Source organism: Stenotrophomonas sp. GD03930 (genome assembly GCF_029839665.1).
Taxonomy (GTDB): Bacteria; Pseudomonadota; Gammaproteobacteria; order Xanthomonadales; family Xanthomonadaceae; genus Stenotrophomonas; species Stenotrophomonas forensis.
Genome location: NZ_JAOCAV010000004.1, coordinates 57,672 through 113,206 on the forward strand (window position 1 = coordinate 57,672; position 55,535 = coordinate 113,206).

Annotated in this window: 53 protein-coding genes, 1 tRNA gene and 1 pseudogene (2 of these 55 cut by a window edge); 35 read left to right on the forward strand and 20 right to left on the reverse strand. The window is 65.7% G+C overall.

From position 1 onward, the window contains the following. Positions 1-1,468, forward strand: partial view of a DNA gyrase subunit A gene (gene gyrA / locus N5C18_RS18595; RefSeq protein WP_279945373.1) — the 3' portion only. It extends 1,247 nt beyond the left edge of the window; only the last 1,468 of its 2,715 coding nucleotides appear in the window; its start codon lies beyond the left edge, outside the window; its stop codon occupies positions 1,466-1,468. 130 nt (positions 1,469-1,598) lie between these two features. Beyond that, positions 1,599-4,130, forward strand: a pseudogene (locus tag N5C18_RS18600) (membrane-bound PQQ-dependent dehydrogenase, glucose/quinate/shikimate family). A 37-nt stretch (positions 4,131-4,167) separates the two neighbouring features. On the opposite strand, the gene N5C18_RS18605 reads toward N5C18_RS18600, so the two are convergent. Beyond that, positions 4,168-5,157 (reverse strand): zinc-dependent alcohol dehydrogenase family protein, encoded by a 990-nt coding sequence (locus N5C18_RS18605; RefSeq protein WP_279945374.1) that lies wholly within the window; start codon positions 5,155-5,157, stop codon positions 4,168-4,170. A gap of 119 nt (positions 5,158-5,276) precedes the next feature. On the opposite strand from N5C18_RS18605, the gene N5C18_RS18610 reads away from it, so the two are divergent. The 3 genes from N5C18_RS18610 to N5C18_RS18620 all read left to right on the forward strand — a co-directional run bounded on the left by N5C18_RS18610 (position 5,277) and on the right by N5C18_RS18620 (position 8,128). Next, entirely contained in the window at positions 5,277-6,182 is a 906-nt protein-coding gene (locus N5C18_RS18610) for a LysR family transcriptional regulator (protein WP_164240957.1), read from the forward strand. Positions 6,183-6,215: 33 nt separating this feature from the next. Next, a complete protein-coding gene (locus N5C18_RS18615) occupies positions 6,216-7,841 on the forward strand; it encodes a serine hydrolase (protein WP_279945375.1) in 1,626 nt (541 codons plus the stop codon). A gap of 62 nt (positions 7,842-7,903) precedes the next feature. Further along, entirely contained in the window at positions 7,904-8,128 is a 225-nt protein-coding gene (locus N5C18_RS18620) for a hypothetical protein (RefSeq protein ID WP_279945377.1), read from the forward strand. A gap of 12 nt (positions 8,129-8,140) precedes the next feature. On the opposite strand, the gene N5C18_RS18625 is transcribed toward N5C18_RS18620, so the two are convergent. Continuing rightward, on the reverse strand, positions 8,141-8,533 hold the full coding sequence (locus tag N5C18_RS18625) for a DUF3037 domain-containing protein (RefSeq protein WP_279945379.1): 393 nt from the start codon (positions 8,531-8,533) through the stop codon (positions 8,141-8,143). Continuing rightward, positions 8,511-9,287: a HipA family kinase gene (locus N5C18_RS18630; protein WP_279945381.1), complete on the reverse strand. Its 777-nt coding sequence runs from the start codon at positions 9,285-9,287 to the stop codon at positions 8,511-8,513. Before N5C18_RS18630 ends, N5C18_RS18625 begins: the two co-directional genes overlap by 23 nt. Before the next feature lie 458 nt (positions 9,288-9,745). On the opposite strand from N5C18_RS18630, the gene N5C18_RS18635 reads away from it, so the two are divergent. The 4 genes from N5C18_RS18635 to N5C18_RS18650 all read left to right on the forward strand — a co-directional run bounded on the left by N5C18_RS18635 (position 9,746) and on the right by N5C18_RS18650 (position 14,021). Further along, complete coding sequence (locus N5C18_RS18635; RefSeq protein ID WP_053511310.1) at positions 9,746-10,075, forward strand: hypothetical protein; 330 nt, start codon at positions 9,746-9,748, stop codon at positions 10,073-10,075. 167 nt (positions 10,076-10,242) lie between these two features. After that, the gene (locus tag N5C18_RS18640) at positions 10,243-12,705 is read left to right on the forward strand and encodes a prolyl oligopeptidase family serine peptidase (protein WP_164240960.1); all 2,463 of its coding nucleotides are present in this window, start codon (positions 10,243-10,245) and stop codon (positions 12,703-12,705) included. A 109-nt stretch (positions 12,706-12,814) separates the two neighbouring features. Beyond that, the gene (locus N5C18_RS18645) at positions 12,815-13,582 is read left to right on the forward strand and encodes a hypothetical protein (protein ID WP_164240961.1); all 768 of its coding nucleotides are present in this window, start codon (positions 12,815-12,817) and stop codon (positions 13,580-13,582) included. A 118-nt stretch (positions 13,583-13,700) separates the two neighbouring features. Further along, positions 13,701-14,021 (forward strand): hypothetical protein, encoded by a 321-nt coding sequence (locus N5C18_RS18650; RefSeq protein WP_053511307.1) that lies wholly within the window; start codon positions 13,701-13,703, stop codon positions 14,019-14,021. A 13-nt stretch (positions 14,022-14,034) separates the two neighbouring features. On the opposite strand, the gene N5C18_RS18655 is transcribed toward N5C18_RS18650, so the two are convergent. Beyond that, the gene (locus N5C18_RS18655) at positions 14,035-15,018 is read right to left on the reverse strand and encodes a hypothetical protein (RefSeq protein ID WP_279945382.1); all 984 of its coding nucleotides are present in this window, start codon (positions 15,016-15,018) and stop codon (positions 14,035-14,037) included. Between the two features lie 138 nt (positions 15,019-15,156). On the opposite strand from N5C18_RS18655, the gene N5C18_RS18660 reads away from it, so the two are divergent. Continuing rightward, positions 15,157-16,122 (forward strand): DUF2268 domain-containing putative Zn-dependent protease, encoded by a 966-nt coding sequence (locus N5C18_RS18660; protein ID WP_279945383.1) that lies wholly within the window; start codon positions 15,157-15,159, stop codon positions 16,120-16,122. A 50-nt stretch (positions 16,123-16,172) separates the two neighbouring features. Further along, positions 16,173-16,982, forward strand: coding sequence for an SGNH/GDSL hydrolase family protein (locus tag N5C18_RS18665; RefSeq protein ID WP_279945385.1), 810 nt, complete (start codon positions 16,173-16,175; stop codon positions 16,980-16,982). Here the strand turns inward: N5C18_RS18665 and N5C18_RS18670 are convergent. After that, positions 16,930-17,799 (reverse strand): LysR family transcriptional regulator, encoded by an 870-nt coding sequence (locus N5C18_RS18670; protein WP_279945386.1) that lies wholly within the window; start codon positions 17,797-17,799, stop codon positions 16,930-16,932. The two genes, N5C18_RS18665 and N5C18_RS18670, sit on opposite strands and share 53 nt — an antisense overlap. A gap of 105 nt (positions 17,800-17,904) precedes the next feature. Between N5C18_RS18670 and N5C18_RS18675 the strand changes: the two genes are divergently transcribed. Beyond that, positions 17,905-19,038 carry an agmatine deiminase family protein gene (locus tag N5C18_RS18675; protein ID WP_279945387.1) on the forward strand — a complete coding sequence of 378 codons (1,134 nt, stop codon included), beginning with the start codon at positions 17,905-17,907 and terminating at the stop codon, positions 19,036-19,038. A 6-nt stretch (positions 19,039-19,044) separates the two neighbouring features. On the opposite strand, the gene N5C18_RS18680 is transcribed toward N5C18_RS18675, so the two are convergent. Beyond that, on the reverse strand, positions 19,045-19,590 hold the full coding sequence (locus N5C18_RS18680; protein ID WP_049458716.1) for a thioesterase family protein: 546 nt from the start codon (positions 19,588-19,590) through the stop codon (positions 19,045-19,047). A gap of 69 nt (positions 19,591-19,659) precedes the next feature. Between N5C18_RS18680 and N5C18_RS18685 the strand changes: the two genes are divergently transcribed. After that, entirely contained in the window at positions 19,660-20,235 is a 576-nt protein-coding gene (locus N5C18_RS18685) for a TetR/AcrR family transcriptional regulator (RefSeq protein WP_053511301.1), read from the forward strand. A 52-nt stretch (positions 20,236-20,287) separates the two neighbouring features. Continuing rightward, positions 20,288-20,671, forward strand: coding sequence for a nuclear transport factor 2 family protein (locus N5C18_RS18690; RefSeq protein ID WP_279945388.1), 384 nt, complete (start codon positions 20,288-20,290; stop codon positions 20,669-20,671). A gap of 181 nt (positions 20,672-20,852) precedes the next feature. Here the strand turns inward: N5C18_RS18690 and N5C18_RS18695 are convergent, their stop codons facing one another. The 6 genes from N5C18_RS18695 to hutI all read right to left on the reverse strand — a co-directional run bounded on the left by N5C18_RS18695 (position 20,853) and on the right by hutI (position 30,035). After that, entirely contained in the window at positions 20,853-22,961 is a 2,109-nt protein-coding gene (locus tag N5C18_RS18695) for a TonB-dependent receptor (protein ID WP_279945389.1), read from the reverse strand. 196 nt (positions 22,962-23,157) lie between these two features. Next, a complete protein-coding gene (locus N5C18_RS18700; RefSeq protein ID WP_279945391.1) occupies positions 23,158-24,594 on the reverse strand; it encodes a serine hydrolase in 1,437 nt (478 codons plus the stop codon). A gap of 164 nt (positions 24,595-24,758) precedes the next feature. Next, complete coding sequence (gene hutU, locus N5C18_RS18705) at positions 24,759-26,426, reverse strand: urocanate hydratase (protein WP_053511555.1); 1,668 nt, start codon at positions 26,424-26,426, stop codon at positions 24,759-24,761. Further along, on the reverse strand, positions 26,423-27,277 hold the full coding sequence (gene hutG, locus N5C18_RS18710; RefSeq protein ID WP_053450187.1) for an N-formylglutamate deformylase: 855 nt from the start codon (positions 27,275-27,277) through the stop codon (positions 26,423-26,425). Before hutG ends, hutU begins: the two co-directional genes overlap by 4 nt. Beyond that, complete coding sequence (hutH, locus tag N5C18_RS18715; protein WP_279945393.1) at positions 27,274-28,815, reverse strand: histidine ammonia-lyase; 1,542 nt, start codon at positions 28,813-28,815, stop codon at positions 27,274-27,276. The genes hutG and hutH overlap by 4 nt, the downstream gene beginning before the upstream one ends. Continuing rightward, a complete protein-coding gene (gene hutI / locus N5C18_RS18720) occupies positions 28,812-30,035 on the reverse strand; it encodes an imidazolonepropionase (protein WP_279945394.1) in 1,224 nt (407 codons plus the stop codon). Before hutI ends, hutH begins: the two co-directional genes overlap by 4 nt. A gap of 67 nt (positions 30,036-30,102) precedes the next feature. On the opposite strand from hutI, the gene N5C18_RS18725 reads away from it, so the two are divergent. From N5C18_RS18725 to N5C18_RS18740, 4 genes are all read left to right on the forward strand, one after another. Beyond that, positions 30,103-31,473: a formimidoylglutamate deiminase gene (locus tag N5C18_RS18725; protein WP_279945396.1), complete on the forward strand. Its 1,371-nt coding sequence runs from the start codon at positions 30,103-30,105 to the stop codon at positions 31,471-31,473. Positions 31,474-31,501: 28 nt separating this feature from the next. Further along, positions 31,502-32,230 (forward strand): histidine utilization repressor, encoded by a 729-nt coding sequence (hutC, locus tag N5C18_RS18730; RefSeq protein ID WP_279945398.1) that lies wholly within the window; start codon positions 31,502-31,504, stop codon positions 32,228-32,230. 73 nt (positions 32,231-32,303) lie between these two features. Further along, on the forward strand, positions 32,304-32,486 hold the full coding sequence (locus N5C18_RS18735; RefSeq protein WP_080376020.1) for a type II toxin-antitoxin system HicA family toxin: 183 nt from the start codon (positions 32,304-32,306) through the stop codon (positions 32,484-32,486). Positions 32,487-32,494: 8 nt separating this feature from the next. Further along, the gene (locus N5C18_RS18740) at positions 32,495-32,887 is read left to right on the forward strand and encodes a type II toxin-antitoxin system HicB family antitoxin (protein WP_053450183.1); all 393 of its coding nucleotides are present in this window, start codon (positions 32,495-32,497) and stop codon (positions 32,885-32,887) included. A 120-nt stretch (positions 32,888-33,007) separates the two neighbouring features. Here N5C18_RS18740 and N5C18_RS18745 read toward each other — a convergent pair whose 3' ends face one another. The 3 genes from N5C18_RS18745 to N5C18_RS18755 all read right to left on the reverse strand — a co-directional run bounded on the left by N5C18_RS18745 (position 33,008) and on the right by N5C18_RS18755 (position 35,082). Next, complete coding sequence (locus N5C18_RS18745) at positions 33,008-33,997, reverse strand: restriction endonuclease (protein ID WP_279945400.1); 990 nt, start codon at positions 33,995-33,997, stop codon at positions 33,008-33,010. 237 nt (positions 33,998-34,234) lie between these two features. Then, the gene (locus tag N5C18_RS18750; protein ID WP_049458699.1) at positions 34,235-34,726 is read right to left on the reverse strand and encodes a phasin family protein; all 492 of its coding nucleotides are present in this window, start codon (positions 34,724-34,726) and stop codon (positions 34,235-34,237) included. Positions 34,727-34,806: 80 nt separating this feature from the next. Further along, the gene (locus tag N5C18_RS18755) at positions 34,807-35,082 is read right to left on the reverse strand and encodes a polyhydroxyalkanoic acid system family protein (RefSeq protein ID WP_005417302.1); all 276 of its coding nucleotides are present in this window, start codon (positions 35,080-35,082) and stop codon (positions 34,807-34,809) included. Positions 35,083-35,207: 125 nt separating this feature from the next. Between N5C18_RS18755 and N5C18_RS18760 the strand changes: the two genes are divergently transcribed. From N5C18_RS18760 to aroA, 4 genes are all read left to right on the forward strand, one after another. Further along, on the forward strand, positions 35,208-36,014 hold the full coding sequence (locus tag N5C18_RS18760) for an FHA domain-containing protein (RefSeq protein ID WP_053511549.1): 807 nt from the start codon (positions 35,208-35,210) through the stop codon (positions 36,012-36,014). 217 nt (positions 36,015-36,231) lie between these two features. Continuing rightward, positions 36,232-37,317 (forward strand): 3-phosphoserine/phosphohydroxythreonine transaminase, encoded by a 1,086-nt coding sequence (gene serC, locus N5C18_RS18765; RefSeq protein WP_053511548.1) that lies wholly within the window; start codon positions 36,232-36,234, stop codon positions 37,315-37,317. Positions 37,318-37,368: 51 nt separating this feature from the next. Next, positions 37,369-38,568, forward strand: coding sequence for a prephenate dehydratase (pheA, locus tag N5C18_RS18770; RefSeq protein WP_180880129.1), 1,200 nt, complete (start codon positions 37,369-37,371; stop codon positions 38,566-38,568). 76 nt (positions 38,569-38,644) lie between these two features. Next, entirely contained in the window at positions 38,645-39,952 is a 1,308-nt protein-coding gene (gene aroA, locus N5C18_RS18775; RefSeq protein ID WP_279945404.1) for a 3-phosphoshikimate 1-carboxyvinyltransferase, read from the forward strand. Positions 39,953-40,110: 158 nt separating this feature from the next. Here the strand turns inward: aroA and N5C18_RS18780 are convergent, their stop codons facing one another. Together N5C18_RS18780 and N5C18_RS18785 are read right to left on the reverse strand one after the other, a co-directional pair. Further along, entirely contained in the window at positions 40,111-40,683 is a 573-nt protein-coding gene (locus N5C18_RS18780; RefSeq protein ID WP_053510340.1) for an energy transducer TonB, read from the reverse strand. A 119-nt stretch (positions 40,684-40,802) separates the two neighbouring features. Then, positions 40,803-41,441, reverse strand: coding sequence for an energy transducer TonB (locus N5C18_RS18785; protein WP_040009559.1), 639 nt, complete (start codon positions 41,439-41,441; stop codon positions 40,803-40,805). Between the two features lie 113 nt (positions 41,442-41,554). On the opposite strand from N5C18_RS18785, the gene serS reads away from it, so the two are divergent. Next, positions 41,555-42,835, forward strand: a complete 1,281-nt coding sequence (gene serS / locus N5C18_RS18790) for a serine--tRNA ligase (protein WP_271261860.1) — start codon at positions 41,555-41,557, stop codon at positions 42,833-42,835. Positions 42,836-43,014: 179 nt separating this feature from the next. Here the strand turns inward: serS and N5C18_RS18795 are convergent, their stop codons facing one another. Both N5C18_RS18795 and N5C18_RS18800 read right to left on the reverse strand, forming a co-directional pair. Then, positions 43,015-43,365 (reverse strand): ligand-binding protein SH3, encoded by a 351-nt coding sequence (locus N5C18_RS18795; RefSeq protein ID WP_279945406.1) that lies wholly within the window; start codon positions 43,363-43,365, stop codon positions 43,015-43,017. A gap of 137 nt (positions 43,366-43,502) precedes the next feature. Next, positions 43,503-44,090 (reverse strand): NAD(P)H-dependent oxidoreductase, encoded by a 588-nt coding sequence (locus N5C18_RS18800; RefSeq protein ID WP_053450174.1) that lies wholly within the window; start codon positions 44,088-44,090, stop codon positions 43,503-43,505. 127 nt (positions 44,091-44,217) lie between these two features. On the opposite strand from N5C18_RS18800, the gene N5C18_RS18805 reads away from it, so the two are divergent. The 11 genes from N5C18_RS18805 (at position 44,218) to N5C18_RS18855 (ending at position 53,909) form a co-directional block, all read left to right on the forward strand. After that, the gene (locus tag N5C18_RS18805) at positions 44,218-45,210 is read left to right on the forward strand and encodes a LysR family transcriptional regulator (protein ID WP_279945407.1); all 993 of its coding nucleotides are present in this window, start codon (positions 44,218-44,220) and stop codon (positions 45,208-45,210) included. A gap of 104 nt (positions 45,211-45,314) precedes the next feature. Continuing rightward, positions 45,315-45,404 (forward strand) — tRNA-Ser (locus N5C18_RS18810). A gap of 83 nt (positions 45,405-45,487) precedes the next feature. Beyond that, positions 45,488-47,011 (forward strand): site-specific integrase, encoded by a 1,524-nt coding sequence (locus N5C18_RS18815; protein WP_081352233.1) that lies wholly within the window; start codon positions 45,488-45,490, stop codon positions 47,009-47,011. Beyond that, a complete protein-coding gene (locus tag N5C18_RS18820; RefSeq protein WP_049430787.1) occupies positions 47,011-47,742 on the forward strand; it encodes a hypothetical protein in 732 nt (243 codons plus the stop codon). The genes N5C18_RS18815 and N5C18_RS18820 overlap by 1 nt, the downstream gene beginning before the upstream one ends. 105 nt (positions 47,743-47,847) lie before the next feature. Continuing rightward, on the forward strand, positions 47,848-48,201 hold the full coding sequence (locus N5C18_RS18825) for a hypothetical protein (protein WP_049430786.1): 354 nt from the start codon (positions 47,848-47,850) through the stop codon (positions 48,199-48,201). Positions 48,202-48,309: 108 nt separating this feature from the next. Then, positions 48,310-48,969 carry a DNA N-6-adenine-methyltransferase gene (locus N5C18_RS18830; protein ID WP_049430782.1) on the forward strand — a complete coding sequence of 220 codons (660 nt, stop codon included), beginning with the start codon at positions 48,310-48,312 and terminating at the stop codon, positions 48,967-48,969. Continuing rightward, positions 48,962-49,804, forward strand: a complete 843-nt coding sequence (locus tag N5C18_RS18835; RefSeq protein ID WP_049430779.1) for a hypothetical protein — start codon at positions 48,962-48,964, stop codon at positions 49,802-49,804. Before N5C18_RS18830 ends, N5C18_RS18835 begins: the two co-directional genes overlap by 8 nt. Positions 49,805-50,346: 542 nt before the next feature. Beyond that, a complete protein-coding gene (locus N5C18_RS18840; protein ID WP_143048153.1) occupies positions 50,347-50,607 on the forward strand; it encodes a hypothetical protein in 261 nt (86 codons plus the stop codon). 130 nt (positions 50,608-50,737) lie between these two features. After that, complete coding sequence (locus N5C18_RS18845) at positions 50,738-52,420, forward strand: DUF5906 domain-containing protein (RefSeq protein WP_143048154.1); 1,683 nt, start codon at positions 50,738-50,740, stop codon at positions 52,418-52,420. Continuing rightward, a complete protein-coding gene (locus N5C18_RS18850; RefSeq protein ID WP_071227510.1) occupies positions 52,417-52,815 on the forward strand; it encodes a hypothetical protein in 399 nt (132 codons plus the stop codon). Before N5C18_RS18845 ends, N5C18_RS18850 begins: the two co-directional genes overlap by 4 nt. Positions 52,816-52,883: 68 nt before the next feature. Beyond that, on the forward strand, positions 52,884-53,909 hold the full coding sequence (locus N5C18_RS18855; protein WP_279945408.1) for a zincin-like metallopeptidase domain-containing protein: 1,026 nt from the start codon (positions 52,884-52,886) through the stop codon (positions 53,907-53,909). Between the two features lie 74 nt (positions 53,910-53,983). Here the strand turns inward: N5C18_RS18855 and N5C18_RS18860 are convergent, their stop codons facing one another. Then, complete coding sequence (locus N5C18_RS18860; RefSeq protein ID WP_071227512.1) at positions 53,984-54,703, reverse strand: hypothetical protein; 720 nt, start codon at positions 54,701-54,703, stop codon at positions 53,984-53,986. Between the two features lie 256 nt (positions 54,704-54,959). Between N5C18_RS18860 and N5C18_RS18865 the strand changes: the two genes are divergently transcribed. Beyond that, on the forward strand, positions 54,960-55,535 hold the 5' portion of the coding sequence (locus tag N5C18_RS18865) for a glycine zipper 2TM domain-containing protein (protein WP_071227513.1). The gene runs 36 nt beyond the window's last position; only the first 576 of its 612 coding nucleotides appear in the window; the start codon lies at positions 54,960-54,962; its stop codon lies off the right edge, out of view.

Below are 55,535 nucleotides of genomic sequence, written 5' to 3' on the forward strand. Positions count from 1 at the left end.
AGGCCTGGTCGGTGCGATGCTGGGCGCCGCCGGTGCCGAAGCTTCGCGTCCGGAAGACCTGCCCAAGGGCGTGGGCCTGATCGAGGGCGGCTACCAGCTGACCGAGATCCAGGCCACCCAGATCCTGGAAATGCGCCTGCACCGCCTGACAGGGCTGGAGCAGGACCGCCTGACCGACGAGTACAAGCAGCTGCTGGAAGTGATCGCCGGGCTGATCCACATCCTGGAAGATCCCGACCGCCTGCTGCAGGTGATCCGCGAGGAACTGGTCAACGTCAAGGCTGAATTCGGCGACGAGCGTCGCACCGAAATCCGCCACAGCGAAGAAGACCTGGACATCCTCGACCTGATCGCGCCGGAAGACGTGGTGGTCACCGTGTCGCACGCCGGTTACGTGAAGCGCCAGCCGGTGAGCGTGTACCGCGCGCAGCGCCGTGGTGGCCGTGGCCGTAGTGCGGCGGCGACCAAGGAAGAGGATTTCATCGAACAGCTGTGGCTGGTCAACACGCACGACACGCTGCTGACCTTCACCAGTTCGGGCAAGGTGTTCTGGCTGCCGGTCTACCAGCTGCCGGAAGCCGGTTCCAACGCCCGCGGCCGTCCGATCATCAACTGGATCCCGCTGGAGCCGGGCGAGCGCGTGCAGGCCGTGTTGCCGGTGCGCGAATACGCCGATGGCCAGTTCGTGTTCTTCGCCACGAAGAACGGTACGGTCAAGAAGACCCCGCTGGGCGAGTTCGCCTTCCGCCTGGCCCGCGGCAAGATCGCGATCAACCTGGACGAGGGCGATGCGCTGGTCGGCGTCGGCCTGACCGACGGTGAGCGTGACATCCTGCTGTTCGCCTCCAACGGCAAGACCGTGCGCTTCGGCGAGGACAAGGTCCGCTCGATGGGCCGTACCGCGACCGGCGTGCGTGGCATCAAGATGCCGGCCGGCGAGGAAGTGGTCAGCCTGATCGTGGCCGAGAGTGCCGGCGGCAGCGAGGACGAGAACGAGGACGACAACGGTGTCGAGGACATCGCAGCCAATGGCGATGCGGTGATCGACGGCGCCGACGACGCCAGCGTGCAGTACATCCTCACCGCCACCGAGAACGGCTACGGCAAGCGCACCCCGCTGCCGGACTACCCGCGCAAGGGCCGTGGCACGCAGGGCGTGATCGGCATCCAGACCACCGAGCGCAACGGCAAGCTGGTGGCCGCGGTGCTGATGGGCTCCGGCGATGAAGTCCTGCTGATCTCCGATGGCGGCACCCTGGTGCGTACGCGTGGCTCGGAAATCAGCCGCGTCGGCCGCAACACCCAGGGCGTGACCCTGATCCGCCTGTCGAAGGACGAGAAGCTGCAGGCGGTGGAACGCATGGATGCCTCGATCGACGAGGACGAGGACGAGATGGCCGCCGCCGCCCCGGCCGCGACCGACGGCATCCCGGCTGCTGCCAGCAGCGAGGACACCGCGCAGGAGTGATCCTGCCGCCAGCTTGAGGTACCCGACGACGCCGGCCCTGTGCCGGCGTCGTCGTATCCGGATGCCATATATACGCGCGCGCTTCACGTCGGCGGTGGGATAAGGGCGCATGCTGCCCCGGAGATCGACGATGTCCGCCACGCCGCAGTCTTCCTCCGCTCCTTCCTCCCGCCACCCGCTGGTCACCGTGCTGTCGCTGCTGCTGGTCGTGCTCGGCCTGGTCATCGGCGGGCTCGGCGCGTGGCTGCTCAGCCTCGGTGGCTCGGCCTACTATGCGATCGCCGGGTTCGGCCTGCTGGCCAGCGGCATCCTGTTGTTCGGCAACCGCCGCAGCGGTGCGCTGCTGTACGCGCTGGTGTTCCTCGGCACGCTGCTGTGGACCTGGTGGGAATCGGGCAGTGATTACTGGCGCTGGGTGCCGCGGCTCGGCCTGGTGACTGTGCTTGGCATCGTGCTGGCGCTGCTGGCGCCGACCCTCCACCAACCCGTCTCCAGGCGCCTGTCGCGCAGCGTCGCCGGCGTGCTGATGCTGGTGTTCGTGGCGGCCTTCGGCCTGGCGTTTGCGCCTCATGGCGAAGTGGATGGGCATCAGCCGTTCCCGGAAGGCGCAGCCAGTGCCGGCCTGGAGCCGACCCGCGACACCACCGGCCTGCAGCCGGCCGACCAGCCTGCCGAGGGCGACTGGCCGGCGTGGGGCCGCAGCAACGCCGCCACCCGCTACTCGCCGCTGCAGCAGATCACGCCGGCCAACGTCGGCACGCTGCAGCTGGCCTGGCAGTTCCGGACCGGTGACCTGCCCAGGAAGCGCTGGGGTGCGGAAACCACACCACTGAAGATCGGCGACCGCCTGTACCTGTGCACCGCCCGCAACCGGCTGATCGCGCTTGATGCCGCCAGCGGCAGGGAGCTGTGGCGGTTCGATCCCAAAGTGAAGGATGCCTCGATCCCGTACACCGCCGCCTGTCGCGGTGTGAGTTACTACCAGCAACCGAGCGCACCGACCCTGGCTGATGCGGCACTGGCGGATGTCGCTGCCGATCTGGCACTGCCGGAGCCACCGCCCAGCGTGACCCGGAGTGCTGCGCCGGGCAGCCATCCGGCCTGCTGGGCGCGCATCATCGAAGGCACGCTGGACGGCCGCCTCATCGCGGTGGATGCCGGCAGCGGCCGGCCCTGCGCCAACTTCGGCAACAACGGCTAGGTCGACATCACCCTGGGCATGGGCGAGGTACCGCCGGGGTACGTGTCGATCACTTCGCCGCCGGCCATCGTGCGCGGGGTGATCGTCACCGGCCACCAGGTGCTGGACGGGCAGCGTCGCGATGCACCGTCGGGGGTGATCCAGGCCTACGACGCGATCACCGGCAAGCTGCGCTGGGCGTGGGACATGGACCAGCCCGAGCGTAGCGGCCTGCCTCCGCGCGAACAGACCTATACGCGTGGTACGCCGAACATGTGGACCACGGCCACCGGTGACGAGGCATTGGGGCTGGTCTACCTGCCGCTGGGCAATTCGGCCGGCGACTACTGGAGTGGCTCGCGCACGGAAAACCAGAACCGCTACGCGACCTCGCTGGTAGCCATCGATGTGGCTACCGGCAAGCCGGCCTGGCATTTCCAGGCGGTGCGCAAGGATGTCTGGGACTACGACCTGGGCTCGCAGGCCAGCCTGATCGACTATCCGACGGCTGCCGGCAAGGTGCCGGCGATCCTGCTGCCGACCAAGCAGGGCGACATCTACATCCTCGACCGCCGCAACGGCCAGCTGCTGAGCGCCGCTGAAGAGCGCAAGGTGCCCATCGGCGGTGTCGAGCCCGAACAGCGCTCACCCACCCAGCTGTTCTCGCTGTACCACACGCTGCGCCGCGAGCATGACCTGACCGAGCGCGACATGTGGGGGCTGACCCCGATCGACCAGCTGGTCTGCCGCATCCAGTTCCGCAAGGCGTACTACGAAGGCTTCTACACACCGCCGAGCAGTGATCGTCATTCCATCGAATACCCCGGCTACAACGGCGGCTCGGACTGGGGCAGCGTGTCCATCGATACCCGTCGCGGCGTGGTCGTGGCCAACTACAACGACATGCCCAACTACAACCGGCTGGTGCCGCGTGCCGAGGCCGACCGGCTGGGCTGGCTTCCGCGCGAGAAGATCCGGTTCGACAAGGGCGGCGCCGAAGGCGCGGGCGACCCGCAGGTAGGCACGCCGTACGCCATCCAGGTCAATGCCGGCTGGCGGCTGCCGTTCACCGGCTTGCTGTGCAAGCAGCCGCCGTATGGCGGCATCCGGGCCATCGACCTGCGCACCGGCAAGCTGCTGTGGGACCGCCCGTTCGGCAGTGCCCGTGGCAATGGACCATTCGGCATCCGTTCGGGCCTGCCGATCGAGATTGGCACGCCCAACAACGGCGGCTCGGTGGTGACCGCCAGCGGCCTGATCTTCATTGCCGCGGCCACCGATGACCTGTTGCGCGCCATCGATCTGAAAACCGGCAAAGAGCTGTGGCACACCAAACTGCCGGCGGGCGGACAGGCCAACCCGATGGTGTACGAACAGGGCGGCCGCCAGTACGTGGTGATCATGGCCGGCGGCCACCATTTCATGGAGACCCCGAAGGGCGATTACGTGATGGCGTACGCGTTGCCGGCGGGGCAGAAATAGAGGCGGCCATCGGCCGCCCCCATTGCATCACGTCCGATTACACCGTCACTACCACCTTGCCGATCTGCTCGTTCGATTCCAGGTAACGATGTGCGTCCTGGATCTGCGCGAACGGGAACACCCTGGCGATCTTCGGCGCCAGCGTGCCCTTGTCCAGGCCGTCGACGATGAACGCCTTGGCACGCGCCAGTGCGGCATCGTCGGAGACGATTTCCGAGTACAGGTAGCCCTTCAGCGTCAGCGACTTGCCCAGCACGTTGAACAACGGGAACGGCGTGGGTTCGCTGCTCAGCGCGCCGTACTCCAGCAGGATGCCGCCGCGCGCCATCGCTTCGGTCAGCGGCACGAACTGCGGGCCACCGATCGGATCGAACACCACGCGGGCACCGGCGCCCTCGGTGATGCGCGCTACTTCGGCCACCAGATCCTGTTCCTCGGTGGCGATGACATGGGCGGCACCGGCATCGAGCAGGGCCTGGCGCTTGCCCGGGCCACGCGTGACCGCGATGGGCGTGGCGCCTACGGCATTGGCGATCTGGATGGCGGCGAGGCCGACGCTGCTGCTGGCGGCGGTGATGATGACGAACTCGCCGGCCCCTAGCTTCGCCTGTTCCAGCAGCGCGCCCCAGGCGGTGACGTACTGCATCCATACCGCCGCGGCCTGCTCGAAGCCCAGCGACGCCGGGTGTTTGACCACCAGTCGCGCCGGCACGTTGGCCAATTCTCCATAGGTGCCCCAGCGCGCGATATCCAGGGGTGGGACCACGCTGACCGCATCGCCCGCGCTGAATCCGTCCACGGCACTGCCGATGGCTTCGACCACGCCGGCCGCTTCGTAACCGAGGCGACTGGGGAACTGCGCTTGCTGCAGGTAAGCGCCATTGCGGAACATCACCTCGGCGCGGTTCAGGCCGATGGCCTTGACCCGGACCTGGATTTCGTCGGCGGCGGGGGCGGGAACGTCGATGTCGTCGATGCGCAGCACATCGGCATTGCCATATTCGTGGATGCGGACAACCTGACTCATGGGGGGCTCCAGGGAGGGGCCGGCGGTGGGGCCGGCGGGGAAGTGGTGGCCACTATGCACGTGGCCTGCGTCCAGAATAAGAGGTAATCTGGCATTTCATTGGAAATATTCTGTTTGCAATGGACCTGATCGTTCCCCTCCGGACCTTCGCCAAGGTGGCCGAGGTCGGCTCCTTCGCCGCCGCCGCCGCCGTGCTGGATCTGTCGCCGCAACTGGTCGGCAAGCACATCCAGGCGCTGGAGCAGCACCTGGGCGTTCGCCTGCTCAACCGCACCACGCGCAAGCAGAGCCTGACCGACTTCGGCCAGGCCTTCCTGGCGCGGGCGCGGGTGATCCTGGAAGAGGTGGAGGGCGCCGAGCAGCTGGCCGAGGTGGCACGCGGACGGCCGATGGGGCGCCTGCGCATCAGCGCACCGGTCACCTTCGGCGTGCATGCGCTGGGCCCGGCGGTGGTGGCCTACATGCAGGACTACCCGGACGTGCAGGTCGATCTGAACCTGTCCAACAGTCTGGTCAACATCGTCGAAGACGGCTACGACCTGGTGTTTCGCACCGGTGACCTGGCCGACAGTGGATTGGTGGCGCGACGGCTGGGGCCTTATCCGCTGGTGCTGTGCGCATCGCCGGCATACTTGGCCTCGCGCCCGGCCATTGTCCATCCAAACGATCTGAGCCGTCACGAGTGCCTGGGCTTCGCGCATTCGATCATCCGCACCCGCTGGAGCTTCCGCGATCCCGAGGGCAGTGTGCTGACCGTGCCGGTGTCCAGCCGCTTCATGGTCAATCAGGCCGAGCCACTGCTGACTGCGGCCGTCGGTGGGTTGGGGCTGATCCTGCAGCCCTACGAAATGCTCTCGGCGGCGCTCGCACGCGGTGATCTGGTGGAAGTGCTGCCGATGTTCGAGCCGGTGTCGACCTGGATCCATCTGCTGTACCCGCGCGACCGCCAGCTGACGCCCAAGCTGCGCAGCTTCGTGGATTTCTGCGTGGCGCGGTTCAGCGAGCAGAGCATGGCGCGGCGGTAGCGTGGCCATCGGTCAGCATTGTTCCTGTCTACTGTGAAGGATCACGCCCTCACGCCGCTTCAGGGCCGCAACGTGTTGTGCGCTTTCCAGCCAACGCGCGCAGTGGATGGCAGCGCATCGAAGCATTCAACGCTACCGTTGATGTGTTGCGGCAGAGTCCCTGGCGTGGATGCGGCGGGCCGATCCATCATCCAGGATGCGTCCAGGGACACCCGCAAAGGAACTGTAATGAGGGCTTTTGGACGCCTGTTTCTCTGCAATGCACTGGCCTGCGTGGTCCTGGTGATCGCCTCGGCTTCTCCGGCAGTTGGCGCAAGATCTTTCGAGCATGCGCATCCACGTGCGCAGAATGCCATCGATGACTGGCTTGCGGCCTTCAATGCGGGCAGCCTAGAGGGGCTGCAGGCATTCGCCGACAGATATGCGAAGCAGGAGGGCAGCACTCCCAAGGACTATCTCGACTTCCGCGAGAGCACAGGCCCGCTGAGCGTTCTGGAAACACTCGAGAGCACGTCCAGCCAGGCGAAGCTGTTGGTGATGGGCCAGTTGAACGAGCGTGCGATGCGGGTGACGGCCGTCATGGATCCGGCCAATCCTGCGCACGTGAAGCAGTTCCAGATTGAGGGCGCTGAAACGCCGGACAAGTACAAGCCAGCGCGGGTGGCTTTGCCTGTCCTGATGGCCGATGCCGCGGCAAAACTCGAGGCGCTGCGGGCGCGGGACGCGCTGTCGGGGGCGTTGCAGGTGGTACAGAACGGCAAGGTGCTGCTGGACTGGCGCGGTGGCGATTCTGATCGCACCGCTGGCATCCCAGTGGGCGTGGATACGCAGTTCCGCCTTGCGTCCTCCAACAAGATGTTCACCGCAGTGGCCATCCTGCAGCTGGTGCAGGATGGCAAGCTCAATCTCGATGACACGATCGGAAAGCACCTGCCGGACTATCCGAACAAGGCCGTCGCCAACAACGTGACCGTACGTCATCTGCTGTCACATACCAGTGGCCTGGGTGATTTCTTCGGCGATGATTTCGAACAGTATTCTGCGTCGCTGAAGACGCTGGATGACTACGTGCAGCGCTTTGCCAAGGATGCGCCGCAGTTCGCGCCTGGCAGCCAGGACAGCTACTCGAACTATGGCTTCATCGTACTGGGGCGCATCATCGAAGCGGTTTCAGGGCAGTCGTACTACGTCTATGTGCAGGACCACATCCTGCGCCCGGCCGGTATGACCGGCACCGGCTTCGAGCCGGAAATAGTGAGTGTTCCGAAGCGTGCCGTCGCCTACACGAAGAAGGATGGGCAATGGCTCCGTGAAACGAAGTCGCTGCCCTGGCGTGGCATGTCAGCCGGTGGTGGCTACAGCACGGTGAGCGACATGGTGGCGTTTGCCGAGGCATTGCGTAGTGGAAAGCTGGTCTCACCTGTATTGCTGCAACAGGCCACCACGGCGCAGAACCACAAGGGCTGGTACGGATTCGGCTTCGTGGTGCAGGGCGAGGGCAGGGAACACCAGTACGGCCACGAAGGCGGTGCGCCCGGATCGAACAGTGCCATCGTGGTGCTGCCCGCGCAGGGCTGTGTGATCGTTGGCCTGGCCAATGTCGATCCGGATGCGATCGGCAACGTGGTCAACTACATCGCGCGAAGAGTGCCGCTGTAGGCCCGAGCGACTGTGCTGCAGCGATGTTGACGCTGGGGCGGGTGGCGGACCAGAATCGGTTCATGAGCCGATTCCTTCCCGTGGTATGTCTGGTCGCCAGCATGGTGCTCCTGCTGCGCGGAATGCAGGTGATACTCAAGGGTGTCGCGGTGATGGCCAGCGAAGGTGCCAGCGCTGCGTATGCACAGGGCTACCTGCATGGACAGGCGGTAGCCGGGTGGATGTTGATTGCTGCAGCAGCAGCCTGTGCGCTCATTGCCTGGCAGAGGGTGCGCGCGAAGAAGTGAGAGACGGCCGCATCAGCGCGGCACCCGCACCATCTTCGTCATCAGGTGTTCGACCACACCGGCCGGGTCCGCCGTGCGACCCACGTGCGTGCTCGACATCTGCACGATCGAGCTGCGCTTGGCGGTGAGGAAATGGAAGCGCGCGCGTGCCGGCAGCTGCGCGATCGGCCCGGCGCTGGCGTCGCCACGGCAGATCGCCACGATCGCATCCAGCCACGGCTGCAGCGCCTCCTGGTCCAGCGCCGGGGCGAACGCGTGCAGGCGTGCCGGATCGATCTCGATGGCCGCTTCCAGATGACGCGCGCCGGGGCAGGACACGATCACTCCGACGTTGATGAACTCTTCGCGTTCCACCCGCGGCACCACGCGGATGACCGCATAGTCATACGTGTGCAGCGTGGGCACGGATGGCCTCCTGCACGAACACCGCACGCACTTTCAGGCGGTGCTCGAGATAGTTGATGTAGCCCTGGCGATAGGCCTGCGGGCTGTTGAATGCGGGCTCGTTGACCAGCCAGCTGTCCGGCACCAGGCCGACGATGCGCTCGATCTCGGCATCGGTCAGGCGGGCGGCCAGTTCGGCATCCACCTCGGCGATGCGGCTGGCGAACGACAGCAGCACGTGGTCGCGGATCAGTACGAAGGGCTTCTCGCAGGCGTCGCCGGCATTGGCCCAGTCGTGATGGAAGTACATGGCCGCACCGTGGTCGATCAGGTACAGCTTTCGATGCCACACCATCAGGTTGGGATTGCGCGTGGTGCGATCGACATTGCTGGTGAACGCATCGAACCAGACAATGCGCGAGGCCAGGTCGGCATCCACGGGCATTGCCGCCGGATCGTAGTTGATCGCGCCGGGCAGGTAGTCCAGACCCAGGTTCAGGCCCTCGCTGGCACGGATCAACTCCTGAATTTCCGGGTCCGGCTCGGTGCGGGCGAATTCGCGGTCCAGTTCGACGAACAGGATCTCTGGAATCGGCAGGCCCAGCGTGCGCGCCATCTCGCCGGCAATCAGCTCGGCGATCAGCGCCTTCGGTCCCTGGCCAGCACCACGGAACTTCAGCACGGCCATGCCGTCGTCGTCGGTCTCGACCACGGCCGGCAGGGAGCCACCTTCCCGTAAAGGGGTGATGTAGCGGAGGGCATGTACGGTGCGCATGGGCGCATTCTAGCGTGGCGCCGCGGGAGACGCGCCGCAGCGGAACGACGCGCCAGCTTAATGAACGGGCACCGCGCGAATCGCCTTGTACGGGCCGCCGGCAATCTTCACTTCTTCCTTCCGCGCGCAGTGGCAGCATTCGTTCCAACGGAGCAACACGCCCGCGTGTGACCTTCAACAGGAGGCCGTCATGCCGCTACAGTGCAGCTGTCACGCTTCACCCTGCATGCAACGCAACGCGTGGTGTTGACCTTGGCCTGACACGGTCACGGCACCGGCACGGATGGCCGCCCCCGCAGCTGCAGACACCGTTCACACCTCGCGCCCCCGGCGTTGCCCGGTGGGTCCTGCGATCCAGAGAGTTGCGCCCCGAGATGAATCCCTGCGTTGCCGCCGGCAGTGGCAACGTGGGCGGCCGCCGAATCCATGATGTCCCCACAGGCTTTGGAGGTGCACCGATGAGCGACGAATTCAATCCCATGTTGCCGCCCCTGGACGATGCCAAGGTCGAGGAAATGATCGGCAAGCTGGTGCTGGTCGGTGTCACCCGCTATGGCGGTGATGGCCAGGTGCAGGGGCTGGAGCAGTACGCGGGTACGGTGCTGCGCATCAGCGCTGACGAAGGCGTGGTGCTGGCCGACGAGAACGATGGCCACGAGCGCTACCTGCCGCCGATGCTCGACCAGTACCTGCCCGCCGAACCGGGCGAGTACCGCATGCGCAACAGCGGCATGATCGTGGTCGACCCGGACTACCTGGCCACCTGGGACCTGCACGCCCAGCAGTAGTGCCAGGCCACGCCTGGCAGGTGCCGGCAGTTCCCCGGCACCTCCCGGCGCTGCACTTTGCCCCATCCGGCCACTAGTCCTTCCGGCCCATTCACTACAGCCCCTGCGGTGCTAGATTCGGGCCCTTGCCCGTCCTCGGGCGCCCATTCACACCCCAGGGGATAAGGATGCTGATCCGTCGAACCTCTCTGGCGGCGGCCATTGCCGTTGCCACCGTCGGCCTGCTGGCCGCTGGCCCGGCGCTTGCCGATTACGCGAAGCCGCCGGAACACCTGCTCAAGGTGCTGAAGGCACCGCCGCCGCCGGCACCGAACGTGGCACCGGGTGGCCAGCGCCTGCTGCTGACCACCGCGCAGACCTATCCGTCGATCAGCCGCGTGGCCCAGCCCTATCTGAAGCTGGCCGGCGTGCGCCTGGAGCCGAAGAACCGCAGCCGCCATGACACCCCCGGCGGCTATGGCATTCCGGCCTGCGTGGCCGACTTCACCCTGGTCGATACCGGCAGCGGCAAGGAAACCAAGGTGAACCTGCCGCAGGGCTGCGCCACCGGCGCGCTGTGGTCGGCCGATGGCAGCCACTTCGCCTTCCAGAACGCGGTCGACACCAGCGTGCAGCTGTGGGTCGGTGATGCCGCCACCGGCCAGGTGAAGCAGGTGCCGAACGTGCAGCTGAACCCGATCTTCGGCAACACCGTGCAGTGGCTGGGTGGCAGCCAGAACCTGCTGGTGAAGCTGGTGCCGGCCAACCAGGGCCCGGCACCGTCCAATGGTGGAGTGCCGACCGGCCCGGACGCGCAGGAGTCGCTGGGCAGCAGCGGCGAGAGCAGTACCTATGAAGCGCGCGACACGCTGACCAGCGTGCATGACGAAAAGCTGTTCGCCTACTACGGCGCCTCGCAGCTGGCGGTGGTCGATACTGCGGCTGGCAGCGTGCGCCCGGTCGGGCAGCCGGCGCTGTTCAACGAGGTCAGCGCCGCACCCGATGGCGTGCATGTGCTGACCGAGTCGATCAAGGCCCCGTATTCGCACGCGGTGACCTACCAGCGCTTCGCCAACGACGTGGCGGTGCTGGACATCGCCAGCGGCAAGACCACCGCGATCGCCAGCCTGCCGCTGGCCGATCGTGTGCCGGTGCACGGCGTGCCGGAAGGCCCGCGCGGTTTCGACTGGCGCGCCACCGATCCGGCCACCCTGGTCTATGCCGAAGCGCTGGACAAGGGCGACTGGAAGGTCAACGTGCCGCACCGTGATCGCGTGCTGATGCTGAAGGCCCCGTTCAACGGCAAGCCGACCGAAATCACCCGCACTGCGCAGCGCTTCGAAGGCTTCGCGTGGACCGCCGATCCGGCCGTGGCTTTCCAGTACGAGAACGACGAGAACCGCCACTGGATGCAGACCCGCATCGTCGACGTGGACCAGCCGAAGAAGGAAGGGCGCCTGCTGTGGGACATGTCCAGCGATGAGCTGTACGGCAACCCCGGCAACCTGGTCTTCACCCGCCTGCCGAACGGCGCGCCGGTCGTGCGTCGTGAGGGCAACCATGTATTCCTCAGCGGCCGTGGCGCTTCGCCGCAGGGTGATCGTCCGTTCCTCGACCGCCTGGACCTGGGTACGCTGAAGAGCGAGCGCCTGTTCCGCAGCAGTGCCGATGCCTACGAGCAGTTCCTCGGTTTCAGCGCCACGCCGGGCCGCTACCTGACCTGGCACCAGTCGGTGATCGATCCGCCGAACGCCTTCATCCGCCAGCAGGGTGAGGCGGTGGCCGATGCGAAGGCCGGCGAGGCGCAGTTCGCCTCCAGCGCCACTGCGCTGACCAGACTGGTCGACCCGACCCCGGAAGTGCGCCAGATCAAGAAGCAGCTGGTGACCTACAAGCGTGCCGATGGCGTGGACCTGTCGTTCACCCTGTACACGCCGCCGGGTTACAAGGAAGGACAGCGCGTGCCGGCGATCCTGTACGCGTACCCGGCCGACTTCGCCAACGCCGCGCAGGCCGGGCAGGTGTCCGGTTCGCAGCAGACCTTCACCCGCCTGCAGCCGTACCGCCTGATGCTGCTGGCCGGCTACGCGATCATCGACAATGCCTCGTTCCCGATCGTGGGCGACCCGAAGAACGCCTATGACACCTACCTGGAGCAGCTGGAAGCCGACGCCAAGGCGGCGGTGGACAAGGCAGTGGACATGGGTGTGGTTGACCGCAACCGCATCGGCGTGACCGGTCACAGCCATGGTGGCCTGATGACCGCCAACCTGATCGCGCACACCAATCTTTTCAAGGCGGGCGTGGCCACCAGTGGTTCGTACAACAAGACCTTCACCCCGTTCGGCTTCCAGAACGAGCGTCGCTCGGTATGGCAGGCGCAGGACGTGTACCTGAAGGCCTCGCCGTTCTTCTACGCCGACAAGATCAAGCTGCCGCTGCTGCTGGTGCACGGCGAGGATGACGCCAACCCGGGTACCGAGCCGTTCCAGTCGCGCAAGCTGTACCAGGCGATCCGTGGCAACGGCGGTACCACCCGCCTGGTGATGCTGCCGAACGAGCCGCACTGGTACACCGCGCTGGAATCGAACGAGCAGCTGGTGTCGGAAATGCTGAACTGGTTCGACACCTACGTGAAGAATGCCAAGTAGCGTCGAGCCTGCTCGACGGCGTTGCAGAAGGCCGCCTCCGGGCGGCCTTCTGCATCCGGTGGAACCGGTCCTACGCTGGGCTGCTGTTTGAAAGGGATGGGGAGGCCTCATGAAGACTGGATTGCTGGCACTGGCTGCGCTGCTGGTCTCTCCGGTTGCCATGGCGGTCCCGCCACGGATGAGCGTGCACGTGACGTACGACTGGTCTGGCTGGGGTTCGGTGTCGGAGCGCTGGCTCATCCAGCGCGATGCCTATGGCATGACCACCCGTGTGCAGGTGGTGGATGCGCCTGACGTGAAGGCGCGCCTGCCTGAGCTGCTGCCGGTCGACGCCATGGCGGCCTTCGAGGCCGCGCTGCAGGCAGCACCACTGACCCGGGAAGCCACAGTGAATCTGATCAGTTCGCGGCTCGACCGGGCCGCGATACTGGGGCTGGACCCGGGGCTGCGCAGCCTGCAGCCGGGCGCATGCTCGTTCGTCCAGCAGCGTGCGTTCGCCCGCCAGGCGCTGGCCACCTTGAGCCTGCAGGCACGTGTCGCACGCCATTTTGAAGGTCTCTGGACCGACGATTACCCGATGATGACCGTGGTGGTGACCCGGCCGGGACGCCCGGATGTCGTACTGGTATCGACATCGCAGGCGACGATGATGCTGCCCTGGAAGCGCCTGCCGTCGGCGGAGTTCGATCAACAGGTGTTGGCCGGCGCGCAGGAAGAGTGGCGCCCGGCATTGAGCGAAGCGGTGAATGCGCTGTTGCCGGACGGCGAAGCGACGCGCAGCCGATTCCAGATGGGGTGGCTGCAGGACCGGTTGCGCAGTGACCTCGCACTGGAGTCGCTGGACTGTGGTGCCTGGCGCAGACGGCGCGCAGAGTGATCTATCAGGCGTGCACTGCAATCAACTGTGGAGGCTCGGTAACGGCGTGTTACCGGCACATTCCCGCGTCAGGCAAATGAGCTAGGCTGACCCTGTGAGTTCGTCCCGGGTCGGTGCAATGAAAGCCATCCTTGTTGCTGCAACGTTGTCCTTGGTCCTGGTCTCGACTGCAGGTGCCCAGCCACTGCCTGCCGAGCTGGCCCAGCTGGGGATCATCGCCGGCATGCCTTACGCCAAGGCCAAGCGCCTGCTCGATGCGGCCGGCTGGCAGGCCCAGCCGATGCAGGGCGCGCCGGAATCGCTGGAAGGCTTTCCGGAAGTCGGATGCCAGAAGGGCGGAAAAGAGTGCGTCACGACCTTCGAAAAGGGCGATCAGCAGGTCGCGGTGCGGCTGGGCACTACCCTGGCAGGGCAGCCGTTCGTGCAGGGCGCTGACTGAGCGTCTGCCGCCCTCACGCCAGCGGCAGCCGGTCCAGCGCGTGCGACAGGCGATCATGCAGGTCGCGCACGTGTTCGGCTTTGGCGTGGGTCCGCGTGGTGTCACCAAAGCTGCGCAGATAGGCGCAGGCCGCGAAGCCGGAACTCTTCTTCTCGTATTCGGCAATCCAGGCCAGGCGGTCCGGGTTGTTGGCCTGCTCGGCTGACCACGCGGCCACCGGCGGACGGATGCGGTGCTTCAGGCCGACGCGCCAGGGTTTGGGTGTCAGCCGTGCACGGAAGCAATGCTGCAACCGGCACATGCGCGCGTACAGGGTGTCGGCGCCCAGTGCCTTGAAGAACGCCTGCAGCTGTTCGTCCTCGGGTGGGAACGTGGCGTGCATGGCCAGCACGCGCAGTCCGGCCGGTGTCCGGTAGGCCCGCAGGTGCCAATCCGGATGCTGCTCGCTGAAGGCCGCGACCCGCTGCAGGGCCACACCCTCGGCGCCACCGGCCGCTGCCAGGCGGCGCCTGCGTTGCATCAGCAGCGCGGTATTCACCAGCACCACTGCCGCCACGCCCAGCACCAGTCCCACCAGCCAGTGCCAGAGCAGGGTACCAATGATGGCGCCGGCAAACAGCAGCACCGCCGCGATGAGGGCGGGCATCACGCACCCTGCCGGGGGCGGCGCGTGGTCGATGTCGGCGAACAGCACGTCCGGGGTGTTCAGGCACAGCGCACCGTAGCTGTTGCGGGTGATGATGACATCGCCGTCGCGCCGCACGATCTGCTCGCGGATCGGAACACCTTCCACACCGTAGTTGCTGCGCACCTCACGACGCGGCAGTGCCTGTCCGGCAAGGATGGCGTTGAGGGCTTCATTGGCACGCCGGTCGGCGTGCCCCTGGGCCTCGGCCGGGCCTTCGTCGGACCAGCCGAAGCGGCGCACGACCATCGGCCGGCCGCGGAAACGGGCCTGCAGGCGGGCTTCGGCCCAGTACGCGGGGACGATCATCATCGTGCGGTGCTCCATCATCCGTGGCAGGTGCCGAAGCGAGTCTGGCACAGCGCCGGAGCGGCCGCATCCGCCTGCTGCGGCGGGTCGGGCAGAGTGGTAGATTGCGCGCTTCGCATGCACTCCACCAAGGACGGAGCGATGTTCATGATCCTGCGCGGCCTGTTGGCCCTGGCCTGTACCGGGGCGGTTGGCATGGCCATGGCGGCGGAGCCGGCCGCGCCGCAGATCCTCACCGAGGATGTCACCCGCTTCTACGCGCTGTACGACACTGCCGGCGGCAAGCCCAGCGTTGCACAGCTGCGTGGATACATGGCCGAGGGCTCGGTGGGCCTGGCGGAGTTGGCCAAGGCGCGGCGGGTCACTCCCGAACGGATTGCCGAAGCCATGGCCGCCCAGCCCGAGCTGTACGCACAGGGACGAAACTGCCTGGCCGAGCTGCCGGTGGTGAAGCAGCGCCTGACGCACGTGTTCGCCAACCTGCAGGCGATCTACCCGCAGACCCGGTTCCCGCCGGTGACCATCGCGGTGGGCCGTGGCCGGCCGGTCGGGCTGACCTCGAAAAGTGGCGTGATCATCGGGCTGGAAGCACTGTGCGCGGCCGACTTCATGAATCCCAATGTGCAGGACCGCTTCGTTCACGTGATCGCGCATGAGTACGTGCACGTCCAGCAGACCGGGCTGACCGACTTCGAGCCGGGCGATCCGCATGCGACGGTACTGCGTGTGTCGCTGGGTGAGGGCATCGCCGAGTTCATCACCGAACTGATTTCCGGCAACGTGGGCAATGGCCGCCATGCCGCGTGGACTCGCGGCCGCGAAGTGCATATCGAAAGCGCGTTCGCACTCGACCTCGACAGCACCGACCTGTCGCCGTGGTTGTACAACTACACGCCCGGTTCGCAGGAGCCCTACGACCTGGGCTACTGGGTCGGTTACCGGATTGCCAAGGCCTACTACCTGCAGGCCAGGGACAAGCGTGACGCAGTGCGAGCGCTGATCCAGCAGGACAATCCCAAGGCCATCCTGGCCGCCAGCGGCTGGACGCCGGGCATGTGGATGCCGGCGAAGGTGACCGGCGTGGCGGCGCGCACCGCTGCGCGCTGAGCCTTGTGCACAGCGCTAGACTGCGGGTCTGGTCATCTGGAGAACCACGCATGCGTGGACCCGTGCTGCTTGCCGCTGCAATCACCGTTGTCATGGCGCTGAGCACGCCACTGGAGGCGGCCGAACAGGCGGCGGTCAATCCGTTGCTGGTCAAGCCTGTTGAACAGCTGCGTCCGGACGAAGTGCGTTTCATGCAGCAGCAACTGGCCGACTGGCCGCAGCTGCAGCGCTATCGCGACGCCAACGCACAGCTGCCTGCGGCAGTGCCCGGTCAACCACGCGTGGTGTTCTTCGGTGATTCGATTACCGAAGGTTGGGGCAGGGAGGGCAGTGCCTCGTTCTTCCCAGGCAGGGGCTGGCTCAACCGTGGCATCAGTGGCCAGACCACGGCACAGATGCTGCTGCGTTTCCCGCAGGATGTGCTGGCACTGCACCCGCAGGTGTTGGTGATCCTGGCCGGTACCAATGACATTGCCGGCAACACCGGCCCGTCCACGCAGGCAATGATCGAGGACAACCTGCACGCGATGGTGGATCTGGCGCGCGCGCATGGCATCCGCGTGGTGCTGGCCTCCGTGCTGCCGGTCAGCGAGTATCCGTGGATGCCGGGCATCACTCCAGCGCCCAAGGTGCGTGCGTTGAACGCTTCCCTGAGGCGCTATGCCGATGCGAAGCAGCTGGTGTATCTGGACTACTACACGCCGATGGCCAATGCCGAAGGTGGTCTGGACCCACGGTTGGCCGAGGACGGCGTGCATCCGACCGCGAAGGGCTATGAAGTGATGTCGCCGTTGGCTGAGGCGGCGATCAAGCGCGCGCTGTTGCAGGCAGACTCGCCAGCAACCACTCACAGAAACTGATCACCAGCGGATCTGCGGCGCTGTCCTCATGCACCAGCCAGCTCCAGCGTGGGCCGCGCACGCGTGCATCATCCAGCGGTTGCAACAGCCCCTGCTCGCATGCCCGTGCCGCCAGCAACTCGCTGACCAGCGCGATGCCCAGCCCCTGGCACGCAGCATCCAGCAACTGCCCGGGCTCGGAGAAATTCATGCCCTCGCGGCGCTGGCGCACGTCCGCGCCGCCCTGTACCTGCCACTGGCTCCAGTCCATCTCGCGCTCGCCATGCAGGGTCAGGCGCTGCTGCACGGGCGTGGCGAGCAGGGCCGGATGGCAGGCCGGATAGAGACGGTCCTGCAGCAGCACCCGATGCTGGCACTGCGCCTGTGAGTCGAGGTCATCACGCACCGCCACGTCCAGCGTCTGCGTGGTCATATCGGGTGCTTCCTCGCTGGTCAGCAGCCACAGGTCGGCGTCGGGATGCAGGCGATGGAAGTCGGCCAGGCGCGGCACCAGCCAATGACGGGCAAACGCCGGGCTGGTGTTGACGATCAGTTGATTGGGTTTGCGGTACTGATCGAGCCGGCGGATGCCGCTGGCCAGCTGGCGCAGGAGCGACTGTGTGGTGTCCAGCAGGTCGAGGCCGGCATCGGTAAGGGTGACGCTGCGACCCTGGCGGAAGAACAGCGGCTGCTGCAGGGCGTCTTCGAGGCCGCGGATCTGCTGGCTGATGGCCGATTGGCTCAGGTGCAGTTCCTCGGCCGCGCGATGGAAGCTGCCGAGCCGGGCGGCGGCTTCGAAGCCCCGCAGGGCGTTCAGGGGTGGCCAGTGCTTGAGCATTTCAGATAAGCAGAACTGTTCAGATGATGGCTGAATCTATCGTTTGTTCTTATAGATCGGCAAGCGCAGCATAGCGTCCATCCCACACCGGCCCTGGAGCCTGTCATGAGCAACCGACGTCACTTCCTCACCCAGCTGGCGGGCGCCGCCGGTCTTGGCGGCCTGGCCGCCCTGGGTCTGGCCGGCCTGCCGGGTCGCGTGGCAGCGGCAGGCCCGGGCGCAGGCATCTGGCGCATGCCGGACGAGCACGGCCCGCAGGAACGCGTGTTCCTGGCCTTTGCTGCGCAGCCGCGCGTGTGGGGCGCGCAGGCCGATGCGGTGAACACCGCCGTGGCGCGGCTGGCGCGCACCATCGCCCGCCATCAGCCGGTCAGCGTGCTGTGCCGCCCGGCGCAGTTGAAGCAGGCGCAGGATCGCTGCGGCCGCGACAACATCGAGTTCCTCGAGGTGCCGCTGGATGACATCTGGGTGCGCGACTACGGCGGCTGCTTCGTCACCAACGGCCAGGGCGGGCTGGGCCTGGTCGACTTCAACTTCAACGGCTGGGGTGGCAAGCAGAGCGCGCGCAACGATGGCGCGGTGGCACCCTGGCTGGCGCAGGTGACCGGCGCAACGCTGCTGGAAAGTGACCTGGTGGGCGAGGGCGGCGGCATCGAAGTCGATGGCCATGGCACCGCCATCCTCACCGAGAGCTGCTGGGTGAACCGCAACCGCAACCCAGGCTGGTCGCGCGCGGATATCGAAGCCGAGCTGAAGCACCACCTCGGCCTGCGCAAGATCATCTGGCTGCCCGGCATCGCCGGTGAAGACATCACCGATGCGCACGTGGACTTCTACGCGCGCTTCGTGCGTCCGGGTGTGGTGATCGCCAACCTCGACAACGATCCGGAGTCCTACGATTACGCGCTGACCCGTGAGCACCTGCAGATCCTGCGCGGGGCCACTGATGCCGATGGCCGCCGCCTGCAGGTGCATACGCTGCCGCCGCCGCTGGACGGGCGCGACAACGTGCATACCCGCGACAACGACGATCTGGCGATGGGCTACATCAACTACTTGCCGATCAATGGCGCGGTGGTCGCGCCGCAGTTCGGTGATGACGCCGCCGACGGCTACTGCCGTGAGCTGCTGGAAGAGCTGTATCCGGGCCGCGTGATCGAACAGGTGGACATCGATGCGATTGCCGGTGGCGGCGGCGGCATCCATTGCGTGACCAAGAACATGCCGAAGGTGGAGTGAGGGGCCTCAGGCGTCGTCCTGCTTCAACGCGGCATCGGCCGCCAGCAGCGCCTCGGCGGCCGCACTCAGTGGCGGCGACGGCGGGGCGACCACACCGATCGCTTCCATCATCTTCGGCATGCCGAGGAACTGGCGCGCGCGGCGGTCGTAGATGCCGGTGACCAGCAGTGCGCGGGTGGCGATCTTCTGTTCGGCGCCGATCAGAACGCGCTGCTCCATGATGCCGCGTGAGCCTACCCAGCCGACCAGCCGGGTTTCCAGGGTGAAGCGCTGGAACGGCTTCAGCTCGCGGCGGAACTGGATGGTGCCGGCGCCGACGATCGGCGCCCATTTCTCGCGCAGTGCCACCCGGCCCAGGCCCATGCGCAGGATCAGGTCCAGCCGGCCCAGGTCGAAGATGTTCCAGTAGCGGCCATTGGTCATGTGCAGGTTGCTGTCCAGGTCGTTGGGCAGCACCCGGAACTGCAGCCGCGAGACCCCGAACGGGGCGTCCAGCTTCGGCCGGAACAGGCTGCACAGCAGCAGGTGGAGCAGGCGGAACCAGAGATTCATGGCTATGACGACTGTTATAGAACGGCCGGTACGCTAATCTATGACGACTGTCTTAGCAAGGAGCCTGCCGTGAGCCCGCGATCCTCTGATGCGCCTCAACGCGTGATTGATGCCGCGGCACAGATGCTGGCGCGCGTGGGCCTCAATGCCACCAGCATCCGCGAGGTGACCAAGCTGGCCGAAGCGCCGCTGGGTTCCACTTATCACCATTTTCCCGGCGGCAAGCAGGAGCTGCTGGCGCGTGCCACTCACATGGCCGGCGACAAGGTGGAAGCACTGCTGGTGGAGCTGCTGAAGGGCGGCGCGGCGCAGGGCCTGCAGCAGTTCCTGGCGATGTGGCGCGAGCGGCTGCTGCGCTCCGGCTTCCGTGCGGGGTGCCCGGTGCTGGCCGCTGCGGTGGAGGAGCCAGTGGAGGCGATGCACAGCCAGCCCCGCGCAGCCGCCGCGGAGGTGTTCGCGCGCTGGCAGGGCCATCTGGCCTCCGCCTTCATTGCTGAAGGGCATGCGCCGGCCGCAGCGGGTGAGCTGGCCAGCCTGGTGATCGCCAGCGTGGAAGGCGCGGTGGCGATGTGCCGTGCCCTGCAGGACATCGCCCCGTTCGACCAGGTGGCCGCGCAGTTGCTGAAAGCCGTGGCGACGCCTTGATCCGGCCACACGGTCGCGGGAGACTCGGTGCTGGCCCTGACTGGACGTCGCCATGGACGAATCGCATTGCCGCCACCTGATCGAGCACTACCTGCAGGCCTACAACCGCTTCGACATCGACGCCATGCTGGCAGTGCTGGCGCACAACGTGCGCTTCGAAAACCATAGCGGCGACCAGCTGACCATGGTCACCAAAGGCATCGATGCCTTTGCTGAGCTGGCACGGCAATCGGCGCAGATGTTCCGCGAGCGGGAGCAGCAGTTGCTTGGGCTGACCTTCGAGGATGACGTGGCGCTGGCCAGCATTGGCTGGCGTGGCGTGTTCGCGCAGGACATTCCCGGCGGCCCCCGCACAGGCGCGGAACTGGCACTGAAGGGGCGCAGCGAGTTCGCTTTCGAGGGCGGTCGCATCGTGCGGATCGTAGACCGCAGCTGAGGAGCGGCTGCGGTGGAATCCGCGCAACACCGCCTACGCGTGCCCGGCAAGGATGCCAGCATGCTGCATCAGGTTCTCAAGCGTCCATGCTGCACGATCCGCGGCACCCGGTGGCGCCGGCCTGGCGGACCCGGGCTGCTGCTGTTCTTTGCTATGGAGAGTGGCCCGGCCGGAATGTGGCTCAATCAAAGCGCCAGCGCACACCCGCATAGATGCCGCGGCCTTCGCCCGGCGTAGAGCGTGCTACATCCTTGCCGGCATCGTCATAGCCCGGCGTGACCGTGGCGGCGTAGTGGCGGTTGCCGATGTTGCGCATCTCCGCCCACGCCTGCCAGCGGCCATTGGGTGCGTCGTAACCGATGCGGCTGCCGAAGATCACATGGCTGTCGGCCCAGTAGCTGTTGGCGTAGTCCACCGCGATACGCGAGGCGTACTCGGTATTGAGCGCGGCGTACAGGCCGGAGGCGTCGTCGAAGCGCAGCTCGGCCTGATAGCTGTGGCGCGGCAGGCCCGGCAGGCGGTTGCTGCCGAAGCGCGCATCGTGTCGGTACCGGAAATCGCTGAAGGTATACGCCTGGCGCAATGACAGGCGCCCCGGCGCGGCCTGCCACAGCGTGCTGTCCAAGCCGGCCTCGATGCCACGGTGCACGGTCGGGCTGGCGTTGTTCTCGGCGATGAACAGGTTTGGCACCGGCTGCAGCTCCACGCTCAGCAGTTCGTGGTTCACGTGTGCGTAGTAGCCGGTCAGTTCCCAGCGGCCCAGCACAGCGTCGCCACGTGCGCCCAGTTCCAGCGTGGTGGCGGTCTGGTTCTGCATCGGCACCGGCGCGCGCTGGCGGCCGGTGGACGGTCCATTGCCTGGCCCGAAGTACTGGTTCGAGCCCCAGATCATCGACCACGGGTGCGGTGCTTCCACCGAACGGCTGAGGTTGCCGAACCACTGCGTCTGCGCGCTGTGCTGCCAGGTGAAGCCCAGTCGAGGCGCATAGTCCCAGTCGTGGTCGCGCAGGCGGCCGCCACTGTTCGGCCAGGTCACCTGCACATCACGGCGGGTGTTGATCAGCGCCAGTCCGGTCTGCAGGCGCAGGCGCTCGTTCAACGTGAGGGTGTTGCTGACGTGCAGCGTGCTGTCGGTGCCGTGGTGGCGGAAGTCACGCGTGCGCGTGCCAGCGGCATAGCCATTGTTGGCAAAGCGCAGCGACTCGCGCACGTCGGCGTCCAGGTCGTGGGTGACGCGCAGGCCTACGGTGGTTTCGCTGTCCAGGCCGAACAGCCGGTGGCGATGGCGATAGTCCAGCGTGGCATTGAGGTTGGCGTAGTCCAGCTGCTGGCGGTACAGGCTCTCGTTCAAGTCCATCGGGTACTTGTGATAGACCAGCCCGGCCTGCAGCGAGGAATCCTCATCGATCTGCAGCGTGGTGACATTGCCCACCCACGTGCTGCCCGGCTGCGGGCGGCGCGCATCAATGGCCAGGTTGGCCGGGTTCGCCGCACGCGGGTCGTTGCGGATCTGGTCGCGGGTCAGGCGCCCGGGCGTTTCGTGATTGGTTTCGCGGTAGCGAACGAAGAAGCGCGTCTGCAGGTCGGGCGTGATCTGCCAGCCGATGTTGGCCATCGCGCCCTTGCCGTCGCCACGGGCATGGTACTGGTAACCGTCGAATTCGGTATCGGTGTAGGCCAGGAAGTAGTCGACATCGCCACTGACACCCCCCCAGCTGATCCCGCGCTTCTGGTAGCCACGGCTGCCGGCTTCGTAATGCAGTTGCACGCCCGCCGAATCACGGCCGCTGCGGCTGACGTAGTCGATGGCACCGCCGAGTGCCAGCGCGCCATGCTCGAAACCGTTGGCCCCGCGCAGCACTTCCACGCGCGACAGCCACAGCGGTTCCAGCAGCTCGTAGGGCGTGCCGCCCGGTCCGGTCAACGGCAGGCCATCGATCGACACGGCAATACCCGAGGCGTGCGCGCCCGGGCCGCGGTTGATGCCGGAGCCGCGGATGGAGACCTTGGTGCCTTCATTGCCTGGCGACTGTGCGCTGATGCCCGGCTGGTAGGCCAGCACATCGGCGCTGCTGGACAGTCGGCTGTCGGCCTTGGCCACATCGATGACGTTGCTGGCGCCGGGCACGCGCTTCAACGCCTCGCGTGCCTGGGCGGTGGCATCGGCGGCGGTGACCTGCACCGCATCCAGCGTGGTGGCCTGCGGGGCGGCGTGGGCGGTAGCGGCGAGGCCGAGAGAAACGGCCAGGAACAGTGGCGACGGAGTGGGGCGGTACGACGAGAGCGACATGCGGGACTGCTGTAAACCACGAAAGTGGTGCGCAAGTTAACAGGTCGCGCGCGCCGCGTCACCCATCGGCGGCGTATGGCCGCCCGCGTACTTGTAGAGTCGAGCTTGCTCGACTGCTCTTTTGCATTTGTAGAGTCGAGCCCTGCTCGACTCCGATGCAGGGAAGCAGTCGAGCAAGCTCGACTCTACAATCGGTTTACGGTGAAGGCTTCGCCATCGCCTTGGCCTTCGCATACAGCCGATCAGACGTTTCCTTCTCACCCAGCGCCGCATGGCACTCGGCCAAGCTGTCCCAGGTGTTGGCCGAATCCGGATACAGCTCGGTATTGAGGGTGAACACCTTCAGCGCCTTGCGCGCGCCCAGACTCCCGCGGATGGCATAGCCGCTCGCATTGATCGCACGCTCCCGTTCGTTGCCCGTAATCCGCGTGTCGTCGCGCAACCAGGCCCGCATCGCCTGCGCGGCGCCGGCATCATTATCCAGTGCATAGGCGATCAGTCGCTCCGACAGCACCGCATGCGGAAACTCGACAGGTGCGGCCACCGCCATCGTGCTCTCCACCAACGTGCTCGACCACACATTGCGCGCGCTGCCATTGGTCAGGTACACGAACACCCAGTAGCCACTGGCCAGCGTGTCCTTGTAGGCCAGCCGCACCCGTACGCGGGTGCCACCATCGTGACCGACCTGGGTGTAGTCGTCGCTGTGCGTGGTGTCCCAACCAGTGGAGAAAAAGTTGCTGCCGCCACCGCTCAGCTTCTGCGGCTGCCATAGTTTTTCCAGCGTCGCCGTGCGTACCAGCTTTCCGGTCGCCAGCGCCTGCAGGAAGCGGTTCATGTCGCCCACGGTAGTCTGCAGATCGGCATGGCCCCAGCCGTAGTCCGGCCACGGATCTTCGTTGGCGGGCTGCAATGTGCCGTCCTTGCCGATGTACGGCACCGCTGCGCGCTGCGCGGGTACGCTGGCTGCTCCCCATGAAGTGCTGGTCATCTTCAGCGGCTGCAGGATGCGTTCGCGCGCTATGGCGGAGTAGGGCTTGCGGTAGTGCGCTTCCAGCAGCGCTGTCAGTACCAGGTAGTTGGCCTGCGTGTACTGCACGCGGCTGCCGGTGGCGAACTGCATCGGTGCAGCAGCCGCCACCTTCAGAGCGGCGGCAAGGGTGGGTGCCACGCCGCTGTAGCCCTTGCTGACCCAGCGGTTGTCCACGCGGTTGTAGTACTCGGCAATGCCGGAACTGTGGTTGAGATAATCGCGCACGGAGATCGCCTGCCATGCCGACGGCAAGTCAGGCACATAGCGGCTGGCGGGTGCATCCAGGTCCACCTTGCCTTGTTCCACCAGCTGCATCACCAGCGTGCTGGTCAGCAGCTTGGCCACCGACTGCGAGGTGAAGATGGTATCGACGGTGGCAGGCGCATGCGTGGCTGGGTCGCGTTCACCGCTGGCGCCTTGGTAGAGCACGTTCCCGTTGCGCGCGACCAGTACCGCCTGGCCGGCAATACCGTAGCGCTCGCGGTTGGCCTGCAGTTGGGCGTCGAGCCGGGAAGAAAGGCCGGTAGGGACGTCACGCGCCGAGGCCGGCAGGGCGATGGCCAGGGCGCAGAGCAATGCAGCAGCAAGGGTGCGGTACATCGCGGTGATCCGTCAGCGGTGATGGCGCATGTTGGTCACGGCGGGAGAGCGGGTCAAGGGCACCGATTCCCGCATCAGGGAGAGCCGGCCAGCGGCCGGCACTACCACACGTGCCAGGGCGGAACGTGCCCGGTAGTGCCGGCCGCTGGCCGGCACCCCAGCGATCAGCCCAGGATTCCCGGCAGATCCAATCCCTTTTCCTTCGCGCAGTCGATCGCGATGTCATAGCCGGCATCGGCGTGGCGCATCACGCCGGTGGCCGGGTCGTTCCACAGCACGCGGCCGATGCGCTTGGCGGCGGCTTCGGTGCCGTCGCAGACGATCACCATGCCGGCGTGCTGCGAGAAGCCCATGCCGACGCCGCCGCCGTGATGCAGCGACACCCACGTCGCGCCGCTGGCGGTATTGAGCAGGGCGTTCAGCAGCGGCCAGTCGGACACTGCGTCGGAGCCGTCGGCCATCGCCTCGGTTTCGCGGTTCGGCGATGCCACGCTGCCGCTGTCCAGGTGGTCACGGCCGATCACCACTGGCGCCTTCAGTTCACCATTGGCGACCATTTCGTTGAAGGCCAGGCCGAGGCGATCACGGTCGCCCAGGCCGACCCAGCAGATGCGCGCCGGCAGGCCCTGGAACTTGATCTTCTCGGCGGCCATGTCCAGCCAGCGATGCAGGTGCGGGTTGTCCGGAATCAGTTCCTTCACCTTGGCATCGGTCTTGGCGATGTCTTCCGGGTCACCGCTCAATGCCGCCCAGCGGAATGGGCCGATGCCGCGGCAGAACAGCGGACGGATATAGGCCGGCACGAAACCGGGGAAGTCGAACGCGTTCTCCACGCCTTCTTCCAGCGCCATCTGCCGCAGGTTGTTGCCGTAGTCCACGGTCGGCACGCCCAGCGCGTGGAAGCCGAGCATGGCGCGGATGTGGTTGGCCATCGACGCGCGTGCAGCCTTCTCCACTTCCTTGGGAGCGGATACGCGCTTGTCGTCCCACTGCTCGACCGTCCAGCCCTGCGGCAGGTAGCCGTTCACCGGGTCGTGCGCGGAGGTCTGGTCGGTCAGCAGGTCCGGCTTCACGCCGCGCTTGAGCAGTTCGGCCAACACATCGGCGACGTTGCCCAACAGGCCCACCGACTTCGGTGTACCGGCCTTGCACGATTCGTCGATCAGGCGCAGCGCTTCGTCCAGGTTGTCGGTCCACGTATCCAGATAGCCGGTGCGCAGGCGCATGTCGATGCTGCTCTTGCGGCATTCCACCGCTAGGCACGAGGCGCCGGCCATCACGGCGGCCAGCGGTTGTGCGCCACCCATGCCGCCCAGGCCGCCGGTGAACAGCCACTTGCCGGTCAGGTCGCCACCGAAGTGCTGGCGGCCCATTTCCACGAAGGTCTCGTAGGTACCCTGCACGATGCCCTGCGCGCCGATGTAGATCCAGCTGCCGGCGGTCATCTGGCCGTACATGGCCAAGCCCTTCTTATCCAGCTCGTTGAAGTGGTCCCAGTTGGCCCAGCGCGGCACCAGGTTGGAATTGGCGATCAGCACGCGCGGTGCGTCGGCGTGGGTGCGGAACACGCCCACCGGCTTGCCCGACTGCACCAGCAGGGTCTGGTCGTCGTCCAGGCGCTTGAGCGTTTCGACGATCGCATCGAAGCTCTCCCAATCGCGCGCGGCGCGGCCGATGCCGCCGTACACCACCAGTTCCTGCGGCCGTTCGGCCACGTCCGGGTGCAGGTTGTTCATCAGCATGCGCAGCGGCGCTTCGGTCAGCCAGCTTTTGGCGTTGAGCGTGGTGCCGGTCGGCGCGGCAATGGTGCGGGACGGGTCGTTGCGGGTCATGCGGCGCTCCGGTTCGTAGCGAATTCAAGGCAGGCGTTGAGCACCTGCGCCAGGGTGTGGCGCAGCGGTGCGGCGTGGTCGGGGTCGAGCGGGGTGGGCCAGCTGTGTTCGTCCACCTGGTCGGGCAGCGGCTCGTGCATGTAGCCGCGGCAGGCCAGTTCCATCTGCAGGCTGTGCACGCCGCCGGCGACGTTGCTGTAGTGGCGTGTGATCCAGCCGCCCTTGAAGCGGCCGTTGCGCACCTGGCTCATGCCACTGATCTTCAGCAGGTTCTCCACCACATCGCTCAGCGCGTTGTCGCAGGACGTGTCCGGCGCACCGGAGGGGCCGGCGGTGCCCAGGTTGAACTGCGGCAGTTCGCCGTCGAACAGGTGTGGAATGTGCGAGCGGATCGAGTGCGCGTCGTACACCACCACGGTGCCGTGGCGTGCCCGCAGGCGGGTGATCTGCGCGGCCAGCGCATCGTGGTAGGGCAGGAAATACGTGTCGCGGCGGCGCGCGATTTCCGCGTCATCCGGTTCGCGCCCGGCGTGGTACAGCGGCTGGTTGTCGAAGGTGGTCAGCGGGCACAGCCCGGTGGTGTTCTGGCCCGGGTACAGCGAGACACCGCTGGGATCGCGGTTGAGGTCGATCACCGAGCGCGAGATCGCCGAGCGCACCGTGGTCGCGCCCATGCCGCGCACGAAGTCGTACAACTCGTGCACCCACCAGTCGGCATCGCGGCGTGCCAACCACGGCGAGTGGTAGTGGCCGATCAGGTCATGCGGCAGCTCGCTGCCGGTATGCGGGAAGCTGACGATGAGGGGGGCGTCGCCCTCGTGCACGGTCAGCCATTCGGGATGGGCATTCATGCCTGCGGTTCCACGGTCGGCAACAGATCGCTCAGGCCCTGCGCCAGCGCGCCGCTGCGCACCAGGTTGGTGGCGGTCACCATGTCCGGGTGGAAGTAGCGATCCTCTTCCAGCGTCGGCACCTGCGCACGCAGGGTGGCGCGCACGCTTTCCAGCGCGGCGCTGGAGCGCAGCGGGGCGTGGAAGTCGCAGCCCTGCGCGGCGGCCAGCAGCTCGATGCCGATCACGTTGGCCGCGTTCTCGGCCATCTGCATCAGGCGGCGCGCACCGTGCGCGGCCATCGACACATGGTCTTCCTGGTTGGCCGAAGTCGGGATCGAATCAACACTGGCCGGGTAGGCGCGCTGCTTGTTTTCCGAGACCAGCGCGGCGGCGGTGACCTGCGGAATCATGAAGCCGGAATTCAGCCCCGGGCGCGGGATCAGGAACGCCGGCAGGCCGGACAGCGCCGGGTCGACCAGCATGGCCAGGCGGCGCTCGCTGATCGAACCGATCTCGCACACCGCCATCGCCAGCATGTCGGCGGCAAAGGCGACCGGCTCGGCGTGGAAGTTGCCACCGGAAAGGGCTTCGCCGGTATCGGTGAACACCAGCGGATTGTCGGACACGCCGTTGGCTTCGATTTCCAGCGTGGTCGCGGCCTGGCGCAGGATGTCCAGCGCGGCGCCCATCACCTGCGGCTGGCAGCGCAGGCAGTACGGGTCCTGCACGCGCACGTCGTTGTTACGGTGCGATTCGCGGATGTCCGAGCCCTGCATCAGCGTTCGCAGCGTGGCCGCGGTGGCGATCTGCCCGCGCTGGCCACGGATGGCGTGGATGCGCGGATCGAACGGCGTATCGGAGCCCTTGGCCGCTTCCACCGACAGTGCGCCGGTCACCAGCGCCGCCTGGAACACGGTCTCGATCTCGAACAGGCCGGCCAACGCATAGGCGGTGGAGAACTGGGTGCCGTTGAGCAGCGCCAGGCCTTCCTTCGCGCCCAGTTCAATCGGCTGCAGACCGGCGCGTGCCAGAGCATCGACGGCCGGCAGGCGTTCGTCGCCGATGAAGGCTTCGCCCACGCCCAGCATCACGCTGGCCAGGTGCGAGAGCGGTGCCAGGTCGCCCGAAGCACCCACCGAGCCCTGTGCGGGCACCACCGGCAGCACGCCCTTGACCAGCATCGCTTCCAGCAGCCGCAGGGTGTCCTCGCGGATGCCCGAAGCACCCTGTGCAAGGCTGACCAGCTTCAGCGCCATCATCAAGCGCACCACGCTGGCCGGCATTGGTTCGCCGACGCCTGCCGCATGCGAGAGCACGATGTTCCGCTGCAGGGTGGCCAGGTCCTCGCGCTCGATGCGCACACTGGCCAGCTTGCCGAAGCCGGTGTTGATGCCATACACCGGCGCGCCCTTGGCGACGATGGCGGCCACGGCCGCGGCACTGGCACGCACCACCGGCAGCGCGGCCGGGTCCAGTGCCAGCGGTGAACCGCGATAGACCTGCCGCCACTGGGCGAGAGTGACGTGGCCGGGGCGAAGAACCAGGGTGTTGCTCATGTGTTGCTCCAGGAGGCAGGCAGGTCGGGCTGTCCGCGCACCACGCGCGCGTGCAGCGGGTTGAATCCAATGCGATAGACCAGGTCGGCGGGGGCGTCGATGTCCCAGATCGCCAGGTCGCAGTCCATGCCCACGGCCAGTCGGCCGATACGGTCGCCATGGCCCAGTGCACGCGCCGCTTCACGGGTGAAGCCGGCGATGCACTCGTCCACGGTCAGGCGGAACAGGGTGGCGCCCATGTTCATCGCCAGCAGCGGGCTGGTCAGGGGCGAGGTGCCCGGGTTGCTGTCGGTGGCCAGCGCCAGCGGCACCCCGGCCGCACGCAGCGCCGCGATCGGCGGCAGGGTGGTATCGCGGGTGAAATAGAAGGCGCCGGGTAGCAGCACGGCGACCGTGCCGGCGGCGGCCATTGCCGCGATGCCGGCGTCATCGAGGTGTTCGATATGGTCGGCCGAGAGTGCACCGAAGCCGGCCGCCAGTTCGGCGCCATGCTGGTTGCTCAGCTGCTCGGCATGGATCTTCACCGCCAGCCCGTGGGCACGTGCCGCCTCGAACACCTGCCGCGTCTGTGCGGGCGAGAAGGCGATGTTCTCGCAGAACACGTCCACCGCTTCGGCCAGGCCTTCGGCGGCGATGGTCGGAATCATCACGTTGCACACCTCGTCGGTGTACTCCTCTGCCTCGCGGCCCGGCGGGATGGCATGTGCGCCGAGGAAGGTGGTCACCACGTTGACCCGGCATTCCTCGCCCAGTGCACGCGCCACCTGCAACTGCTTGCGTTCGTCGGGCAGGGTCAGGCCGTAGCCGGATTTGATCTCGAGCGTGGTCACGCCTTCGGCGCGCATCGCCAGCAGGCGTGGGCGGCTTTCGCGGGCCAGCTGTTCCGGCGTCGCGGCGCGGGTGGCACGCACGGTGGAGACGATGCCGCCGCCGGCACGGGCGATCTCCGCATAGCTGACGCCCTGCAGGCGCTGCTCGAACTCGTTGGCGCGGTTGCCGGCGTAGACCAGATGGGTGTGGCAGTCGATCAGTCCCGGCGAGATCCAGCGGCCTTCGCCGTCGATGCGGGTGGTCGGTTGCAGGTGGGCATCGCTGCCGGCGGTGCCGACATGGACGATGCGCCCGTCGGCGCAGGCCAGCACGCCATCGCGGATGACGCCCAGGCCGTCGCCGTCGAGGGTGATCAGGTGGACGTTGGACCAGAGGGTATCGACGTGCATGGCATCCACAACGCGGCTGTGCTTATATGTCTATACAATATAGGCGTCCATTTCGGGTTGTCCAGCCATGTCCGATTCGCGTTCCCCCCACAGATTCCATGCCGCCCACGCCCTGCTGGCCGGAGGCTGGGCCCGCGATGTCCAGCTGCAGGTGCAGGACGGCCGCATCACGGCCATCCGCACGGGGCAGGATGCGCAGCCGGGCGATACCCGGGTCGGCATCCTGGTGCCGGGCCTGCCCAACCTGCACAGCCACGCGTTCCAGCGCGGCATGGCCGGCCTGACCGAGATCGGCGGCGGTGACGGCGACAGTTTCTGGAGCTGGCGCGAGCTGATGTACCGCTTCCTGGCCCACCTGCGCCCGGATGCGGTGCAGGCCATCGCCGCCCAGGCCTATATGGAAATGCTGGAAAGCGGCTTCACCCGCGTTGGCGAATTCCACTATCTGCACCACGACGCCGACGGCCGCCCGTATGCCAACCGTGCCGAGATGAGCGCGCGGATTGCGGCGGCGGCCGATCAGGCCGGCATCGGCCTGACCCTGTTGCCGGTGTTCTATGCCCATGCCGACTTTGGCGGTGCAGCGCCGAATCCCGCGCAGCGTCGCTTGATCCACGATGTGGACGGGTTTGCACAGCTGCTGGACGCCGCAAAGCCGGCATTGGCCGCGCTGCCCGATGCGGTGCTCGGCATCGCTCCGCACAGCCTGCGTGCAGTCACGGGCGAGGAACTGGGTGCATTGTTGCCGCTCACCGAAGGCCCGGTGCATATCCATATCGCCGAGCAGGTGCGCGAAGTCGAGGCCTGCCTGGCCTGGAGCGGCCAGCGTCCGGTGCAGTGGCTGTACAACCACGCGCCGGTGGATGCGCGCTGGTGCCTGGTGCATGCCACCCACATCACCGATGACGAGCGCGCAGCCATCGTAGTCAGCCAGGCCGTGGCCGGCCTGTGCCCGATCACCGAGGCCAACCTGGGCGATGGCCTGTTCCCGATGCAGGCGTTCGCTCGCGAAGGCGGTCGCTTCGGCGTCGGTTCCGATTCCAATGTGTTGATCGACGCGGCTGAAGAGCTGCGCCTGCTCGAATACGGCCAGCGCCTGACCCTGCGCGGGCGCAATGTGCTGGCCCCGGATGCCACCCGCAGCACCGGTCGCTTCCTGTTCGAGGGCGCACTGCACGGCGGTGCGCAGGCGCTGGGCGTGACCGCCGGACTGCAGGTCGGTGCCAGTGCCGACCTGGTTGAACTGGACGCTGCGCATCCCGCGCTGCAGGCGCGACAGGACGACGCATGGCTTGACAGCTGGGTGTTCGCCGCACGTAATGGCGCGCTGCGATCGGTCTGGCGCCATGGCCGCCAGTACGTGGCCGACGGCCGCCACCTGCAGCGCGAGGCGATCACCAGCGCCTTCGCCGCCGCCCTGAAGGGCGTGCTGGCCTGATCGCCTCCCGCCACCGAGACCCCATTACGTGAAGGCCAGCAAGTCCGCCACGCTCAACCAGCGTATCCGCAGCGATCTGGAAAGCCGCATCCTCAGCGGAGAGTGGGCGCCGGGCTTCCGTATTCCGTACGAGCACGAGCTGATGGAGCAGTACGATTGCTCGCGGATGACGGTGAACAAGGTGCTGACCGCACTGGCCGAGAGCGGCATGATCGAGCGCCGCCGTCGCGCCGGCTCGTTCGTGGCGCGGCAGCCCCCGCACCTGGAACAGGTGGCGCTGGAGATCCCCGATATCGCGATGGAGGTCGGCTCGCGCGGCCATCAGTATGGCTACCGCCTGCTGCAACGCGAACTGCGCCTGGCCGACGCCGGCAATGCCGGTGAAGTGGAGCTGGCCGGGCAGCAGAAGCTGCTGGCGATGCGCTGCCTGCACCTGGCCGATGGTCGCCCGCTGGCGCTGGAACACCGCTTGATCAGTCCGGTGGGCGTGCCCGAGGTGCTGGAGGTCGATTTCAACACCACAGCGCCGGGCAGCTGGCTGTTGCAGAACGTGTCATGGACCCGGGCCCAGCACCGCATCAGTGCCTGGGGCGCGGACAGCGCCACGGCCAAGCTGCTGGAGGTGAAGCCCGGCACCGCCTGCCTGGTGATCGAGCGCCTGACCTGGCGCGGTGAACAGCCGATCACCCGCGTGCGGCAGGTGTTTCTCGGCGACGCCTGGGACCTGGTGGCGCGGTTTGCGCCGGGCGCGCGCTAGGGGCAGGTTCGCTCAGCGTGTACTGTCGCCTTGAACTCTGTCGGGGCGTGTGTACGATGTGTATCGTCCCTGTATGAAGAGCAGGGAGCTCATCCGGGAATTGGAAGCGGCAGGTTGGACCTGTCGGCGGATTCGCGGATCCCATCATGTATTCGTGCACCCGCAGTGCCCTCACATCATCACCGTGCCTCATCCAAGGAAGGATCTGGGAAAGGGGCTGGTGCTGGCGTTGCGGAAGCTCGCAGGGCTGACGTAGGAGGTCCCATGCGCTATCCAGTCTTGATCGAGGCAGGCGATGAACGTACCGCGTGGGGCGTCGTCGTTCCGGATCTGCCCGGGTGCTTCTCGGCGGCCGACACGCTTGATGATGCGCTCAGCGCTGCGGAAGAGGCTGCGCTTGCCTGGATCGACGCGGCCCTGGATGACGGGCGCTCGATTCCGACACCTTCCGCACCCCAGAAGATCGCCGCCGAGGCATCAAGGGACACCCGCTGGATTCTTGCCTACATCTGCATTGACCCGGCGCTGCTGGACGACACCATCGAGCGGGTCAACATCAGCCTGCCACGCCGGATCCTGGCGAGACTGGATGCGCAGGCAAGAGCGGCGGGTGAATCGCGTTCCAGCTACATCGCCCATCTGGCTGCATTGGGCTGAGCAGGCGCGATGTAGAGCCGAGCCACGCTCGGCTGCTGTTGCGCGACGCGCGATGAGTCGAGCGTGGCTCGACTCTGCAGGTGGCATCCACGCATGGCGTGGATCTGCCGGATTCGCCCATCAATACGTAGCGCACTGTCGCCAGCGCACCGGCTCATCCACGCCGGGGCGGGCATTGAGCTGGATGCGCACGTTGCGCAGCGCGGGGTAGTGCAGCACTTCCTCGCAGACCCGTGGCCACACCGCGTCCAGTTCACCGGTGCGGTTGATCGCCAGGGTCTGCCGGGTCAGCCACACGCCGCTGGCAATACCGGGCTTGCCGGCCAGCGCACGGGCCAGCTCGGCCTGGTAGCGATCCAGGGTGGCCGCATCCGGGTTTGGATTGCGGCGCGCGTCAGTATCCGAGGGGGTCGGTGCAGTGGCCGGCGCTGCCGCAGCCGGGGCCGGCTCGGTTGCGGGTGCGACCGCAGGCGCTGCTGCCATCGGTGCGGCGGCAACAGGCCTGGCCTCTTCCGTGTGCAGGCCCAGCAGGCCCAACCCCACCAGCAACCCAAGCGTGACCGAGCCCAGTGCGGCAATCGCAATCCGGCGCAGCGCCTCATGCCGGGCGCTTGCGCGCACGCGCGCTTCGATGTCGCCCGGCAGGTAGGGCTGCAGCAATGGCCACAGGCGTGGGCCGTCCAGCACTTCAACCGCCTGCTTCTCAGCGGCGCTACGGCCATCGCGTTCGATCCGGCCTTCGGTCAGCAGTATGCCGCCCCTGGCACCGGCCAGGCGGGCAGCCGCGCCCAGTTCATTCACCGCGGCGGTACCAATGCGATAAGCCAGACCGTGCTTGCACGACACCAGCCAGGTGTTGGGGCCGTCGCTGAGCAGGAAGTCGCTGCTCGGCTCGCGTGATTCCTCCGTTGCATCGCTGAGTTCACGCAGGCCGCGCTGCTCGCGCAGCATGCGTCGAACCAGCACCGAGAACTCGCGCCAGTGCATGCCGGCCAGGGCCTGCAGGCCGAGTTGCATCTCCTTCTGCCGCCGCTTGATCCACCACAGATAGACAACGGCAAAGGAACAGCTAAACAGGGCCGACAGCAGGGCCAGGATCCAGGGGAGCATGCAGGAGGTGCGCGGAGGGGACGAGTGCGGAAGACGACAGTGTAAAGGTCGTATCGCGCCGCTGGGTCAGGAGGTTCCTGACAGGAAACGTGACGGCGCACGCAGATTCGGCATACGGCGGACACGAAAAACCCGCCAATCCTGAAGCCGTGAGGGGAGGGAACAAACGGCAGCCGAAGCGATTGGCGGGTTGCTCGCGATTGTCAATCAAAATTTATTGCATTGCAACAATGGCGGTCAGGGCACGCTGTCCGGTGACTGATGGCTGCCCGGGGCGGGAGCGTCGGCGCCGGAGGCGGCGCGGTTCTCCAGCTTGGCCAGGCGCGCATGCAGTGCATCGATGCGGGCTTCCAGCGCCGTCACTTCGTCGGCGGTGGGTACATGCAGGCGCTTGAGGACGCCCTGCACCTGGTCGTCGAAGGCCTTTTCGACCTTGTTCCAGGTGCCGGAGGCCTTTTCGCGGGCTTCGTCCAGCGACGATTCCACGTTGTCACGCCAGCCCGGGCCCTGCTCGCCGCTGCGTTCACGGCGGCGCGACTCCCAGGCCTCGCCTTCCTTCACCAGGCCATCAAAGAAACGGCTGCCTTCGGCCTGGGCACGTCCGAGTGCGCCAAGGCCGGCCAGCCAGACCTGTTGCGCGGAGTCGCTGAGCTTGCGCGAGAAGCGCTCGGCCTGGTCACCGAAAGAAGCGTCGTCGTTGCGGCGGTCGTCGTTCTCGTACTGGTTCATCGCACTTCCCGTGGGAGTTGGGCCTGCCCCGAGAGTAGCGCGCGTTGGCGTTGCACGGCCGTGATGGCCGCCGTCGGGATTCAGCCCAGCTTTTCCTTCAGCACGCGCTGGATCTCGCCTTCGACCATGCCCTTCATCGCCGACAGCAGGAAGCCCAGCTTGGCGGTCACGCGCACGGCGCCCGGCTGCAGTTCGATCGCACCGTCCACGCCGCTGCCGGAGAAGTTCAGCACATCGGCGGTCCACGAGGACTTCAGGCCGAAGCGCTCGGACAGCTTGGCGGCAACCTGTTCGATTGCCGCGCGCGCCTGTGCGTCGGGCAGGGCGTGGGCGTGGCGGACATCGATGGTGGACATGCAGGCTCCTGGCGCAGGGCGGGGATGATCAATGAGGGCGAGCATTGTGCGCATCGAGGGCCTTCGCGCCAAGCACTCATCGCAGGTTCTTCTTCGTTGGCGGCCAACCTGCTAGGCTGCGCCGCGTGCAGAACCTGCTTGTTCACTTCAGTCAGCAACAACAGCCCGACCAGCCCCTGCGGCCCGGGGTGCAGCGCATCGTGCGCCAGGCCAACGGCAGCGTGCGGCTCGGCGACGCCGGCAACGGCGCCCTGCTGCTGGCGCAGTTCTGCATGGACGACCGCGGCCTCTGGCTGCAGGTCGGCAACGGTATCCGCGGCATCCACGTGAACGGCCGGCCGGTGCGCCGGATGGCCCTGCTGCGTGCAGGCGACGCAGTGTATGTGGATGGCGTGGAGATGGTGCTGCAGGGTGAGGTCGAAAGCCTGTTGCAGGCGCCGGCGCCGAAAAACGAAGAGGTCAGCGACGAACAGCAGCGCCTGCTGCGCGGTGTCGGTGGCCTCCATCATGGGCGCGGCTTCAATCTGTCGCGGGCCCGCCTGATTGGCCGCGGCAGCGAGGCCGACATCGCCATCGATGACCCGGCGTTCGCCGAGCAGCACGCCCGCGTAGAAGTGCACGGCGAGCGCGTACTGCTTCGCGACCTGGGCAGTGCCGACGGTACCCGGGTCAACGGCGTGGCCGTGCGCCACTGCTGGCTGCAGGCCGGCGACCAGGTGGTGTTCGATGGCCAGCACCGTTTCGTGCTGGAAGTACCGCATGATCCGCGTCGGCGACCGCTGCCGGTCGAGGACGAGTCGAGCCAGGATGCCGAGCAGGCGTCGGTGCTGCCGGCTGCACCGCGCAAGGTGCGGCGCTGGCCGTGGCTGCTGGCGAGCGCACTGCTGCTGGCCGCGCTGCTCAGCCTGCTGCTCTGGTTCGGCGCGCGCTGACCTGAACCCTCGGGGGCCGCTCTGGTGGGTGCCGACCTTGGTCGGCACGCTTCTTCGGCGGGCTTGACGCCTGACGGCGTACGCCGACCAAGGTCGGCGGCTACCGGCACCATGCTGGCGGCGAATGGATTCCAATGAAACCAAATTTCCCTTGCCGCACTAGGCCGCAAGGCTGGTGCACTGCGGCATACTAGGGGTCTTGCCCCACAGGTGTGACATGACGCGCGCGTTCAACTTCAGTGCCGGCCCTGCAACCTTGCCGGAATCGGTCCTGCGCCAGGCGCAGGCGGAAATGCTGGACTGGCACGGGTCCGGCGCCTCGATCGTGGAAATGAGCCATCGCGGCGCGGAGTTCATGTCCGTGGCGGCCGAGGCCGAGGCCGACCTGCGGCGCCTGCTCGACATCCCCGACGACTATGCGGTGCTGTTCCTGCCCGGTGGCGCCACCACCCAGCAGGCGCTGATCCCGCTCAACTTCGCCGCCCCCGGCCAGCGCGCCGACTACGTGGTCAGCGGCCACTGGGGCAAGACCGCGGTCAAGCAGGCCGGTGTCTACGTCGACGTCAACATTGCCGCCAGCAGCGAGGCCGATGGCTACCGCACGCTGCCGCCGCGTGCCGACTGGCAGCTCTCGCCTGAGGCCGCCTACGTGCACATCACCGCCAACGAGACCATCCACGGCGTCGAGTTCCGTGATGTGCCCGACACCGGCAATGTCCCGTTGATCGCCGACTTCAGTTCCTCCATCGCCAGCGAGCCGCTGGACGTGCGCCGCTACGGCGTGATCTACGCCGGCGCGCAGAAGAACCTCGGCCCGGTCGGCATCGCGGTAATGATCATCCGCCGTGACCTGCTTGAACGCAGTGGCCAGCCGCGCGCGGACATCTTCGATTACCGCTCGCACGTCGCCCGCGATTCGATGCTCAATACCCCGCCGACCTGGAACTGGTACCTGGCCGGGCTGGTGTTCAAGTGGATGCTGGCCGAAGGTGGCGTGGCCGAGTTCGCCAAGCGCAACGCCGCCAAGGCCGCCCTGGTGTACGGCGCCATCGACGGCTCCGGTGGCTTCTATCGCAACGAAGTCGCGCATGCGGCGCGTTCGCGGATGAACATCCCGTTCTTCCTGCCCGATGCCGACCTCGATGCCCGCTTCGTGGCCGAAGCCAAGGCCGCCGGCCTGCTGGCGCTGAAGGGGCACAAGGTGGTCGGGGGCATCCGCGCCTCGCTGTACAACGCCATGCCGCTGGCCGGGGCCGAGGCGCTGGTCGCCTTCATGGCCGATTTCCAGCAGCGTCACGGTTGAGCAATGAACGGCGCGCACCGTCGGGTGCGTGCCCCGCAACAAGGAACTCCGATGGCAAGCAGCAAATCCAGCAAGAAGGCGCCGAAGAAGGCAGAACCGGCCAAGGACAGCGCGCCCGCCAGGGCGAAGGGCAAGGCCAAGGCCGCGTCGAACCCGGCACCGACCCTGGCGCCGCTGGCGTTGGCCGATGTGCGCTCGAAGATCGACCAGATCGACCGTGACATCCAGAACCTGATCGCCGAGCGCGCGCGCTTCGCCCATCAGGTGGGCAAGGCCAAGGGGAAGCTCGCCGCCGCCGTCGACTACTACCGCCCCGAGCGCGAAGCGCAGGTGCTGCGCATGGTGGTGGACCGCAACGAAGGCCCGCTCAGCGACGAGCTGCTGGTGCATGTCTATCGCGAGATCATGTCGGCCTGCCTGGCTCAGCAGGAGCCGCTGAAGATCGGTTACCTCGGCCCGGAAGGCACCTTCAGCCAGCAGGCCGTGCTCAAGCACTTCGGCCGCTCGGCGCTGGGCCTGCCGATGGCCAGCATCGAAGAAGTGTTCCAGGAAGTGGAAGCGGGCAACGCCGATTTCGGCGTGGTGCCGGTGGAGAATTCGGGGCAGGGCACCATCCAGATCACCCTGGACATGTTCCTGACCTCCAACCTGAAGATCTGCGGCGAAGTGGAACTGCGCGTGCAGCAGTACCTGATGTCGCGCAGCGGCCGCATCGAGGACATCGAGCGCATCTACGCACACCCGCAGTCGTTCATGCAGACCTCGGCCTGGCTGCGCGCCAACCTGCCGAAGGCCGAGAAGATTCCGGTGTCGAGCAATGCCGAAGGCGCGCGCCGTGCGCGTAACGCCGACGATGCAGCGGCCATCGGTGGCGAGAGCGCCGGCCATGTGTACGGCCTGAAGAAGGTGGTCACCAAGCCGATCCAGAACGACGCCGACAACACCACCCGCTTCCTGGTGGTGGGCCGCAACATCTTCCCGACCTCCGGCCATGACCGCACCTCGGTGCTGGTGTTCATCCATGACAAGCCCGGTGCGCTGTTCGACGTGCTCAGCCCGTTTGCCCGCCACGGCATCAGCATGAACCGCATCGAGTCGCGCCCGTCGCACCACGGCAAGTGGGAATACGGCTTCTTCATCGACCTGGCCGGCCATATCGACGACGCGCCGATGCAGGCCGCGCTGGCCGAACTGGAAGCGCACTCGGCGCAGATCAAGGTGCTGGGTTCCTATCCGGTGGCCGTGCCCTGAGTGCTGCTGTGGCGGCTGCGGCCGCTGCCCCCTGATGCATCGCCGGCGCTGTCGGCGTTTACGGAATGATCGAACGATGAGCAACGCGCAACACTGGATTGCCCGCAAGGGCCAGCCGCTGCAGGGCAGCCTGACCATTCCCGGCGACAAGTCGGTCTCGCACCGCTCGGTGATGTTCGCCGCGCTGGCCGATGGCACCTCGCATATCGACGGCTTCCTGGAAGGCGAAGACACCCGCGCCACCGCGCGCATCTTCAGTCAGCTGGGCGTGCGCATCGAAACGCCCAGCCCGTCGCAGCGCATCGTGCACGGTGTCGGCATCGATGGCCTGAAAGCACCGGACGCGCCGTTGGACTGCGGCAACGCCGGTACCGGCATGCGCCTGCTGGCGGGCCTGCTGGCCGGGCAGGCGTTCGATTGCACGCTGATCGGCGATGAATCGCTGTCCGGCCGCCCGATGCGCCGCGTCACCGGCCCGTTGGCGCAGATGGGTGCGAAGATCGATACCGAGAGCGATGGCACGCCGCCGCTGCACGTGCATGGCGGCCAGACGCTGCACGGCATCGACTTCGCCTCGCCGGTGGCCAGCGCACAGATCAAGTCGGCCGTACTGCTGGCCGGCCTGTATGCGCAGGGCGAAACCCAGGTGACCGAACCGCACCCGACCCGCGACTACACCGAGCGCATGCTGTCCGCGTTTGGCGTGGACATCGAATTCTCGCCGGGCAAGGCGCGCCTGCGTGGCGGCCAGCGCCTGCGTGCCACCGACATCGTGGTCCCGGCCGACTTCTCCTCGGCTGCGTTCTACCTGGTGGCGGCCAGCATCATTCCCGGCTCCGAGCTGCGCCTGAAGCAGGTCGGCCTGAACCCGCGCCGCACCGGCCTGCTGCATGCGCTGCGCCTGATGGGCGCAGACATCACCGAAGAGAACCCGGCCGAGCAGGGCGGTGAACCGGTGGCTGATCTGCTGGTGCGCTACGCGCCGCTGAAGGGCGCGCGCATTCCGGAAGCGCTGGTGCCGGACATGATCGATGAGTTCCCGGCGCTGTTCGTGGCCGCTGCCGCCGCCGAGGGCGAGACGGTGGTCAGCGGCGCCGCCGAACTGCGGGTCAAGGAATCCGATCGTCTGGCTGCGATGGCCACCGGCCTGCGCGCGCTGGGCATGCAGGTGGACGAAACCGAAGATGGCGCCACCCTGCATGGTGGTGTGCGCCTGGGCAGCGGCACCATCGAAAGCCACGGCGACCACCGCATTGCCATGGCGTTCGCCATCGCCGGCCAGATCAGCGATGGCGAAGTGCGCATCAACGACATCGCCAACGTCGCCACATCCTTCCCGGACTTCGACGGCCTGGCACGCAGCGCCGGGTTCAACCTGGCCTGAGCGGCCACGTCCGGCGGACGACACAACCCGGTAGGTGCCAACCTTGGTTGGCACGATTTCATCAACCGGTAGGTGCCAACCTTGGTTGGCACGCCTTTCCATATAAAAAGACGGAGGCCGAAGCCTCCGTCGAAACATCACGAACCCCTCGTCCGCGATCAACGCTGCTCGGTGCGGAAATCCACCGGAACCCGCACCACGCTTGCTACTGCGCGGCCGTCATGCACCGCAGGCTGGAACTTCCAGTTCTGCACGGTGTTGAGCACCGCACGATCCAGGTCGCGGCTGCGCTCGCCACTGCGCGAAACAATCGCAGCATTGGCGACATTGCCGCGGGTATCGACATTCAGGCTGGCGATCACGCTGCCCTGCACGCCACTACGAAGTGCAGCGGCCGGGTAGGTCGGCATGCGGTTGCTGGCCAGCGGGCGCGCTTCACGATTGCGCACCACCGGCGCGGCCTTGCGCTGGCTGGAAGCCGGTGCGGCTTGGCGCACGGCAGGCGCCGCAGCATCGGCAACCGCGGCCTGCTCAGGGGCCGGCAGCATGCGCTCGCCAACCGGTGCCGGCGCCACATCTTCCTGGTTCGAGTGACGCAGCCACAGCAGGGCGGCCGCGAACATCGCCACGATCAGCGCGATCCACATCCACGGTGATGTGGGCCTGTGCTGCACGCTGGAATCCTGCTGCAGCTGCGGCGAATGGAGGTCTTCGTGGGTGGTGGCAGTCATCGCAAACTCCTTCCGTCAATGGACGACGTGGGCAGTGTTGCCCGAGCCATGGACAAGGAGTGTCAGCGTTGCGTCAACGCAACCGGCAAGGTTCAGTTTGCCTGCCGGCAAGCGTTCAGTTACTGCGTCTTGAAGTCGAACGGCACTTCAATGCTGCCGGGCACGGCCTGGCCGTTGCTCTGCGCCGGGGTAAAGCGCCAGCGGCGTACTGCATCGGTGGCGGCACGGTCGAGCTCGCGTGAGCCGCTGCGCTGGATCACCGTGGCGTTGTTCGGGTAGCCGGTGGCATCCACATCCACGCGCACCACCACGCTGCCCGTCTCACCGGCACGCAGGGCGGCGGCAGGATAGGCAGGCGGCGGCGACTGGCCGGCAATCGGCATCGGCTGGCTGTTGCCGGTGGCCGCCGGCGCAGGGCCCGGTGCAGCCGGGGCCGCTTCCGCCACCGGGGCGGGCGGCGGCGGGGCGGTTTCGACCAGCTTCGGGGCTTCTTCCTCCACCGGGGCCGGTTTGGCATCGGGCATGTCGCTGGAGCCCGCGGCCGCGGCCAGCGGCTCCGGCAATGGCTCCACCTGGGCCGTTTCCTGCGGGGTCTGTGCGGCCGGGTCGGCGCGGAAGAATTCCTTGTCGCGCCCGGTCAGCCAGACCAGCACGAACAGCAGGATGCCCACACCGAACGCGATACCGGCGATCTTCAGGGCGTTGCGCGGGATATGCACAGTGAACGACTTGGCGGACGACGAGCGGGGTGCAGACATGGACCGGACCAGTACGGAATAGCCCGATTCTGCCACGGCGGGAATGAACCGGGCGGCAGAAATCCGTATAACAAGCGATAATCCCGTCCCTGATACCCACCACGACACCTGCCATGCTTGATCCAGCCCTGCTCCGCCACCAGCCCGCCGACCTCGCCGAACGCCTGCGCACCAGCCGCGGCTTCGAGCTCGACGTGTCTGCCCTGGAGTCCCTGGAGGCCGATCGCAAGCGTATCCAGGTGCGTACCCAGGAGCTGCAGAGCCTGCGCAACAGCCGTTCCAAGGCCATCGGCCAGGCCAAGGCCAAGGGCGAGGACGTCTCGGCCATCATGGCCGAGGTCGCCGCGTTCGCCGACGAACTGAAGGCCTCGGAAGTGGCCCTGGACGAGCTGCGCGAGAAGATCGAAGCGATCTCGATGGGCATCCCGAATATTCCGGCCGATGACGTGCCGGCCGGGGCCGACGAGAACGACAACGTCGAGCAGGCGCGCTGGGGCACCCCGCGCCAGTTCGATTTCAAGGTGCTGGATCACGTCGAGCTCGGCGCCCGCAACGGCTGGCTGGACGGCGAGACCGCCGCCAAGCTGTCCGGCTCGCGCTTCACCGTGCTGCGCGGCCCGATCGCGCGCCTGCACCGTGCGCTGGCCCAGTTCATGGTCGACCTGCATACCGGCGAGCACGGCTATGAAGAGACCAACGTGCCGCTGCTGGTCAACGCCGATTCGCTGCGCGGCACCAGCCAGCTGCCGAAGTTCGAGGACGACCTGTTCAAGACCGCCGTGGGTGATTCCACGCGTTACCTGATTCCGACCTCGGAAGTGCCGTTGACCAACATCGTGCGCGACGAGATTGTCGACGCCGAGCGCCTGCCGCTGCGCATGACCGCGCATTCGATGTGCTTCCGTGCCGAGGCCGGCAGCGGTGGCCGCGACGTGCGCGGCATGATCCGCCAGCACCAGTTCGAGAAGGTCGAGCTGGTCTCGATCAGCCGCCCGGAAGACAGCGACGCCGAGCACCAGCGCATGACCCGCTGCGCCGAAGTGGTGCTGGAAAAGCTGGGCCTGCCGTACCGCAAGGTGCTGCTGTGCACTGGCGACATGGGCTTTTCGGCGATCAAGACCTACGACCTGGAAGTCTGGCTGCCGTCGCAGGAGACCTACCGCGAGATCTCCTCGTGCTCGAACTGTGGCGACTTCCAGGCCCGCCGCATGCAGGCCCGCTGGCGCAACCCGGCCACCGGCAAGCCGGAGCTGGCGCACACGCTGAATGGCTCGGGCGTGGCCGTTGGCCGCGCGATGATCGCGGTGATGGAGAACTACCAGAACGCCGACGGCAGCATCACCGTGCCGGAAGCGCTGCGCCCGTACATGGGCGGCCTGGAAACCATCGCCTGACTCCCTGATCGGGCGGGTGCCATGCGTGCATGGCACCGCTGCGGCTCTGGTGGATACCATGCTTGCATGGCATTGCCGTGGCTCTGGTGGGTGCCATGCTTGCATGGCACCGAATCCACGCATGGCGTGGATCTACGATGCGGGTTGCATCCACGCCCTGCGTCAATGATCTACCGCGATCACTCCATGACGCGCACCTTCTCCAACGGCACCCATCCGGGTTCGCCCGTTTCCGGTACGCACCACGCCCAGCCATTGAGCGTGCGTTCCCCGCGCAGCACCTGCCCGGGATCCACATCCAGTTCCCGCGCGCAGTAGTCCTCCGTGGCAAAAGCGCCACCCTGCGCATCGCGGCCGATCACCGGCGCCGGCACGAAACCGGGCTGCTGCCCCTCGGCCTCGCACAGGAACCAGTCGTCCCAGCCCTCCGGGCCTTCATAGCGTTCGCCCACCACCAGTGCCTGGCCACGGCGCAGGGTGATCGGGTGCGGAAATTCGCTGCGGTGCGCAGCCGTCACGATGTAGTTCATGCCCCCAGCCTAGCGCGTTGCCCAAGAAAACGGCCCCGCAGTGCGGGGCCGCCGGGGTGGGCCGGGATGGGGGAGGGGATCCCGGCCCGCGTTCAGCGCCCAGACGAGGGGAGAGGGGCGCCGAACGCTGGAACGCGTTATGCCGCGACGGCTTCGGCAACTTCGTGCGACGGCAGGGTGGCCAGCGCGCCGGCAATGGCGTCTTCACGGTGCTGCGGCGAGTAGGCGATGCCTTCGGCACGCACGAACTCGACCTCGTTGATGCCCATGAAGGCGAACACCTGGCGCAGGAACGGCTCCTGGAAGTCGGCCGGCGAGTCGGTGTAGATACCGCCACGGCTGCTGGCGATGATCACCCGCTTGCCACCGGCCAGGCCGACCGGGCCGTTCTCGGTGTACTTGAAGGTGCGGCCGGCCACGGCCACGCGGTCGATCCAGGCCTTCAGCGTGGACGGAATGCTGAAGTTGTACATCGGCGCGCCGATCACCACGATGTCGGCGTCCAGGAACTGCTGCATCACCTGTTCAGCATCGGTCGCCTCGGCGGCATCGGTCTTGGCCAACGAACTGCTGCGCAGATGCGGTACCGGATTGGCGTCAAGATCGCGATAATCGACCTGCAGGCCATCGATCTGGCCGGTGAAGCGGGCGACCACGGCGGCCGACAGCTGGCGGGACACGGAGTTGTCGCCAAGCACGCTGGCGTCGAGATGCAGAAGCTTCATGGCAGTCACCTATGTTCTGGGAGGAAGGGGCGGGGTGGCCCCGCCGACGGAGAGAACGATAGGTTGTTGCAAAGGCGGGATAAAGGTGATTGAATGCCACGTATTGTTCTAGATATGGAACTCGGGCATGCATGACCTGAATGATCTGTACTACTTCGCGATGGTGGTCGACCACGGCGGATTCGCCGCCGCCGAGCGCGCACTGGGCATCCCCAAGTCGCGCCTGAGCCGCCGCATCAGCCAGCTGGAAACCGACCTGGGCGTGCGCTTGCTGCAGCGCTCTACGCGCCGTTTCGCGGTCACCGACGTCGGCACCAGCGTGCACCGCCACGCGCAGACCATGCTGGCCGAGGCGCAGGCCGCACGCGAAGTGGTGGACCGCCTCAGCGCGGAACCGCGCGGCGTGGTGCGCGCCAGCGTGCCGGTGTCGCTGGCGCAGATGCAGCTGCCCAAGCTGCTGCCCAGGTTCCTGGAGCAGTACCCGAAGGTGCGCCTGCAGCTGAACATCAGCAACCGCCGCGTGGACATCATCAATGAAGGCTACGACGTCGCGCTGCGCGTGCGTTCGCGCCTGGACGACGACGGCAGCCTGGTGATGCGCAGCTTCGGCCAGGTGCAGGAACTGCTGGTGGCCAGCCCGAAGTACCTGGACCGTGCCGGTCGCCCGAAGGACCCGGAAGAGCTGACCCAGCACGTCACCCTCAGCATCAGCGAAGACGAAGCGCGCCAGCGCTGGGAGCTGCATGGCCCGGAAGGCGAAGTGCGCCGGGTTGACCTGCAGCCGCGCGTGGCCGGCTTCGACTTCCCGCTGCTGCAGAGCATGGTGAAGGACGGCTTCGGCATCACCATGCTGCCGGAAACCGTGTGCGCCGATGCGGTGCGCAATGGCGAGCTGGAAGTGGTGCTGCCGGACTGGTCGCTGCCACAGGGCGTGTGCCACGCCGTGTTCGCCTCGCGTCGCGGCCTGCTGCCGGCGGTGCGGGTATTCATCGATTTCCTGGCCGAGCACCTGCCGTCGCAGCTGGAGGCCTCGCGCCTGGACTGCGGTGGTGCCTGTGAAAAGGCCAAGGAGCGGATCAAGGCCAGTGCACTGGGTGCGTTGGCGGTGGACGCGGGCTGAGGCCTGCTGTGGGAGCGCTGGGTGATGCCCGGCGCCACGCCGGTCTTGGGCAAATCGCCCGGCCGTGCGAGAATACGCGCCCGGCCAGCAGGCCGGGCCGATACGGAGAGATGGCCGAGCGGTTTAAGGCACCGGTCTTGAAAACCGGCGAAGGGTTAAACCTTCCGTGGGTTCGAATCCCACTCTCTCCGCCAATCCTTAGTAAGTGTTTGTTTTTAAACAACATTTTTTAGGGTCTTGAAGGGCGGCTTGGGGCACAAATCGGGGCACAACTCCGATGCGATTACCAAGCTATCTCACTCGCTCTTCCACTGGTCGTTACCAGTTTCGCATGCGCGTTCCGACGGACATGCGCGGCATCCTCGGCAAACCCTTCGTCAAGCATCCCCTAGGCATCCACCTGCATAGCGCAAGGGTGGCTGCCTTGGCCATCGCACAGCGTTATGCTCAAGCATTCGATGCCATCAGGGATGGGTGCATGACCAAGAAGGGACTCACGGTTGAGGATGTTCTGCGCAGCGTCGCGGAGAACGGCTCCCGGCGTTATGAAATTGACTTGCCGGGCTTCCGTCTTCGGACCACGGATGCGGCCGACCATGCTCGAGCAATGGAGGCGCTGGAAGAAATCGGCAAGTTCCACTTCCGTGATGCGGGGGCAGTTCCGGCGGCAGCTGGGCCCAAACTGTTGGAATCAGTGGCGGCGCAGCCCCTGCCAGCTGAGACGATCAGCCTGATCGATGCGAAGCGAATCTGGCAGGACAAAGTCGCCGCCGAGGACATTGAGGTCAAAACGGTCGGCATCAAACTGCTTCCCGTGACAGAGCTGATCGAGTTCTTGGGCGCCGAGCGCGAGCTGCACACCATCACGCGGCCTGAGATGGCCCGCTTCTACGACCATTTGGCCAAGCGCGGTTTAACGCGTTCTACGCTCAACAATCGCCAGAGCTACCTCGCAGGAAAGAGAGGATTCTTCACTTGGGCAATGGCTTCAGGCTATGTGCTAAAGGGAGACAACGTCGCCGCAGGTCACGTCAGCGTTTCGATGGCCGAGAAGCGCAAGCGTAGAAAATTTGGCTTCCAGGCCTTTACCTTGGACCAGGTCCATCAACTCTTCGCACCCGATAGCTTCAGGCAGCTTTCAACGGGAGCGCGCTGGGCGGCTTTGTTGGGCCTGTATACGGGAGCCCGGGCGGGTGAGGTGGGGCAGCTGTTCACCCTCGACGTCAAGGAGGAGGAGGGGATCCCGTGCATACGGTTTACCGATGAGGGGGAGGATCAGCGGTTGAAGACCGATGTTTCCAATCGGGTCGTCCCGTTGCATCCCGACCTGATCAAGCTCGGTTTCTTGGACTACGTCGCCGAACGAAGGGAGAGCGGGGACTGGCGATTGTTTCCGCAGGCTGACAGTAAGGCGAAGAATGGTGCGGGGAACTGGATATCGAAGGCGTTCAGCTACTACCTCCAAAAGCACAGTGGTGGGTGGCCGAAAGCGAAGCGTGGTTTCCATAGTCTCCGAAAGACCGTGATTCAGGAGATGCAGGGCAGCGGTGTGGCCTCTGAGATGCGAGCCCAAATCGTCGGCCACGAATTGGACGACGAACACCACGCGACTTACAGCAGGCCCTTTACGGTGAGTGAGAAGCTCAACGGTGCCGGAGGAACGCCAGCTTTGGGTGTCCTAAATTACGGAATCGACCTGGAGGCGCTGCGCACCCTGCCGGCACGCAAGGTCGGGCGGCGCAGCAGCAATACCTCTGCACGCCCTACGAAGGTCAGTGGTAAGGGGAGGGAGCGAAACTAATGGCCCTCACTGCCGCTGATGCTTACCGCCGAGCCATCGATCGCTTTCTCGGCAAACTCTCTGGCTCCGAAAGCGTGGGCCAGATGGAGAAGAAGGTTGCAGACCATTTGCGCCTAGCGAAGCAGCGCCCCACGGTGGACGTGGAGCTGAGCTTCAATGAGGCCGCCGGGGTGTTGGCGATCAGCACGGCCCAGTTGCAACACCTCTTGAAGGAACACCCCCCAACGGGGACGCTGTTCACGGTGAAGGGAACTCGCAAGCGCTCGACCACCCTTGTCCCGTTGATGGCCTGGGCAGCCGAGCTCAAGGCTAAGGGCCTGTGGAAGCCGTTGAGCGAACGGGGCGTTGCGGTCGACACCCTCCTAACTGCAGAACTGCCGTTTCTGGTGGCCAAAGGGTCCAAGGCTAAGCAGTTCTTCCTGGAGCCACTGACTGACCAACCGATCACCGGTGCGCTAATTCGCCGGCTCCAAGCATTGGGCGCGCAGATCGGGCTTGGGATTCGGGTCTGCACGCTGGCCGAGGCATTCGCCCAGCCTTGGCAGAACCCTGACGTAAAGCGCCAGTGGGTGGACGCATTCAACAACGCAGCCCAAGCCCAGGCCAGCCGTCTGCGAGACCTGGCGCAGCAGCTCGACGCCTCGCGAGCTAGGGTGATCGAACAAGCGCTGGACGAACGCCTGCAGCCAACGCCTCCAAAGATGCCCGACAAGCGCAATGGGCGAATGTAACGGCCGCTAACGGATATTGGAGGCCTCCAATATCCGTATCGATGGAAGCTCTCAGTTCGGATGATTACTCCAACGCCTCGGTGGTCGGGGCGATGGAGCAAGCCGATGGGCCTCGATATGTATGCGGTCAAGACCCGCACTGATGTGCGAGATCGCACTCAAGAACTATTTTTCTACTGGCGAAAGCATCCAAACCTTCACGGGTGGATGTGCAAGTTGCACAGTGCTAGGACGGGGCAGGTTGATCCCTTCGACTTCAACCAAGTTCCCGTATTCCTTGGATTGGACGATCTTGATGCGTTGGAACTGGCTGTCCTGAACGATGATTTGCCTTATACCCAAGGCTTCTTCTTCGGTGAATCGGATGCCGATCGAGCTGAAGAAGATCTGGACTTCATTGCGCAGGCCCGCGCACTGATCAACGAGGGTTGGAACGTGTTCTACGACTCTTGGTGGTAACCCGCCGTCAGTAGCGCCTCTCGGGCTAGTTCAAGCCCAACTCCCAAAACCCATTCCTTCAACGCGGCAACGCAGCCGTGCTGGCGGAGCATTGCCTGGAGAATCCTCATGCAGCCCAAGTCCAACGTTCTGCCGTTCAACGCAGCAACCCGCTCCAAGCGCCTTCTGGCACAGAAACCCACCCGGCTCACCTCCGTTTGCTACAAGGCAAGCGACAAGGCCCACACGAGCGTGGATTGGTATACCCCGCCTGCCATCGTCAAGGCGCTCGGGGGCAAGCGCGGCTTTGACCTCGACCCTTGCACGCCCGAAGACCCGTCGCGGCTGCCGGCGCCCACGGCCCGCCGGATGATCCCGCCGAGTCAGGACGGCTTGGCTACGCCGTGGCCCAAGCAGGCATTCGTGTGGATGAATCCGCCTTACGGAAAAGGGATTGAGAAGTGGTTGAGCAAGCTGGCCAACCACCCCGGCGGCGGTATCGCCCTGGTACCGGTCAGCATGGAGACGGGATGGATGCACGACTGCGTGCTTTCCCACCCCAGCGCGACGGCGATTCTGTTCACCCGTGGGAGGCTGAGGTTTGTGCGTCCAGACGGAACCACCGGCACGGCAGCGCCGTCGGGATCGTTGGTGGTGGCTTACGGCAAGCGCGCCGCCGGTCACCTTCAGCAAGCGCAGGCAAGCGGTGTGTTGCGCGGGAAGTTCTTTGCCATCCAGCGGGTGGCGCAGGTGGCCACTGCGAACCAGGGGAGTGCGAACGATGAGTAACCAAACCAAGGCAGCCCTCCATATCCTGCAGAGGATGAGCGATATGGAAGGCAGGATTGAGGGTCGCGATGGCCCAGTCAATGTTGCGAAGGCATGGGAGGAACGCGAACTTCAAAAGAAGGCGCAGGCTTACAAGCGGCTGGTGAAGGCCGTCAACTGTATTCCTGCCCTCTCGCCTCGCGAACGCATGTCCAAATTCGTGGCATACGGTCTTAGGGCGGCCGTTCACAAGCAGCTGGAAAAGCGCAAGAACGGGGTGGGGGTATCGGTCTTGCCTTGGATGGACGTGGGCCTGCTCAGCGACGTGGATCTTGAAGACGGGGATTGGGGGGCAGAGGTGGCCGACGCCTACATCGCCGCCATCGAAAGCGCTGAGCCGTTTGAGTGCATCCTGGGGTGGGTGTTCAACGAGCTGGCGGGATCGGGTCAGAAGAAAAGGGATTGCCAGGACTTCACCCCGTGGGCCCTTGCTCGGGGCGCGATGAGGTTTCTTCCCAGGGGTTTGGGCGATGGGTGTCAGGAACCGCTGTTCAACGATTTCACCTGCGGTGCTGGAACGCTGCTTCTGGCCCGTGTCCATGCCCTTCTTTGGAGCCAATCCAACGATCCGGACGCGTTGATGGACCTGGTGGTGTCGGCCAACGACAGGGATCCGCTCTGCGCTGCAATGACCGCTCTCCAGCTGTTGATCAATCAGTTGGTCTGGGAGCGCCCCATCGGAGCCGTTCACGTGGAATGCAAAGACATCATCGCTCAGCGTCACCTGTTGGTGCCGGTGTTTGCGTCGGAGTGTCGCGAGGATTGCCCCTTCGAACTCGTGCGGGACGATTTGTAGCAAGCAAATGGTTGCGGATAGGGGCAGTGTCCCAGTCAAAGCTGCCGTGCGGTTCGCCCAGGGCTCAACCCTTGCCGGGTGCCAGTGACGGTTAACGCCGGTGGTGCCCACCCGGGCCTATCGCTATCGCGCCGAAGGCGGAGTTATTCACTTCCAAACGGGCTTTTAGATTTTAGAAGCCGGCGCGAAGCGACCGGCAGCTGCGTGCGGGTGTGCGGAAATTTCTTTGTCATCCGCGAGTGACGCCGATGGCGAAGAGTGATCTTCTCGGAGACGTAACAAGCACCCGTTACACCCGTCACAAGTGCTTGTTACGGCAGTTTGTCCAATGGATTCAATGGCTTTGCAGAGTCGAAGGCGCGTGTAACGGGTGTAACGGGTGGGTAGGTATTACTTGCAGCTGCATCAGAGATTTTGGCGTCAAGGCCAATCACTTTTTTCAAACCAATGGATCTACTTGTTACACCTGTTACACCCGTGACAACCCTTGTCTGGTCAGGGTTTCAGCCGTAACAAGGGGTGTAACAAGCACCTGTTACACCTTGGCTGAAAAGCGTGAATTGCCTCTCGTTTATGCAAAAAATGCTGTTGAAGCAACAGATATTGGTTTTAGTCAAGAAGTCGGTCTGGACAAGTTCGTGAGCTCTGTTTGGATGGGGTTGTGGCCACAACGGGACCACATCAACCAGGAAACGAGCAATGACGAACTCCCCCACATCGAAGAAGGCGACGCAACCGCGAGACGAAATGCTGAAGGCGCGGGTGAGTCGAGCGTTCAAGCGGCGGCTTCAAGCGGCGGCTGATGCCCAGGGCAAGACTTCATCGGAAGCCATGCGTCAAGCGCTGGTGGAATGGATGAGTCGCGTCCAGCAGGCCGCGTAATCAACAAAAAACCCCGGCGCCAACCGGGGTTCGAAAATGGACATCACACACATGAACGATACAACACCAACCTCGGGTGTCAACGGGCGCCCCAGCAACGTCCTTTCCTTCCGTGGGAGTGCGGCCCCCAAGGCGGCTTTTGGAGCACCAGCGCCTAAGGCAACCTTGAGCGATCAAGCATTCGAGGCCGATTTTGCCGATCACCTGAAAGCGACGGAGGAGTATGCGATCGGCGGCAAGTTGCCGGATGGCGACGACGACTGCAGCTTCTTCCGCTGGCTTCCTGAGCAGGGCTACTGGGACCGTTGCTCGGAGAAGGACATGGCAGCCAAGGCGCTTTCCTGGCTTCGATTGGAGCGCAAGGACAAGGCGAACGCAGGTCATGCAACCAGCTGCATCAACACAGCGGTGCTTGAGCTGATGGGGGATCGGAAATGCTGGTTGCCCAAGAAGTCCGATCGCAGGGCCATCGTTCCCCTCAAGGGGGGCTACCTTGAGATCGTCAAGCCTGACGAGCCGCGTTGCGCTCGCGCAGCGGCGGATGGGGAAGAGGTCGTTGATCAGGACGTTTTCTCTGCGACCTATGGACAGGCTTTGGGCCCGCGGCAAGCACTCCTGTTTCAAAACGACGAGACGCCGTCTAGGACGCGCATTCGGGTCCTGGCGGCCACCAAGGAGCATGGAATCACTTACCAGGTCCCTGCCACGCTGCGGATGGACCAGGTTGACGGCGATGGCTACTACACTCCCAAGCCGCTGGATCCCAACTCGAAGTTCGGTCAATACCTGGATCTCTTTCAGCCCGACCTGGAGGTGCGTGCACTCCTTCAGGAGGCGGTGGCCAGCTCGTTGATGTCGATCTGCTTTGAGAAGGCCTTCTTCCTGGTTGGGTCGGGCAGCAATGGCAAATCCACGTTCCTCCACATCCTGCGCGCCCTTCACCCCCGCAACGTGTCGCTGCGTCTGGAGAAGTTGGACGGAACCTTCGCCATGGCCCCGCTGGTGGGCAAGAGCGCCTACATTGTCACGGAGACGCCAAAGGTCCTTGCCGCATCCATCCAGGAAGTCCTGAAAGCGCTCATTTCCCGTGACCCGATCCAAGTCGAGGCCAAGCGCAAAGACGCATACACCACGCTCCCGATCGGCACCCTGTTCGCCAGCGTCAACGCCTGGTTCACGGTTTCCGGGCATGAGCACGGGTTCTGGCGAAAGGTCCTGGCCATCCCCTTCAATGTTCGGATGGGCGAGAAGACCCACGACGACGCGAAGGGTGGAAATGGAAAGAAGCGTGAGCCTGACTTCCACCTTCAGATCACCGAAAGCGAGGAGGAAATGGCCCAGGTGCTGGACTGGGTGCTGGAAGGAGCGCTGCGCCTCATGGAGCGTGGCGGGTTTTCCGAGAAGCTGCCCGACGCCGTGCTGGCGCTGGCCGAGCAAAACCGAATGGAATCGGACACGACCATGGCCTACATGGCGGACCGCGACGCTTCCTACGACAGCGGTGTTTGCACCGACAAGACGGCCATTTACGCCGACTACCGCCAATACGTGTTGGAAGAACTGGGCAAGAAGCCTGTCAACGCGGAGGACTTCTGGAAGCGCGTTCGCGAGAAGTTCCCCGAGGCCGGCATCTACCAAATCTCCCATGGGGGCAAGAAGCCACGTGTGGCCGAGATTCGGATTGCTGGCATCAAGCCGCTGCGGGACATGGCAGATTTGGAAACGCCTGTGTGAGCCAGTTCCACAACAACCGTTTTGCGGTTGGCTGGCTTGTAGAGAGGCTGGGGCTCAATGCCGTCAACCGCAGGCGGAAGCAGTGGTCCCATTTCTCATCCAGCCCTAGAGGCGCCCTGTCAGCAGGTGAGGTCGTGGCGGGGGCTTGCCAAATCCTTATCCTGTCGCATGCTGACACCATGACCCCTTCCGATGCCTTTGTAGACGACAGCATGGACCGCCAGGACGCCCTGGCGGCCTCCCTCCGTTTCACCGTGCACCGAACCCCCGAGGGCATCCGGGTGCAGCTCCAGGAGGGCGACACAGACCCCGGCACCGGTTTGGCCATCGGCCGGGCCTTGGCGTTGCTGGAGAACTTGTTGGAGCAGGGACGCGCCGTCACCATTCACGATTGAAGTTTCCAGCCTAACCCCCTTGGCGTTGCCGACAGGCGCCTTTCCTTGCCTTTCAGGAGAGCCTGTCCGTGTCCGATGCCACCCCCAACGAAAGCTTCCTTCAGCGCCAATCCCGCGACGTCGTCGAACGCCTGATTCGGCAAATGGAGGAGGGCACCGGTCCCTTCCTCAAGCCGTGGGACGCCCGAGTGGACCTCGGGTTGCCGATGAACCCGACTACCGGCAAAAACTACCGGGGCGGTAACTTGCTCCACCTGTGGGCCCTTCAGAGCGCCTGGGACACCCAGGACAACCGGTGGATGACTTACAAGCAAGCCGCGGCCGTGGGCGCTCAGGTTCGCAAAGGCGAGAAAGCCAGCGTTATCGAATACTGGGATTGGTCCCCGGTCGAAGAGGCAAAGAAGAGCGGGGACCCAGAGCTCATCGCCAAGGCCCACCCCAAGGTCTTCTTCCCCCGGGTGTTCAACGCGATGCAGATCGATGGGTTGCCGGCGTTGGTCCTGCCACCCCCGCGCGCAGAGCCCGATATCCATCAGGCCTGCGAAGCGGTGCTCAAGGGCAGCGGGGCTGAGATCCACCACGACGGGGGCAACCAGGCGTTCTACCGGCCGATGACGGACAGCATCCATTTGCCCCAGCGCAACACCTTTCACTCGGCCAGCGGTTACTACGCCACCGCGTTGCACGAACTGGGCCACTGGACCGGCTTTCCCACCCGCCTCAACCGCGATCAGAAGGGGGCCTTTGGGAGCATCGACTACGCCAAGGAAGAACTGGTCGCGGAGGTGTCGTCAATGCTGATGGGCGAACGCCTGGGCATTGGCCACGATCCAACCCAGCACGCGGCTTACGTGAAGTCCTGGATCCAAATCCTCCGAGACGATCCCCGGGAGCTCTTCCGAGCCGCGGCGGCGGCCGAGCGGGTGGTGGAGTTCCTGAAGGTGCCCGAGTTGGTTCGCGAGCCGCTCCAGAAGGTTGAGCAGGAGCGGCAGTCAGTGGCGGCCAATCTGCAGGAGGTCGAAAAACATGCCGCCAACGACCAGCCGCGACCGCGCTTCAAGGCAAGAGGGGGGCGTCTGAACCTGGCAGTTTGACCCGCGAACAAGCGACTGAACGCGCACCCGCCTGTCGGGAGGAAGGGTGCGCGACAGTGGCTGACAAATTCTGGTTACTTATTCTTCGACAGCACGTCCATACGCAGGAGCATTTGCTTGAGAACGTCGATGACGGAAACCTCGTCAGCATCCTTGGCCGGAGTCAATGCAAGTGCCCAGTTGCGGACCGAAGGGCTCAAGTCCTCTCCGAGTTCCACCACCAAGTCCTGAAGGTCATCCAACGGCAGATAGGCCGTCGCAGCCAGGATCTCATCGAGCTTTCCCGACAAGTTTTCTTCGTGTGCTTTCCGAAGGTCTCGCGCGGTGGCTCGGCGCTTTCTAAGCTCGGCGGCGTGCTCTACCTTGATCTCTTCAATCTTTGCTTTCGCTGATTTGCTCTTCTTGCGAACGGCGCCGCGAACAATGTCGCGCACCAGCTTGGCGTCGTGCGTGTCTGTGAGACTGGCAATCAGTGTGTCACTCTTAACGCGCGCCGGTCGGTAGATACGGACCTTGCTGACCTCATCCCCCAGCACTCGCTGCGTCCACTTTTCCATCGTCTCCTTTGCCTTCTTTTGACCGGTTAGAGGCGACGGAACGTTCTTGAGGCGTGGTTTACCTTCGAAGTCCACCAGCAGGCCATAAGTCTTGAGGATGCGGTGGCTGTAGGTCGTGTCGGACATCCAATTTCCCCCTGTGAGTGATCCTGCAATTTTGCCACTTTCGTAGACGGTTTGGCAGGTTGAGGGAGAGCGTTCCCACATCATCACAGGTTGAATGTCGATCAGGAACATTGCACGACAGGAGAGCTTGCCGGTTTCAGATTCCTTGCCAGACGCGGAGGGGGAGAGAGAAAGGGGAAGAAATGGCCAGTCTGATCTACGTGCAGTAACAGCAATTCCGATCCGTGCGCTGCCTCATTTTTGTCGCTTTTCCGTCAATTTAATGACGCGGACTGCAGTTTGTGTAACCGCGCTCCGAAGCCCCCCTTGCGCATTCCCAGAATCGATCTATGCATAGGTGAACCTACTCACGAAATGGAGGTGCACCTTGAAACCCATCGTTCTGGCCCTTGCATTGGCGTTGTCTGCTCCGGCCGCCTTTGCCGGCGATTCCACCTCCGCTCGCCGTTACGGTTCGTCCGAGGCCCTATCCGTCCAGGACGCCCGACTGGGCGAGGTCCTGATGGTTCGCACGCTTCAACTGAAGTCCGACCAGCGTCTGAACGCCGGCTCCGCCATCGGGGCGGCCGTTGGTTATGGGGCTGCTAACCAGGTCAAGAACCGGGACTGCCGCAATGCTGCCCGCGTGGCCGGTGGCGTCATCGGTGGGGTTGCCGGAACCGCGGTTCAAAACGGCCTCAGCGGCCGGCGTGCGGTGGAGATCTACGTGCGCGATCTGTCCGATCGCCGCCAGCGCGTCCTGGCGGTAGTCCAAGACGCCGACGTGGACGTGCGCGAAGGTGATCGGGTCTTCTTGGTGGGGAAGGGTAAGAAAACCCGGGTGGTGCCGCTTGATGCTTCGCCGGAGCGCATTGGCGATTACTCCCGGGCGGTGCCGCTTGATGCTTCGCCGGTGCGCATTGGCGATTATTCGTGCGGAAGCCCTTGTGCCATAGGCATCAAT

Coding starts and splice junctions, on each gene's coding strand:
- N5C18_RS18735 (WP_080376020.1), top strand. CDS start 32,304: ATGAAGAGCAGGGAGCTCATCCGGGAATTGGAAGCGGCAGGTTGGACC.
- N5C18_RS18785 (WP_040009559.1), bottom strand. CDS start 41,441: ATGTCTGCACCCCGCTCGTCGTCCGCCAAGTCGTTCACTGTGCATATC.
- serC (WP_053511548.1), top strand. CDS start 36,232: ATGACGCGCGCGTTCAACTTCAGTGCCGGCCCTGCAACCTTGCCGGAA.
- N5C18_RS18755 (WP_005417302.1), bottom strand. CDS start 35,082: ATGTCCACCATCGATGTCCGCCACGCCCACGCCCTGCCCGACGCACAG.
- N5C18_RS18610 (WP_164240957.1), top strand. CDS start 5,277: ATGGACCTGATCGTTCCCCTCCGGACCTTCGCCAAGGTGGCCGAGGTC.
- N5C18_RS18635 (WP_053511310.1), top strand. CDS start 9,746: ATGAGCGACGAATTCAATCCCATGTTGCCGCCCCTGGACGATGCCAAG.
- hutH (WP_279945393.1), bottom strand. CDS start 28,815: ATGAGCAACACCCTGGTTCTTCGCCCCGGCCACGTCACTCTCGCCCAG.
- aroA (WP_279945404.1), top strand. CDS start 38,645: ATGAGCAACGCGCAACACTGGATTGCCCGCAAGGGCCAGCCGCTGCAG.
- N5C18_RS18815 (WP_081352233.1), top strand. CDS start 45,488: ATGCGATTACCAAGCTATCTCACTCGCTCTTCCACTGGTCGTTACCAG.
- N5C18_RS18845 (WP_143048154.1), top strand. CDS start 50,738: ATGAACGATACAACACCAACCTCGGGTGTCAACGGGCGCCCCAGCAAC.
- N5C18_RS18780 (WP_053510340.1), bottom strand. CDS start 40,683: ATGACTGCCACCACCCACGAAGACCTCCATTCGCCGCAGCTGCAGCAG.
- N5C18_RS18620 (WP_279945377.1), top strand. CDS start 7,904: ATGAGCCGATTCCTTCCCGTGGTATGTCTGGTCGCCAGCATGGTGCTC.
- N5C18_RS18795 (WP_279945406.1), bottom strand. CDS start 43,365: ATGAACTACATCGTGACGGCTGCGCACCGCAGCGAATTTCCGCACCCG.
- N5C18_RS18630 (WP_279945381.1), bottom strand. CDS start 9,287: ATGCGCACCGTACATGCCCTCCGCTACATCACCCCTTTACGGGAAGGT.
- N5C18_RS18805 (WP_279945407.1), top strand. CDS start 44,218: ATGCATGACCTGAATGATCTGTACTACTTCGCGATGGTGGTCGACCAC.
- N5C18_RS18700 (WP_279945391.1), bottom strand. CDS start 24,594: ATGTACCGCACCCTTGCTGCTGCATTGCTCTGCGCCCTGGCCATCGCC.
- N5C18_RS18655 (WP_279945382.1), bottom strand. CDS start 15,018: ATGATGATCGTCCCCGCGTACTGGGCCGAAGCCCGCCTGCAGGCCCGT.
- N5C18_RS18675 (WP_279945387.1), top strand. CDS start 17,905: ATGAGCAACCGACGTCACTTCCTCACCCAGCTGGCGGGCGCCGCCGGT.
- N5C18_RS18820 (WP_049430787.1), top strand. CDS start 47,011: ATGGCCCTCACTGCCGCTGATGCTTACCGCCGAGCCATCGATCGCTTT.
- N5C18_RS18640 (WP_164240960.1), top strand. CDS start 10,243: ATGCTGATCCGTCGAACCTCTCTGGCGGCGGCCATTGCCGTTGCCACC.
- N5C18_RS18605 (WP_279945374.1), bottom strand. CDS start 5,157: ATGAGTCAGGTTGTCCGCATCCACGAATATGGCAATGCCGATGTGCTG.
- hutG (WP_053450187.1), bottom strand. CDS start 27,277: ATGAATGCCCATCCCGAATGGCTGACCGTGCACGAGGGCGACGCCCCC.
- N5C18_RS18835 (WP_049430779.1), top strand. CDS start 48,962: ATGAGTAACCAAACCAAGGCAGCCCTCCATATCCTGCAGAGGATGAGC.
- N5C18_RS18660 (WP_279945383.1), top strand. CDS start 15,157: ATGTTCATGATCCTGCGCGGCCTGTTGGCCCTGGCCTGTACCGGGGCG.
- pheA (WP_180880129.1), top strand. CDS start 37,369: ATGGCAAGCAGCAAATCCAGCAAGAAGGCGCCGAAGAAGGCAGAACCG.
- N5C18_RS18825 (WP_049430786.1), top strand. CDS start 47,848: ATGGGCCTCGATATGTATGCGGTCAAGACCCGCACTGATGTGCGAGAT.
- N5C18_RS18695 (WP_279945389.1), bottom strand. CDS start 22,961: ATGTCGCTCTCGTCGTACCGCCCCACTCCGTCGCCACTGTTCCTGGCC.
- N5C18_RS18740 (WP_053450183.1), top strand. CDS start 32,495: ATGCGCTATCCAGTCTTGATCGAGGCAGGCGATGAACGTACCGCGTGG.
- N5C18_RS18800 (WP_053450174.1), bottom strand. CDS start 44,090: ATGAAGCTTCTGCATCTCGACGCCAGCGTGCTTGGCGACAACTCCGTG.
- N5C18_RS18670 (WP_279945386.1), bottom strand. CDS start 17,799: ATGCTCAAGCACTGGCCACCCCTGAACGCCCTGCGGGGCTTCGAAGCC.
- N5C18_RS18750 (WP_049458699.1), bottom strand. CDS start 34,726: ATGAACCAGTACGAGAACGACGACCGCCGCAACGACGACGCTTCTTTC.
- N5C18_RS18680 (WP_049458716.1), bottom strand. CDS start 19,590: ATGAATCTCTGGTTCCGCCTGCTCCACCTGCTGCTGTGCAGCCTGTTC.
- N5C18_RS18650 (WP_053511307.1), top strand. CDS start 13,701: ATGAAAGCCATCCTTGTTGCTGCAACGTTGTCCTTGGTCCTGGTCTCG.
- N5C18_RS18645 (WP_164240961.1), top strand. CDS start 12,815: ATGAAGACTGGATTGCTGGCACTGGCTGCGCTGCTGGTCTCTCCGGTT.
- serS (WP_271261860.1), top strand. CDS start 41,555: ATGCTTGATCCAGCCCTGCTCCGCCACCAGCCCGCCGACCTCGCCGAA.
- N5C18_RS18830 (WP_049430782.1), top strand. CDS start 48,310: ATGCAGCCCAAGTCCAACGTTCTGCCGTTCAACGCAGCAACCCGCTCC.
- N5C18_RS18665 (WP_279945385.1), top strand. CDS start 16,173: ATGCGTGGACCCGTGCTGCTTGCCGCTGCAATCACCGTTGTCATGGCG.
- hutU (WP_053511555.1), bottom strand. CDS start 26,426: ATGACCCGCAACGACCCGTCCCGCACCATTGCCGCGCCGACCGGCACC.
- N5C18_RS18690 (WP_279945388.1), top strand. CDS start 20,288: ATGGACGAATCGCATTGCCGCCACCTGATCGAGCACTACCTGCAGGCC.
- hutI (WP_279945394.1), bottom strand. CDS start 30,035: ATGCACGTCGATACCCTCTGGTCCAACGTCCACCTGATCACCCTCGAC.
- N5C18_RS18860 (WP_071227512.1), bottom strand. CDS start 54,703: ATGTTCCTGATCGACATTCAACCTGTGATGATGTGGGAACGCTCTCCC.
- N5C18_RS18725 (WP_279945396.1), top strand. CDS start 30,103: ATGTCCGATTCGCGTTCCCCCCACAGATTCCATGCCGCCCACGCCCTG.
- N5C18_RS18745 (WP_279945400.1), bottom strand. CDS start 33,997: ATGCTCCCCTGGATCCTGGCCCTGCTGTCGGCCCTGTTTAGCTGTTCC.